General features: G+C 74.5%; 52 protein-coding genes (2 of these 52 only partly in view). 16 read left to right on the forward strand and 36 right to left on the reverse strand.

The features are described from left to right. Positions 1-433 carry the 3' end of a DODA-type extradiol aromatic ring-opening family dioxygenase gene (locus PATMI_RS0123695; protein ID WP_026912692.1) on the forward strand. The gene continues 650 nt to the left of window position 1, outside the view, so the window shows 433 of its 1,083 coding nt (coding positions 651-1,083); its start codon lies beyond the left edge, outside the window; its stop codon occupies positions 431-433. 163 nt (positions 434-596) lie between these two features. On the opposite strand, the gene PATMI_RS0123700 is transcribed toward PATMI_RS0123695, so the two are convergent. From PATMI_RS0123700 to PATMI_RS0123720, 5 genes are all read right to left on the reverse strand, one after another. Then, a complete protein-coding gene (locus tag PATMI_RS0123700) occupies positions 597-917 on the reverse strand; it encodes a 2Fe-2S iron-sulfur cluster-binding protein (protein WP_026912693.1) in 321 nt (106 codons plus the stop codon). Between the two features lie 47 nt (positions 918-964). Continuing rightward, the gene (locus tag PATMI_RS0123705; RefSeq protein ID WP_026912694.1) at positions 965-2,191 is read right to left on the reverse strand and encodes an NAD(P)/FAD-dependent oxidoreductase; all 1,227 of its coding nucleotides are present in this window, start codon (positions 2,189-2,191) and stop codon (positions 965-967) included. A gap of 40 nt (positions 2,192-2,231) precedes the next feature. After that, complete coding sequence (locus tag PATMI_RS0123710; RefSeq protein WP_026912695.1) at positions 2,232-3,557, reverse strand: cytochrome P450; 1,326 nt, start codon at positions 3,555-3,557, stop codon at positions 2,232-2,234. A gap of 239 nt (positions 3,558-3,796) precedes the next feature. Continuing rightward, a complete protein-coding gene (locus PATMI_RS0123715; protein ID WP_026912696.1) occupies positions 3,797-5,122 on the reverse strand; it encodes a cytochrome P450 in 1,326 nt (441 codons plus the stop codon). A 239-nt stretch (positions 5,123-5,361) separates the two neighbouring features. Continuing rightward, positions 5,362-6,339 carry a quinone oxidoreductase family protein gene (locus PATMI_RS0123720; protein WP_026912697.1) on the reverse strand — a complete coding sequence of 326 codons (978 nt, stop codon included), beginning with the start codon at positions 6,337-6,339 and terminating at the stop codon, positions 5,362-5,364. Between the two features lie 242 nt (positions 6,340-6,581). On the opposite strand from PATMI_RS0123720, the gene PATMI_RS38435 reads away from it, so the two are divergent. From PATMI_RS38435 to PATMI_RS0123745, 3 genes are read left to right on the forward strand one after another with little or no spacing between them, the layout of a single operon-like run. Next, a complete protein-coding gene (locus PATMI_RS38435; protein ID WP_051472222.1) occupies positions 6,582-7,751 on the forward strand; it encodes a helix-turn-helix transcriptional regulator in 1,170 nt (389 codons plus the stop codon). After that, complete coding sequence (locus tag PATMI_RS35415) at positions 7,748-8,875, forward strand: helix-turn-helix transcriptional regulator (protein WP_051472223.1); 1,128 nt, start codon at positions 7,748-7,750, stop codon at positions 8,873-8,875. The genes PATMI_RS38435 and PATMI_RS35415 overlap by 4 nt, the downstream gene beginning before the upstream one ends. A gap of 28 nt (positions 8,876-8,903) precedes the next feature. Next, the gene (locus PATMI_RS0123745) at positions 8,904-10,004 is read left to right on the forward strand and encodes an AMP-binding protein (protein ID WP_026912698.1); all 1,101 of its coding nucleotides are present in this window, start codon (positions 8,904-8,906) and stop codon (positions 10,002-10,004) included. Positions 10,005-10,062: 58 nt separating this feature from the next. Here PATMI_RS0123745 and PATMI_RS0123750 read toward each other — a convergent pair whose 3' ends face one another. Next, on the reverse strand, positions 10,063-10,947 hold the full coding sequence (locus tag PATMI_RS0123750) for a hypothetical protein (protein ID WP_026912699.1): 885 nt from the start codon (positions 10,945-10,947) through the stop codon (positions 10,063-10,065). A 137-nt stretch (positions 10,948-11,084) separates the two neighbouring features. On the opposite strand from PATMI_RS0123750, the gene PATMI_RS0123755 reads away from it, so the two are divergent. Both PATMI_RS0123755 and cobF read left to right on the forward strand, forming a co-directional pair. Next, positions 11,085-11,522 (forward strand): hypothetical protein, encoded by a 438-nt coding sequence (locus tag PATMI_RS0123755; RefSeq protein ID WP_026912700.1) that lies wholly within the window; start codon positions 11,085-11,087, stop codon positions 11,520-11,522. A 43-nt stretch (positions 11,523-11,565) separates the two neighbouring features. Next, positions 11,566-12,324, forward strand: a complete 759-nt coding sequence (gene cobF, locus PATMI_RS0123760) for a precorrin-6A synthase (deacetylating) (RefSeq protein WP_026912701.1) — start codon at positions 11,566-11,568, stop codon at positions 12,322-12,324. A gap of 9 nt (positions 12,325-12,333) precedes the next feature. Here cobF and PATMI_RS0123765 read toward each other — a convergent pair whose 3' ends face one another. The 9 genes from PATMI_RS0123765 to PATMI_RS0123805 all read right to left on the reverse strand — a co-directional run bounded on the left by PATMI_RS0123765 (position 12,334) and on the right by PATMI_RS0123805 (position 19,526). Further along, positions 12,334-12,582, reverse strand: a complete 249-nt coding sequence (locus PATMI_RS0123765) for a hypothetical protein (protein WP_026912702.1) — start codon at positions 12,580-12,582, stop codon at positions 12,334-12,336. Then, positions 12,579-13,766, reverse strand: coding sequence for an inorganic phosphate transporter (locus PATMI_RS0123770; RefSeq protein ID WP_026912703.1), 1,188 nt, complete (start codon positions 13,764-13,766; stop codon positions 12,579-12,581). Before PATMI_RS0123770 ends, PATMI_RS0123765 begins: the two co-directional genes overlap by 4 nt. A 99-nt stretch (positions 13,767-13,865) precedes the next feature. After that, positions 13,866-14,330, reverse strand: coding sequence for a hypothetical protein (locus PATMI_RS0123775; protein ID WP_169738412.1), 465 nt, complete (start codon positions 14,328-14,330; stop codon positions 13,866-13,868). Positions 14,331-14,391: 61 nt separating this feature from the next. Continuing rightward, the gene (locus PATMI_RS0123780; protein ID WP_026912705.1) at positions 14,392-15,045 is read right to left on the reverse strand and encodes a hypothetical protein; all 654 of its coding nucleotides are present in this window, start codon (positions 15,043-15,045) and stop codon (positions 14,392-14,394) included. Continuing rightward, positions 15,042-15,809, reverse strand: a complete 768-nt coding sequence (locus tag PATMI_RS0123785) for a hypothetical protein (RefSeq protein WP_026912706.1) — start codon at positions 15,807-15,809, stop codon at positions 15,042-15,044. The genes PATMI_RS0123780 and PATMI_RS0123785 overlap by 4 nt, the downstream gene beginning before the upstream one ends. After that, the gene (locus PATMI_RS0123790) at positions 15,806-16,699 is read right to left on the reverse strand and encodes a phosphate ABC transporter ATP-binding protein (protein WP_245604262.1); all 894 of its coding nucleotides are present in this window, start codon (positions 16,697-16,699) and stop codon (positions 15,806-15,808) included. The genes PATMI_RS0123785 and PATMI_RS0123790 overlap by 4 nt, the downstream gene beginning before the upstream one ends. Continuing rightward, positions 16,696-17,673 (reverse strand): PstA family ABC transporter permease, encoded by a 978-nt coding sequence (locus PATMI_RS32915; RefSeq protein ID WP_051472224.1) that lies wholly within the window; start codon positions 17,671-17,673, stop codon positions 16,696-16,698. The genes PATMI_RS0123790 and PATMI_RS32915 overlap by 4 nt, the downstream gene beginning before the upstream one ends. Continuing rightward, the gene (gene pstC, locus PATMI_RS0123800; RefSeq protein ID WP_026912708.1) at positions 17,670-18,650 is read right to left on the reverse strand and encodes a phosphate ABC transporter permease subunit PstC; all 981 of its coding nucleotides are present in this window, start codon (positions 18,648-18,650) and stop codon (positions 17,670-17,672) included. The genes PATMI_RS32915 and pstC overlap by 4 nt, the downstream gene beginning before the upstream one ends. 45 nt (positions 18,651-18,695) lie before the next feature. Further along, positions 18,696-19,526: a phosphate ABC transporter substrate-binding protein gene (locus tag PATMI_RS0123805; RefSeq protein ID WP_157260949.1), complete on the reverse strand. Its 831-nt coding sequence runs from the start codon at positions 19,524-19,526 to the stop codon at positions 18,696-18,698. Positions 19,527-19,795: 269 nt separating this feature from the next. Between PATMI_RS0123805 and PATMI_RS0123810 the strand changes: the two genes are divergently transcribed. Beyond that, positions 19,796-21,232 carry a hypothetical protein gene (locus PATMI_RS0123810; protein WP_026912710.1) on the forward strand — a complete coding sequence of 479 codons (1,437 nt, stop codon included), beginning with the start codon at positions 19,796-19,798 and terminating at the stop codon, positions 21,230-21,232. Between the two features lie 66 nt (positions 21,233-21,298). Here PATMI_RS0123810 and PATMI_RS35420 read toward each other — a convergent pair whose 3' ends face one another. The 6 genes from PATMI_RS35420 to PATMI_RS37720 form a co-directional block, all read right to left on the reverse strand. After that, positions 21,299-24,322, reverse strand: a complete 3,024-nt coding sequence (locus tag PATMI_RS35420) for a lytic murein transglycosylase (RefSeq protein ID WP_051472225.1) — start codon at positions 24,320-24,322, stop codon at positions 21,299-21,301. A 2-nt stretch (positions 24,323-24,324) separates the two neighbouring features. Continuing rightward, positions 24,325-25,116, reverse strand: a complete 792-nt coding sequence (locus tag PATMI_RS0123820) for a hypothetical protein (protein ID WP_036726342.1) — start codon at positions 25,114-25,116, stop codon at positions 24,325-24,327. Continuing rightward, on the reverse strand, positions 25,116-29,594 hold the full coding sequence (locus PATMI_RS0123825; protein ID WP_026912712.1) for a hypothetical protein: 4,479 nt from the start codon (positions 29,592-29,594) through the stop codon (positions 25,116-25,118). Before PATMI_RS0123825 ends, PATMI_RS0123820 begins: the two co-directional genes overlap by 1 nt. Next, positions 29,591-31,348 (reverse strand): hypothetical protein, encoded by a 1,758-nt coding sequence (locus PATMI_RS0123830; RefSeq protein ID WP_026912713.1) that lies wholly within the window; start codon positions 31,346-31,348, stop codon positions 29,591-29,593. Before PATMI_RS0123830 ends, PATMI_RS0123825 begins: the two co-directional genes overlap by 4 nt. Then, entirely contained in the window at positions 31,345-33,396 is a 2,052-nt protein-coding gene (locus PATMI_RS0123835; RefSeq protein WP_026912714.1) for a hypothetical protein, read from the reverse strand. The genes PATMI_RS0123830 and PATMI_RS0123835 overlap by 4 nt, the downstream gene beginning before the upstream one ends. 283 nt (positions 33,397-33,679) lie before the next feature. Beyond that, on the reverse strand, positions 33,680-35,641 hold the full coding sequence (locus PATMI_RS37720) for a type 2 periplasmic-binding domain-containing protein (RefSeq protein WP_026912715.1): 1,962 nt from the start codon (positions 35,639-35,641) through the stop codon (positions 33,680-33,682). A 332-nt stretch (positions 35,642-35,973) separates the two neighbouring features. Between PATMI_RS37720 and PATMI_RS0123845 the strand changes: the two genes are divergently transcribed. From PATMI_RS0123845 to PATMI_RS0123860, 4 genes are all read left to right on the forward strand, one after another. Next, entirely contained in the window at positions 35,974-37,971 is a 1,998-nt protein-coding gene (locus PATMI_RS0123845; protein WP_026912716.1) for a PKD domain-containing protein, read from the forward strand. Further along, the gene (locus PATMI_RS0123850; protein WP_026912717.1) at positions 37,968-38,654 is read left to right on the forward strand and encodes a hypothetical protein; all 687 of its coding nucleotides are present in this window, start codon (positions 37,968-37,970) and stop codon (positions 38,652-38,654) included. The genes PATMI_RS0123845 and PATMI_RS0123850 overlap by 4 nt, the downstream gene beginning before the upstream one ends. Positions 38,655-38,907: 253 nt before the next feature. Then, positions 38,908-40,971, forward strand: a complete 2,064-nt coding sequence (ftsH, locus tag PATMI_RS32925; protein ID WP_084270215.1) for an ATP-dependent zinc metalloprotease FtsH — start codon at positions 38,908-38,910, stop codon at positions 40,969-40,971. A 184-nt stretch (positions 40,972-41,155) separates the two neighbouring features. Next, positions 41,156-41,566, forward strand: a complete 411-nt coding sequence (locus tag PATMI_RS0123860; RefSeq protein ID WP_157260950.1) for a MarR family transcriptional regulator — start codon at positions 41,156-41,158, stop codon at positions 41,564-41,566. Between the two features lie 184 nt (positions 41,567-41,750). On the opposite strand, the gene PATMI_RS0123865 is transcribed toward PATMI_RS0123860, so the two are convergent. The 4 genes from PATMI_RS0123865 to PATMI_RS0123880 form a co-directional block, all read right to left on the reverse strand. Continuing rightward, positions 41,751-42,098, reverse strand: a complete 348-nt coding sequence (locus PATMI_RS0123865; protein WP_026912719.1) for a Na-translocating system protein MpsC family protein — start codon at positions 42,096-42,098, stop codon at positions 41,751-41,753. 107 nt (positions 42,099-42,205) lie between these two features. Next, positions 42,206-42,490, reverse strand: coding sequence for a hypothetical protein (locus tag PATMI_RS0123870; RefSeq protein ID WP_026912720.1), 285 nt, complete (start codon positions 42,488-42,490; stop codon positions 42,206-42,208). Between the two features lie 165 nt (positions 42,491-42,655). After that, positions 42,656-42,865, reverse strand: a complete 210-nt coding sequence (locus PATMI_RS0123875) for a hypothetical protein (RefSeq protein WP_157260951.1) — start codon at positions 42,863-42,865, stop codon at positions 42,656-42,658. 161 nt (positions 42,866-43,026) lie between these two features. After that, the gene (locus PATMI_RS0123880; RefSeq protein ID WP_026912722.1) at positions 43,027-43,254 is read right to left on the reverse strand and encodes a hypothetical protein; all 228 of its coding nucleotides are present in this window, start codon (positions 43,252-43,254) and stop codon (positions 43,027-43,029) included. 196 nt (positions 43,255-43,450) lie between these two features. Between PATMI_RS0123880 and PATMI_RS0123885 the strand changes: the two genes are divergently transcribed. Then, positions 43,451-44,128, forward strand: a complete 678-nt coding sequence (locus tag PATMI_RS0123885; protein ID WP_051472226.1) for an alpha/beta hydrolase — start codon at positions 43,451-43,453, stop codon at positions 44,126-44,128. Between the two features lie 31 nt (positions 44,129-44,159). On the opposite strand, the gene PATMI_RS32930 is transcribed toward PATMI_RS0123885, so the two are convergent. The 3 genes from PATMI_RS32930 to PATMI_RS0123900 all read right to left on the reverse strand — a co-directional run bounded on the left by PATMI_RS32930 (position 44,160) and on the right by PATMI_RS0123900 (position 45,925). Beyond that, a complete protein-coding gene (locus PATMI_RS32930; RefSeq protein ID WP_051472227.1) occupies positions 44,160-44,942 on the reverse strand; it encodes a SigB/SigF/SigG family RNA polymerase sigma factor in 783 nt (260 codons plus the stop codon). 191 nt (positions 44,943-45,133) lie between these two features. Further along, complete coding sequence (locus tag PATMI_RS0123895) at positions 45,134-45,505, reverse strand: Na-translocating system protein MpsC family protein (protein ID WP_026912724.1); 372 nt, start codon at positions 45,503-45,505, stop codon at positions 45,134-45,136. 225 nt (positions 45,506-45,730) lie between these two features. Continuing rightward, the gene (locus PATMI_RS0123900; protein WP_026912725.1) at positions 45,731-45,925 is read right to left on the reverse strand and encodes a hypothetical protein; all 195 of its coding nucleotides are present in this window, start codon (positions 45,923-45,925) and stop codon (positions 45,731-45,733) included. A gap of 373 nt (positions 45,926-46,298) precedes the next feature. Between PATMI_RS0123900 and PATMI_RS0123905 the strand changes: the two genes are divergently transcribed. Further along, the gene (locus tag PATMI_RS0123905; RefSeq protein WP_026912726.1) at positions 46,299-46,811 is read left to right on the forward strand and encodes a hypothetical protein; all 513 of its coding nucleotides are present in this window, start codon (positions 46,299-46,301) and stop codon (positions 46,809-46,811) included. 84 nt (positions 46,812-46,895) lie between these two features. Here PATMI_RS0123905 and PATMI_RS0123910 read toward each other — a convergent pair whose 3' ends face one another. The 3 genes from PATMI_RS0123910 to PATMI_RS0123920 form a co-directional block, all read right to left on the reverse strand. Further along, positions 46,896-47,486, reverse strand: coding sequence for a hypothetical protein (locus PATMI_RS0123910; RefSeq protein ID WP_026912727.1), 591 nt, complete (start codon positions 47,484-47,486; stop codon positions 46,896-46,898). Positions 47,487-47,611: 125 nt separating this feature from the next. After that, positions 47,612-47,908, reverse strand: a complete 297-nt coding sequence (locus PATMI_RS0123915; RefSeq protein WP_026912728.1) for a hypothetical protein — start codon at positions 47,906-47,908, stop codon at positions 47,612-47,614. 147 nt (positions 47,909-48,055) lie between these two features. After that, positions 48,056-48,892: a PAS domain S-box protein gene (locus PATMI_RS0123920; RefSeq protein ID WP_026912729.1), complete on the reverse strand. Its 837-nt coding sequence runs from the start codon at positions 48,890-48,892 to the stop codon at positions 48,056-48,058. A 200-nt stretch (positions 48,893-49,092) separates the two neighbouring features. Here PATMI_RS0123920 and PATMI_RS37025 point away from each other — a divergent pair, with 200 nt between their 5' ends. Then, a complete protein-coding gene (locus PATMI_RS37025) occupies positions 49,093-49,236 on the forward strand; it encodes a hypothetical protein (RefSeq protein WP_157260952.1) in 144 nt (47 codons plus the stop codon). Positions 49,237-49,321: 85 nt separating this feature from the next. Then, positions 49,322-50,866 carry a flavin-containing monooxygenase gene (locus PATMI_RS32935; protein ID WP_051472228.1) on the forward strand — a complete coding sequence of 515 codons (1,545 nt, stop codon included), beginning with the start codon at positions 49,322-49,324 and terminating at the stop codon, positions 50,864-50,866. A gap of 18 nt (positions 50,867-50,884) precedes the next feature. On the opposite strand, the gene PATMI_RS0123935 is transcribed toward PATMI_RS32935, so the two are convergent. The 5 genes from PATMI_RS0123935 to PATMI_RS0123955 form a co-directional block, all read right to left on the reverse strand. After that, the gene (locus tag PATMI_RS0123935) at positions 50,885-51,544 is read right to left on the reverse strand and encodes an adenylate/guanylate cyclase domain-containing protein (RefSeq protein WP_026912730.1); all 660 of its coding nucleotides are present in this window, start codon (positions 51,542-51,544) and stop codon (positions 50,885-50,887) included. Positions 51,545-51,636: 92 nt separating this feature from the next. After that, positions 51,637-52,752, reverse strand: a complete 1,116-nt coding sequence (locus PATMI_RS0123940; protein WP_026912731.1) for a hypothetical protein — start codon at positions 52,750-52,752, stop codon at positions 51,637-51,639. 88 nt (positions 52,753-52,840) lie between these two features. Further along, positions 52,841-53,326 (reverse strand): ribosome silencing factor, encoded by a 486-nt coding sequence (rsfS, locus tag PATMI_RS0123945; RefSeq protein ID WP_084270216.1) that lies wholly within the window; start codon positions 53,324-53,326, stop codon positions 52,841-52,843. Next, positions 53,323-53,940, reverse strand: a complete 618-nt coding sequence (gene nadD / locus PATMI_RS0123950) for a nicotinate (nicotinamide) nucleotide adenylyltransferase (RefSeq protein WP_026912733.1) — start codon at positions 53,938-53,940, stop codon at positions 53,323-53,325. The genes rsfS and nadD overlap by 4 nt, the downstream gene beginning before the upstream one ends. A 13-nt stretch (positions 53,941-53,953) precedes the next feature. Beyond that, positions 53,954-55,234 carry a glutamate-5-semialdehyde dehydrogenase gene (locus PATMI_RS0123955; protein ID WP_051472230.1) on the reverse strand — a complete coding sequence of 427 codons (1,281 nt, stop codon included), beginning with the start codon at positions 55,232-55,234 and terminating at the stop codon, positions 53,954-53,956. A gap of 122 nt (positions 55,235-55,356) precedes the next feature. On the opposite strand from PATMI_RS0123955, the gene PATMI_RS0123960 reads away from it, so the two are divergent. Next, a protein-coding gene (locus PATMI_RS0123960) for a hypothetical protein (protein ID WP_026912735.1) crosses the window boundary here: on the forward strand, positions 55,357-56,064 show its 5' portion. Its footprint extends 72 nt past the window's final position; only the first 708 of its 780 coding nucleotides appear in the window; the start codon lies at positions 55,357-55,359; the stop codon falls past the right edge of the window.

Below are 56,064 nucleotides of genomic sequence, written 5' to 3' on the forward strand. Positions count from 1 at the left end.
ACGATTCGCGGACATCCACGACGAGCGCCTGGACCCGGTCGGCCCGACCCCGAAGCGCTGCATGGACCTCGGGGCCTCCGTCGTCCGCGCGCTCGCCGGCACCGACAAGCGGGTCGCACTGGTCGCGTCCTCGAGCTGGTCGCACGCGTTCCTCGTCGACAAGACCTGGCACCTCTGGCCGGACACGCCCGCCGACCGCCGGCTCTACGAGGCGTTCGTCGCCGGCGACCTCGACACCTGGCGCGCGGTGACGGGCGCCGAGGTCGTCGACGCGGGCCAGCACGAGATGCTCAACTGGTTCTGCCTCGTCGGGGCGATGGAGGAGCTCGGCATGACGCCCGACTGGTCGACGTTCGTCGAGACGGACGTCTTCAACTCGAACAAGTGCTTCGCCGTGTTCAGCCAGGACGGCGCGGCGGCTGCCGCCGACTGACCGGACGCTGGACCGCCGGAGGTCCGGCGGTCCGGTGGGGCGCCGCGGGTCCGGCGGGTCCGCGGCCGCGCCCCCGGGGCGCGGCCGGGGCGCGGCCGGACGGACGTCGACCGCTCCGCGCGGGGGCGACCGGCGACGCAGGTCGCCGGGAGGAGTCCTCCTCCTAGCCCTGCTCCTCGGGGACCGTGACCTTCAGGCCGTCCTCGGCGTCGGTCACGACGAGCTGGCACGAGAGCCGCGAGTTCTCCTGCACGGTGTCCAGGAACTCGAGGAGCTCCCACTCCTCCTCCGACGCCTTGCCGTAGTGCGCGGCCCACTCGCCCTCGACGTACACGTGGCAGGTGGCGCAGGAGCAGCTGCCGCCGCACTCCGCCTCGATGCCGGGCAGGTTGTTGGCGACCGAGCCGTCCATGACGCTGAGCCCGGACTTGACCTCGATGGTCTGCTCCGAGCCGTCGGGGAGGACGTAGGTGACGCTTGGCAACGTGGTGATTCCTTCGTGAGTGGGAGGGGTGGGAGTCGCGGCGCCCGTCAGGCGACGACGTCCTTGAGTCCGACGGCCTCGTCGGCCAGACGGGTGACGTCGACGCGCTGTCGGGTCCGAATGTACTTCTTGCCGGCCATGAACTCCTTCGGGGCGTTCGCGGACTCGACCGCCGCGATGACGTCCCCGTCGAGGTGGAAGACCGTGAACCGTCCCGTGGTCGGATCGCCACGGACGACGGCCGCGTGACCCGGGCGGAGCAGCCCGGCCATCTTCAGCTTCAGGTCGAACTGGTCCGACCAGAACCACGGCACGTCGGCCGCCGGCACGTCCTTGCCGACGATGACGTGCGCGGCCTGCTTGGCCTGCTCCATCGCGCTCGGGATGCTCTCCATGCGGACGAGCTCCTCGACGTTCCCGACCGGACGCCGGGTCACGTCGCCGATCGCCAGCACGTGCGGGTCGCTCGTGCGCGTGGCGGCGTCGACGACGATGCCGCCGTCGCACGTCAGGCCGGCAGCGCTGGCCAGCTCGTCTCGGGGGATCGCCCCGACGCCGACGAGCGCGAGGTCGCAGGGGATCTCGCGGCCGTCGCCGAGCACGACCGCGCGCACGTGGCCGTCGTCGTCGCCCGCGAACCCGGTGACGTCGGCCGACGTCAGGACCTCGGTGCCCTGGGCGACGTGGTGCCCGGTCAGGATCTCCGACAGCTCCGGGCTCGCGACCCGAGCGAGCACGCGGTCCTCGCGCTCGAGGACCGTCACCTGCTGGCCGACGGAGCGCGCGACCGCCGCGACCTCGAGCCCGACGTAGCCGGCACCGACGATCACGAGCCGCTTGTCGGGGTGCACCGCGTCCTTCAGGACGCGGGCGTCCGCCAGCGTGCGCAGGACGACGACGCCGTCGAGGTCCCCGCCCGGCACCGGCAGGCGCCGCGGCTCGGCCCCGGTGGCGAGCACGAGGGTCGAGTACGCGAGCTCGGTGTCGTCGCCCAGGCGCACGGTGCGCGCCTCAGGGTCGATCGCGACGACGTCCTCCGAGAGGCGCAGCGTGATGCCCTGCTCCTCGTAGAACTCGAGCGGCCGCAGCGGATCCTCCAGCTCGTCGGCGTGGAACTTCTTCGAGAGCGGAGGACGGTGGTACGGCGCATCGGGCTCGGACCCGATCAGCACGACCGGGCCCTCGTAGCCGAGCTGGCGCAGGGTCCCGACGAGGGTGCCCCCGCCGTGCCCGGCGCCGACGATGACGACGGGCGCCTCGTCCGCGGCGCTCACCGGGCCACCGCCGGCGTCGCGTCGGTCCCGGCGCGCGCGCTCATCGCAGCTCGAGCTTCATCGGCAGGTTCTTCACGCCGCCGACGAAGTTCGTCTGCACGACCTTGCGCTCGCCCGTGAACTCGCCGCCGACGATGAGCGGGATGAGCTCCTCGTACATCACGCGAAGCTCGAGCTTGGCGACGTGCTGGCCGATGCACATGTGCGGGCCGTAGCCGAAGGCGATGTGCTTGTTCGGGCGGCGCGTCGAGTCGAACGTGTCGGGATCGGAGATGACCTCCTCGTCGCGGCTGCCCGACTGGAAGAGCGTCAGGAGGCGATCGCCCTTCTTGATCTTCTGGCCGCGCAGCTCGTAGTCCTGCTCGGCCCGGCGGGTGAACTGCTTGACCGGCGCGGCCCAGCGGATGGCCTCGTTGACGAAGTCCGCGATGCCCTTCGGGTCCTCCTGCAGCGCCTTGAGCTGGTCGGGGTGCTTGATGAGCTGCTCGATGCCCGTGGCGAGCGTCGCCGACGTCGTGTCGTGGCCGGCGGTCGCGATGGCGATGAAGTAGCCGTACGCGAACGTCTTGGGCATGTACTCGCCGTCGTCGTACTTCGCGGTCGCGACGATCGTGGCGAGGTCGTCCTTCGGGTTCGCGCGGCGGTCCTCGACGATCTGGTCGAAGTAGGCGTAGAAGTCCTGGACCGTCGCCATGAGCTGCTGGGCCTGGGCCTCGGGCGAGAGCTCGATCTCCTCGCGCTTGGAGTCCGGGTCGGCGGTGCCGAAGAAGTCCTGGGTCAGCGCCATCATCCGCGGCTCGTCCTCCTCCGGGACGCCGCAGAGCGACATCACGACGTGGAGCGGGAAGTACATCGACCAGTCCTTCATGAGGTCGAGCTCGCCGGCGGCCGCCTTCTCCTTGAGGTCCTCGATGGAATCCTTGGCGAGCTCGCGGATCCGGTCCTCCCACTTCTTGATGTTGGCGGGGCGGAACCAGTCCAGGGCGACGTTCTTGACGACCGAGTGCTCCGGCGGATCCATGTACGGGAGCACGTCCATCACGCGGTGCGACCCGCCGGTGATGCTGAGGGTGAACTGCTCGCCGGCCTGGTTGGTGAAGAGCGGGTTGTGGCTGCCCTTCTCCTCGCCGCCGCCGTTGGAGAAGATCGCCGGCTGGCGCTCGACCTCCATGATGTCCGCGTGCTTCGTCAGGAGCCACATGGGGTCCCAGCCCTCGACGTGCGCCTGTCCGAGCGGCATGTTGTCCCGCAGCCACTTGTAGGCCTCGAAGAGCTTCTTCTCGTCGCGGTGCCCCTCGGGGAGGACGATCTGCTTGGCGATGTCGTCGGGGACGATCGCGTTGTCGGTCTCGGTGGCGGTGCTCATGGAAATCTCCTGGATGGGGCATGCGCCGCCGTGCTCGGGAGCGGTGAGGCTCTCCCGCGGCAGCGCGCTCGCTCTGCGGGAGCAGTCTCACGAGCGCCCGGGAGCCCGCCGCCTTCGCACCGGGCGATCTTCCTCTACCGGTGGGGGTACAGACGCGATCCGGGGGCCGGTCGCGGACCGGTAGCGGGGCAGGAACACCCCGCTCAGGACCGGTCTTCGCGCGGGCGCTCCCGCTCGGCTCAGCGCAGCTCGAGCCTGACCGGCAGGTTCTTCACGCCGCCGACGAAGTTCGTCTGCGTGACCTTGCGCTCGCCGGTGACCTCGCCGCTGACGATGTGCGGCAGGAGCTCCTCGAACATCACGCGCAGCTCGAGCTTCGCGACGTGCTGCCCGATGCACATGTGCGGGCCGTAGCCGAAGGCGATGTGCTTGTTCGGCTTGCGCGTGGAGTCGAAGGTGTCGTAGTCCTCGAACACCTCCGTGTCGCGGTTGGCGGCCTGGTAGAGCGTCAGGAGGCGGTCGCCCTTCTTGATCTTCTGGCCGCGGAGCTCGTAGTCCTCGAGCGCCTGCCGGGTGAACTGCTTGACCGGGGAGGTCCAGCGGATCGCCTCGTTGACGAAGTTCGGGATCCCGGACGGGTCGTCCTGCAGCGCCTTCAGCTGATCGGGGTGCTCGAGCAGCTGCTGGATGCCGGTGGTGAGCGTGGCGGACGTGGTGTCGTGCCCGGCGGTCGCGACGGCGACGAGGTAGCCGTAGGCGATCTCCTTCGGCAGGAGCTCGCCGTCGTCGCCGCGCGCCACCGAGACGATCGTGGCGAGGTCCTCGGTCGGGTTGGCGCGGCGGTCCTCGACGATCGTGTCGAAGTAGGCGTAGAAGTCGTTGATCGTCGCCACCCACTGCTTCGCCGCCGCCTCGGGCGACACGTCGACGTCGTCGCGCTTCTTGTCGGGGTCCGCCGTGCCGAAGAAGTCCTGCGTCAGCGCCATCATCCGCGGCTCGTCCTCCTCGGGCACGCCGCAGAGGGACATGATCACGTGGAGCGGATAGTGGATCGCCCAGTCGGCGATGAGGTCCAGCTCGCCGGCCGCGGCCTTCACCTTGAGGTCGGCGACCGACTCCCGGGCGAGCTCACGGACTCGGTCCTCCCACTGCTTGATGTTCGCGGGACGGAACCAGTCCAGCGCGATGTTCTTGACGAACGTGTGCTCCGGAGGGTCGAGGTAGGTGACGGTCTCCAGGACGCGGAAGCTGCCACCCGTGAGCTGCTTCGTGAACTCCTCGCCGGCCTGGTTGACGACGATCGGGTTGTGCGAGCCCTTGTTCTCGCCCCCGCCGTTCGTGAAGATCTGCGGCTGGCGCTCGACCTCCTGGATGTCGGCGTGCTTGACGACGAGCCACAGCGGGTCGTAGCCCTCGACGTGGGCCTGCGCGAGCGGGGCGTTGGCGATCAGCCAGTCGTACGCGGCGTAGAGCTTGTCCTCGTCGCGGTGGCCCTCCGGCAGGACGATCTGCCGGGCGATGTCGTCGGGGACGATCGCGTTGCCGGTCTCGGTGGGGGTGCTCATCGGGTCTCCTGTGAGGTGCGCGGCTGCGGGCGCGGGCCGCCGGGTGAGGGCTCCACGATCCGTCGGGTGTCGGATCGTGCGCAGTGTCACACGCTGAACCGCCCGGCCGACCTCCTCGATCGCCGAAGACGGTGTATCGCTGGAGACCTCTACAACGACGCGCGAGTCGCGGAGGGGCATCTCGCTCCCGGTCGCGGGGGCGGGGCCCGCGGCGCGCCGCCGCGGCCCCCGCCCCCGCGTCACCGGGTCGTCAGCACGACCTTGCCGCGATGGCCGCCGTCCTCGAGCAGCCGATGGGCGTCGGCCGCCCGGTCGAGCGGGAGCACCGTCCCCACGACCGGCCGCCAGTCCGGCATCCGGTCGATCAGGCCGAGCATCGCCGCGAAGTCGCGATGGCTGCCCATCGTGGTCCCCCGGATGTCGAACTGGCCGAAGTAGAACGGCCGGATCGCGATCTCGGCCTGCTCCGCGGCGTTGGCGCCGAAGCTCACCACCCGTCCGCCGGGGCGCAGGGTGCTGAGCGCGTCCGCCCACTGCCCGACGGGGTCGATCACGAGGTCGAAGCCCTCGCCGTCGTTGGCCTCGCGCGCCGCCTGCGGCCAGCCCGCATCGCGGTAGGAGACCCCCGCCGTCGCGCCGAGCGCGACCGCGCCGTCGATGCCGCCCTGCGACGAGGACGTGACCGTGATCCGCGCACCGGCGCGGTGCGCGAAGGCGACGAGGAAGGTCGCGACCCCGCCGCCCGCGCCGAGGATCAGCACGCGCTCGCCGGGGCGCAGGCCGCCACGGCCGAACAGCGCGCGGTGGGCCGTGACGCCGGCCAGCGGCAGGGCCGCGGCCTCCTCCCACGAGAGCTGCGCGGGCTTCGGCAGGACGTTCTCCTCGGGCACCGCGACGAGCTCCGCGTACGTGCCGTCGACCCGGTCGCCCAGGATCTCGAAGCGGGGTCCGGGGGCGGCGTCGCGGTCGCCCCACCAGAGCGAGGGGACGATCACGACGTCCTCCCCCGTGTCGCGCCGGACGCCCGCGCCGTCGGCCCCGGGCACGAGCGGGAGCGGCGCGGGGTACTGCCCGCGACGGACGAGGCAGTCGTGCCAGTTCAGCGCGGCCGCCCGGAGCTCCACGAGCACCCATCCGGGAGGGACGACGGGGTCCGGCGCCTCCTCCGGCCGGAGCGTGTCCAGTCCGCCGTACTCGTGCAGTCGCACTGCGTGCATCGGGGTCCTCTCGGTCGCGGTCGGCGGCCAGGCCGCCCGGGTCCGGACGACCCTACGTGAACGATCCTTCACGTGACCTCGCCGAGGACACGGGGGGACGTGCGTCCGTCGCGGATCGGGACGTGAGCGACCGTTCGCACGTCGTCCGTTCGGCCGACGCGCACAGACGGGCGGGCCGGAGGTGGCATACGCCGTGAACCATCGTTCACACTCCGAGAGCGCGGCCAGGTATGGTTGGTGCTGTGAGCGCACGCACACGAGTCCAGTCGTCGTCCCCGGACATCGGAACCGCCGCCCACGTCGCGGCGCTCGACGGCCGCGTGCGGGCCCTCCTCGGCGCCCAGCCCACCGCCGACGGCGCCCCCGACCTCGCCCTCGCCGTGGCCCGCGAGCAACTCGAGGACCGGCTCAGCCGCGACGCCGCGACGTGGTCGCGGGACACCGTGGTCGAGGCGTGCGACCTCCTCCGGTCCGTGGACGAGGTCCAGCGGATCCGCGAGGAGCGCGCGGTGCGCGAGCGCCTGACGGAGCTCGCCCGCATCCAGCGGGCGGTCGACGCGCTGTCCGGCCTGAGCACGGACGAGGCCGTCCGCCGGGCGCCCATCGTGCTGTGCGAGAGCTGCGACGTCGGCCGCGGGATGATCTCCGCCGTCGTCGGCTCGATCTGGGTGCCGCGCCACCTGCACATCACGCCGGGCCACGAGGAGCACGCCGACAGTTTCCAGGAGTACATCTCGAGCGCCCGGATCCCGCTCGCGCACACGCTGCTCGAGGCCGAGCTCGTCCGGCGCCGGGTCGCGGGGATCGTCGACGACACGGCCGGCGACGAGCGCACGTTCAAGCCGATCGTCGAGGCCGGCCAGTCGGCGGCCTACGTCGTCGCCCCGATCATGTCGCGCGGCCGCGCGATCGGCTTCGTCCACGCCGACCGCCACGACGGCGACACGCGGGTCACCGACCACGACCGCGACCGGCTCGCCGCGTTCGCGTCCTGCTTCGGGCTGCTCCACGAGCAGACCCTGCTCCGGGACCGCCTGGCGGCCCAGCGGCTGCGGTCCCGCGCCGCGTTCGCCGACGCCGAGTCGTCCCTGATCCGGCTGCAGGAGGACGCCGTCCGCCTCGACGACGCCCTGCGCTCGGCGGCCGAGGTCGCCGACGGGCCGACGCGCCAGGACGCCGGCGGGCCGACCGCCCAGCGCGTCCAGGACCTCCTCACCAGCCGCGAGCGCGAGGTCCTCGGGCTGATGACCGAGGGCGCCACCAACACGCGCATCGCGGAGCAGCTGGTGATCGCCGAGGGCACCGTCAAGTCCCACGTCAAGAACATCCTGCGGAAGCTGCGGGCGCCGACCCGGTCGGCGGCGGTGGCCCGCTACGCGCACCTCACGCGCCGCTCCAACCAGGTCGCATGAGCCCGGAGGTCCTGGGCGGCTCCCGGTCCCCCCGCGCGCGCCGGACGGGCGACGTCGCCCGGCACGCCGACACCATCGTCCGGCGCCTGCACGCGATGGGCATCGACCCGGGCGCCGCGGGCATCGGGGCCGACGACCTCGAGCGGGCCTCGACCACGCTCGACCGCGGCGCGGAGCTCGTGACCGGGCTGCTCACGGGCGCACCGGCGCGGCGCCGGTCGGAGCTCGCCGCCGTCCTGGTCGAGCTCCACGACGCCCGCCGCAGCATCCGCGCCCTGCGGATGACCGGGCGCGGCCGCCCCGCGGAGGCCCTGCAGCAGAGCGTCACCCGCCTGCGGAACGTCAGCTCGACGACCGGGCTGCTGGACCGCGTCTGCGGCGAGGCCGCGACGTGCACCGGGCTCTCGCGCGTGGCGCTGTCGACGGTGGCCGAGACCGACTGGAGCGTGTGCCGCATCCACGCGGAGCACGAGCCCGGCGCCCAACCGCCCCCCGAGCTCCTGGCGATGTCGCAGGACATGGCGGGGATCGAGCGCGAGGTCCTCCGCACCGGCGACGGCGTGGTCGTCCCCGCAGACGCGGACACCCCGATGCGGCAGGTGTTCGGGTCGTCCCACGTGGTCGTCCCCGTGCCCGTGTCGACCGGGGTCCTGGGCCTCCTCCACGGCGACCACCACCCGACGGACCGACCGGCGGACGAGGTCGACCGGGAGCTCCTCGCCGCGTTCGGCCGGGCCTTCGGCCAGATCTACGAGCGCACCGCGCTGCAGGAGCGGCTCGACACGCAGCGGCGCACCCTGATCGCCGCGCTGCAGGCGGAGACCGAGGCGGCCGAGGAGCTCGGCGCCGCGGACTTCAGCTTCGCGGTCCCGGGTCACGAACCCGACGCCGACGCAGTGCCCGCGCCCCGCGGGAGCAACGCGGCCATCGACGCGCTGCTCACGCCGCGCGAGCGCGAGGTCCTCGAGCTGATCCTCGCCGGCGCGTCCAACGGCGTCATCGCCGAGCGGCTCGTGATCACGACCGGCACGGTCAAGTCGCACGTCAAGCGCGTCCTGCGCAAGATCGGCGCGGCGAACCGCTCCGAGGCGATCTCGCGATACTTCGAGCTCGACGGCGCCTGAGCCACCTCCACCACCCCGGAGCGTCCCCATGTCCTGGACCGAGACCACCACCCGCCCCCGCCCCGCCGCCCTCGAGGCGACGACCCTCCCCGACGCGTTCGCCCGCACGGTGGCCGAGCGTCCGGCCGACGTCTGGCTCCGGTCCGCCGGCCCGGAGGGCGCCGCGATCACCTGGGAGGACGCCGCCGGTCGCGTCGCGCGCCTCGCCGGGGGCCTCGAGACGATCGGGGTCGGTCGTGGCGACGTCGTCGCCGTCGCGCTCGCCGGCTCGCCGGAGCTCCACCTCGTCGACCTCGCGGTCCAGCACCTCGGGGCCGCCGCGCTGCAGCTCGGCGCGTCGCCGGCGGACGACGCCGCCGCACTCGTGGACGCCGCGGGGGCCCGGGTCGCCGTGACCCACGCCGGGGCGATCGCCGGGATCTCCGGGGCGACGGCGCTGACGCACGTCGTCTCCGTCGACGGCGGCGAGGGCTCCACCGCCACGCTCGACGCGCTCGAGTCGGGCGCCGGGGACGGCATCGACCTCGCGGCGGCGACCGCCGCCCTCACCGGGGACGACGTCGCCGCGGTGCTCGTCGAGGACGGAGCGCCCGTCCGCCGCACCCACGGCGAGCTCCTGGCCGCCCTCGTCCGCGTCGAGGACGAGTCCTCCCCCGCGCTCGGCGGCCGGATCGTCACGTCGCTGCCCGCCACGACCGCCGGGGTGCGGACCGTCGACGTCGACGCGGCGATCGCGTTCGGCCTCGAGGTCACGTGCGCTCCCGGGCCGGACGACCTGGCCGCGACCGTGGCGGCCGTCCGGCCCACGCGGCTGCTCGCGCCCGCGCCGCTGCTCGAGGCGCTGCGGGCCGACGTCGAGTCGGCGGCCGCGGAGTCGTCCGACGTCGCCGCCGCGCTCCGGGCCGGGTTCGACACGGACGACGCGATCCAGGCCGGCTGCCCCCCGCAGTTCCACCCGGGGCCCGGCCCGGAGTTCGAGGCGCTGCTGCTCGCCGCCCGCGAGCGGCTCGGCCTCGACGCGCTGGAGTGGCTCGGGGCCGACGCCTCCGCCGACCGCGAGCTCCTGCGCGTCCTGCGCGCGATCGGGGTCCCCGGGGTCGAGCCGTGGGCCGTCGCGCCGGCCGCCTGAGCGCCGCGACGCGACCCTCGGCGTCCGGCGGACGCGGGGGACCGGCGACCGCCCGGGCTCAGGCGCCCGCCGACCGCGGCGCGCCGGCGACGGTGCCGACGACGAGGTAGTCGACCCCGTCGACGAACGGCCAGTGCCAGAGGGCCGTCGAGAGGACCGGCACGCCGGCCTCGGCGAGCGCGGGGCGCGGGTCGGCCTCCCGGGGGCCCTTGGCGCGGGCGGCCAGCCGCAGCGCCTCGCCGGGGTCGTCGTCGGCGGCGTCGAGCACGTCCCGGAGCTCGACCGGCTGCGCGTAGCCGTTGCCCCAGCACGCCGGGTCGTGGACGTGGACGACGACCGGGGCGGACGCGTGCAGGACGGCCACGACGCCCGCGGTCAGCGGCCCGCCCTCCCGGGCGATCGTCGCCCGGCGCCGGTCGGCCGGCACACCGGCGTCCAGCAGCGCCGGGTAGAGGAGCTGGCTGTAGAGCAGGTCGCCGATCACCAGGTCGTAGGGGCCGCCGGGGAGCCGTGTCCCGCCGTCGCCGGTCGTCGCCGGCCCGGACCGGGGGCCCACCGCCGCGCCCCGCGCCGCGGGCGCACCGACCGCCCCCTCGTGGGACGCCGCGTGCACGACCCGGTCGACCGCACCGCGCGTGACGTCGTGCTGCACCACGCGGATCCGCCGGCGCAGGCCGCGCCTCACGCGCCGCACGGCCTCGGCCGCCGCCGCGTCGTCGATGTCCAGGAGCGTCACGACGGACGCCCGGTGCGCGATCCGCCCCAGGGGCAGGTCGTCGCCGTTGCCCGCGCCCACGACCGCGACACGGGCCCCCGGGGCCAGGTGCGGGTCGGTGAGCGACCAGAGCGCGTCGCGGCACGACGCCCAGCGCGGTCGTCGCCCCCGCTCGCGGCGCGCGTTCCTGGACGCGTTCGCGTCGGCGGCGGCACCGTCGGGGACCATCCGCGGGACGGTACCGGGGCGCGGTCCGGGCGCCCTGCGTACGGTGGCCGCATCGGGACCATCGTGGCGCCCTCGGATGCTACGTTGGGTGGTGGGTCCCGTCACCGTCCTCACTCGTCCGCCCCGGGCCCGGCGCCATGACCGCTCGCACCCTCCCACCCACGCCCCAGCACACGTCCCACATCGGACCCGCGGAGCTCGCCGCCCGGGCCGCCGCCGTGGCGCTCGCCGTCGCCTCCCTCGCCGTGTTCGTGATCGGCACGTACTTCTGGACGAAGGTCATGACGGAGACGTTCAGCCCGCTCGGGTACGCGTTCACGCCGGTCGGGATGTACGGCATCGCGATCGTCCTGATCCCGCTGATGGGCGTCATCCACCGCCTCTGGATCAGCGGCGACCTGGAGCGCAAGGAGGGCATCGCCCAGGCCGCCGAGCGCGACCGCCTGCGGACCTCGCTGCTGGGGGCCCCGCCGCCGGGCAGCCTGCGCAACGTCCACGCCCAGCCGCCGCCGGAGAACCTGATCTTCGGCGAGGACCTCGAGGAGCTCCGCCGCCGCCGGCGCGAGGGGAGCTGACCGTCCCGGGGTCGAGCGCGTCGCGGCACTACGATGCGGCGTCGTGCCCCGGCTCCTCATCATCGGCATCGGCGTCGGCGATCCCGACCACGTCACGGTCCAGGCGGTCCGGGCGCTGAACGACTTCGACGTCCTGTTCGTCGTCACCAAGCCCGGCGTCGACGAGCCGCTGGCGCTGCGCCGCACGGTCGTCGACCGACACCGCGCGGCGGGCGCGTACCGCACGGTCGAGCTCCCCGACCCGCCACGGGAACGCGAGCTCGACGGCGACCACGGGAGCGCCGTGCGCCAGTGGCGCCGGGAGCGCGCCGACCTGTGGACCGCGGCCCTCGACGAGCACCTCGGGGCCGACGAGACGGGCGCGTTCCTCGTCTGGGGCGACCCGTCGCTGTACGAGTCGACGCTCGCGATCGCGCAGACCGTGGTGACCCGCACCGCCGTCCCCGTCGAGGTCGAGGTGCTGCCCGGCGTGAGCGCCGTGCACGTGCTGACCGCACGCCACCGGATCCCGCTGAACCGCGTCGGCCGCGCGGTGCAGATCACCCCCGCGCGCCTGCTCGCGGACGGGATGCCCGAGGACGTCGACGACGTCGTCGTGATGCTCGACGCGCACGCCACGTTCGCGTCGATCCCCGCCGACGGCCTCGAGATCTACTGGGGCGCGTACCTCGGCACGGAGGACGAGCTCCTGCGCAGCGGTCCCCTCGGTGAGGTCGCGGAGGAGATCCGGGCCCTCCGCGCCGAGGCGAAGGCGCGGAAGGGTTGGATGTTCGACACGTACCTGCTGCGCCGGACCGGCTGAGCGGCGGCCCTACTTGTGCGTCATCGCGATGACGCCGAACACGATCGCGGCCAGGCAGACCGCGCCGCAGAGGGCGACGAGCGCCCCGTTGACGAGCACCGCCGTGGACCGCCCCTCGGTGCGCGCCTGCTCGAGCGCCTCGCCGCGCAGGACGCCGAACCCGAAGATCGCGGTCACCCCCACCCCGCCCCCGAGCGCGATCAGGACGATCTTCCAGAGCGCGTCGAGGTCCACGACCTGGGCGAGCGGGGCGATCATGCCGCGCTCCCGGCCGGGGTCGGGGCCGCGGGTCGTCGCGGCTCCCGCTCCGTCGCCTCGTCCCCGGACCCGACCGTGTCGTCCGGCTCGACCGCCTTGCGCTGCACCGTGATGAACAGCGAGGCCGCGGCGGCGCCGGAGACGATCGCCATGATCACGGACCCCGTCGAGCCGGAGCCGATGGCGTCGGCGGCCTGCCAGATCATCGCCGCGACGAGGCCGGCCGCCGGGATCGTGAACAGCCAGGCGAGGACCATCGTCCCGAAGAGGCTCCAGCGGACCTCCGACAGCTTCTTGCCGAGGCCCACGCCGAGGACGCCGCCGGAGACCACGTGGGTCGTCGAGAGCGGGTAGCCGAAGTACGTCGAGCCGAGGATGACGCTCGTGGACGACGACTCCGCGACGAAGCCCTGCGGCGACTCGATCTCGGTCAGCCGCGTCCCGAGCGTGCGGATGATCCGCCACCCGCCGATCGCCGTGCCCGACGCGATGGCGAGCGCCGCGACGAGCTTCACCCAGACCGGGATCGTGTCGGCGTTCTCGAGCGTCCCGTGGGCGACCAGCGCGAGCGTGATCACGCCCATCGTCTTCTGCGCGTCGTTCGTGCCGTGGGCGAGCGAGACGAGCGACGCCGACGCGAGCTGCCCGTAGCGGTAGGCCCGGCGACTCTGGTCCGTCGGCCCGCCGGGACGCAGGCGGTAGGCCACGAACGTGCCGAGCGCCGCGACGAACCCGCAGATCACCGGGGCGAGGACGGCGGGGAGCAGGACCTTCTCGACCAGGCCGTCGCCCTTGATCGCCCCGGTGCCGTTCGCGATCAGGACGGCACCGACGATCCCGCCGATCAGCGCGTGGCTCGAGCTCGACGGCAGCGACAGCGCCCAGGTGACGAGGTTCCAGAGCATCGCGCCGGCGAGCGCGGCGAAGATCAGCGCCATCCCCCCGTCGCCCTTGATGACGGTGTTGTCGACGATGCCCGAGGCGATCGTCGCGGCGACCTTCACCGAGAGGAACGCGCCGACGAGGTTCAGGACCGCCGAGAGCATCACCGCCTTCCGGGGGCTGAGCGCCCGCGTGGCGATCGAGGTCGCCATCGCGTTGGCGGTGTCGTGGAAGCCGTTGGTGAAGTCGAACGCGACCGCCGCGACGACGACCACGACGAGGAGGAGGACGTCGGAACCCATGACCGTCCGCCCTACCCTTCGGGGCCCCCGCGCAGCGGGCCTTCACGACCCTTTCACGGTGATGGCGCGGCGGCGCTCGGACGGCTCCGCGGGCGCCGCTCAGCGGCCGTCCCGGCCCTCCCTGGGCACCTCGAACTCGCCGTCCGGATCGATCGGGACGGTCCGCGGGCCCGCGGTCTCCGGCGCCGCCGGAGCCGGCTCCGCGGCGGGGGCGTGCTCCCGCGTCGACTCCTCGCGGACGGTGCCCTCGATCGTGCCCAGCACCTGGCGGACGATGATCCGCTCGCCGCAGCTCCAGCAGTACTCGGCGGAGCGCCCGTGGGGCGCGCCGCAGAAGCGGCAGCTGCCGGCGATGCCGGCGTGGTCCTCCGCGAGGCGCTCGACCTCGCTGAGCCGCGCGTCCAGCCGCTGCAGCACCGCGGCGCGCTGCGCGAGGACGTCGACGCGGAAGTGGTCGCGGACGGCCATCTCGTAGACGAGGCCGCCGAGGTCCCAGGTGCTCTCGGCGACCTGCTCGGCGAGCCGGCGGCGCTCGTCCTCCAGTGCGGCGCGCTGCGGGGTCATGCCCGGGATCGGGGGCGCCTCGGCCGGGCGGCTCCAGGGCAGGCGCGGACGGGTGGCCATCTCAGTTGCCCCCGACGACCACGGCGTCGGGCAGGGCGCGGGACGCGTCGCGCGCCTTGTCCGGGTCCTTGCTCTTCAGCGCGTCCTCCGTCGACTTCGGGATCGCGACGGCCTTCGGCGCGGTGGCCGGGGTCTTCTCGATCTCCGCGGCCTCCTTCTTCTGGGTCGCGTCGAGCTTGCTCTTGTCGATCTTCTCGACCTTGTCGGAGCCCGAGTCCGCCGAGGCCTTCGTGTCCTCGGTCGACGTCGTGTCGTCGGCCGACGCCGCGGTGTCCGCGGTCGTCGTCGGCGTCACGGCCGCCGCGGCGGGAGCGCCGCCGACGACGATCGGCTGCTGCGACCCGTCGCCGCCGCCGTCGCCGACGAGCACGCCGACGCCGAAGGCCAGGAGCACGCAGGCCAGCGCCGCGAGGAGGGTCCCGGTCGCGGGGCCGCTGCTCTGGGGTGCCGCCCACAGGGCGGGCGGCACGGCGCCCACCGGCGGGGCGGCGGCCGGCGCAGTCGGCACCAGGGCGTCCTGGAACGGGAGCCGCGCGTGCTGACGCCGGGCGCCGCACGACAGGCAGTAGCGCTGGTCGGCGGCCATCGGTGCGCCGCAGGAGCCACAGGACCCGGCGCGCGGATCGTCGGCGGGGAGGAACGGACTGGTGCTCATCGGGAGGACCTCGTGGTCTTCTGCAGCTTGGTGGGCAGGGCCTCGGCGGCGAGGCGGCCGCGGCGGCCGTCGCCGACCAACACGGCTTCGAAGGTGGCGGACGACCGCGGGGCGATCGTGTCGATGCGGGTGGCCGCCGCGGCGACGAGCTCGTCGCCGTCCCGGGTGGTCACGTAGACCGGGACCTCGGTCTGCTCCCGGCGGAGGTCGTTGTGGACGACGCCGGTGACGGCGACGCCGTCCTCGCCGGAGTCCTCGGTGCTGCGCTTCACGGCGCTGACGCGCAGCGCCGCGGCCGGACGGCGGGAGCGCCGGGTGGGGGCGCCGACGATGACCTCGAGCTTCGCGTCCGTGGTCGTCGCCGGGACGTTCGAGTTGACCCAGGTGACGCGGCCGCGCGGCGGCAGGACGGGGACGCGGAGCAGGAGCTCGTCGCCGCCCTCGCCGTCGTTGGAGTACGTCTGCTTGCCGCCGGCCTGCAGCCGGAGCGCGACGGGCACCCGCAGGAGCGCCCGCGGACCCGTGTTCTGCAGCTCCACGACGACGGCGGTCCCGGCCTTCGTGCGGACCTCCTTGCGCCCCACGACCCGGACGGCGGGGTCGGGACGGCCGAGCGCGACCTTCCCCGGCGCGTCGACGGCCTTCGCCCTGCGCTGCAGCGCGGCGCTCTTGTCCTGGGTCGTCGAGCAGCCGGCGAGCGCCAGCCCGCAGACCGCGAGGCCGACCGCCGCGGGCCCGACGCCGGAGCGCCGGGAGGCGCTCATCCGAACGCCCCCTGCACGTAGTCGCGCGTGCGGTCGGCCCGGGGGTTCGTGAAGAGCTCCTCCGTCGGCGCGTACTCGACGAGGTCGCCGAGGTACATGAACGCGACGTGGTCGCCCACGCGGCGGGCCTGCGCGAGGTTGTGCGTGACGATGACGATCGCCAGGTTCTGCCGCAGCTCGTGGATCAGCTCCTCGACGACGCCGGTCGAGATCGGGTCCAGGGCGGAGCACGGCTCGTCCATCAGGAGGACGTCGGGCTCGACGGCGAGCGCACGGGCGATGCAGAGCCGCTGCTGCTGACCGCCGGAGAGCCGGAGCGCGGGCCGGCCCAGGTCGTCGGCCACCTCGTCCCAGAGGCCGGCGCGACGCAGGGCCTTCTCGACCCGGGGCTGCAGAACCGCCTTGCCGGGGCGGCGCATCGCCTGCTCGCGGATCGCATAGGCGACGTTGTCGAAGATCGACATCGGGAACGGGTTGGGCTGCTGGAAGATCATCGACACGCGGCGGCGCAGCCGGGTGATCTCGAGCTGGTCGATGTCGTCGCCGTCGAGCAGGATCCGCCCGTCGCGGGTGGCACCGGGAGTCAGCTCGACGAGCCGGTTCAGCGACCGCAGGAGCGTCGTCTTGCCGCAGCCCGACGGGCCGATCAGCGCGAGGACCTCGCCTTGGCGGACGGGCAGCGTGACCCGGTTGACGGCCGGCCGCGCCGAACCGGCGTAGTGGATGGAGACCTCGTCGATCCGTAGGCGCTCCGGCCCGTAGGAGGGCGCGAGCGCGCGCGCGATCGGCTCCGGGATCTCCTGGCGCGTCGCGGGATCGACGACGTTCGGGGCCTGCTCGGAGCTGATCCGGCGGACCGGGGGCGGGAATTCGGCCATGGGACTGCTCATCTCGGGAGGTCGTTGCCGGCGCGGCGTCGGCCGATGAAGGCGACGAGGACGTTCAGGGCGATGATCAGGAGCATCAGGACGAACGCGGCGGCGTACGCCTTCTCCGGGGCGTTGCCCTCGCCGGTCGGGGAGTTGTTGTAGACGTAGCTCGTCAGGGTGGAGCCGGTGCCCTGCAGCGTGCCGATGCCCGGGATGTCCGTGCCGGCCTGGAGCTGGAGGGTGGCTCCGAGGAGCAGCACGATGATCGCGGTGTCGCCGGCGATCCGGCCCATGCCCAGGGCGGTGCCGGTGGCGATGTCGGGGCGCACGGTCGGCAGCAGGACGCGCCGGATCGTGGCCCACCGCGTCTTGCCCAGGCCGTAGCTCGCCTCGCGCACGTGGCGCGGCACGGACTGCAGCGCCTCGCGGGTGGTGGCGAAGATCGACGGAACGGCGATCAGCGACATCACCGTGCCGGCGGCGATGAAGCTGCGCCCGAAGACCCCGCCGCCGTCGGCGGCCGAGAACGACGCCCACGAGAACATCGGCAGCTGGAAGATCGCCAGGCCGAAGATGGCGATCGCGATCGACGGGGCACCGGCGATGACCTCGATGCCGGACTCGACGACGCGCGCGAGCCAGCGCGGCTTGCCGTACTCGACGATCCAGAGCGCGGCGCCGACCGCGAGCGGCAGGGCGATCGCCGTGGCGATCACGATGATCATCAGCGTCCCGACGATCGGGTCGAGGATGCCGCCGGTCTGCGACTGGTCCGATCCCGGCTGCGGACGGCTGAACAGGAGGTCCAGGTTCACGTACTGCAGGCCGCGGTAGCCCATGTAGATCAGGAGCGACGCGGCGACGAGCACCAGCAGGATGCCGACGAGCCAGGCGGCGCCGACGCCGATCAGGTCGAGCGGGCGCCAGAGCCGCAGCTCGCCGAGCAGGCGGTCGCGGCGTGAACGCCGCCCCCCGGGGCCGACCGGCACGCTCATCGTGCCGTCCCCAGCCGCAGGCGCCGCTTGATCAGCGATCCGCCGATCGACAGGAAGAGCGACGAGACGAGCAGGACGAGCGCCATCGCGTAGATGCTCGACTTCAGCGCCGGGGCGGCGATGCCCTCGGACTGCTCGGCGATCGTCGCGGCGAGCGGGCGCAGGGGCTCGAAGAGGAAGATCAGGCCGTCCCAGGGCTGCGGGGAGAACCCCTTCGACCCGGAGACCATCGAGAGCATGATCGCCTCGCCCAGCGCACGGGCGCTCGCGAGCACGGCGGCGGCGACGATCGCCGGCCGGATCGCGCGGACCGACACGGACATGACGGCGCGCCAGCGGGTGACGCCCAGGGCCAGCGCCCCCTCGCGCCAGCCCCGCGGCACGGCGGTCAGGGCGTCGACGACGATCGAGATCATGATCGGCGTGATCATCAGCGTCAGCAGGACGACGGAGACGAGGAGCCCGGGCCCGTTGAGCGTGATCACGTACGAGACCGACTCGCGCTGCCCCTCGTTGATGAGGTGGTCGTTGACGAACGGGACGAGGACGAGGATGCCGATCAGGCCGTAGACGACCGAGGGCACCGCGGCGAGCAGCCGCACGACGGGGACGACGATCGAGCGGACCCGCGGCGGGGCGAGCTCGACGATGAAGATGGAGGCGAGGACCGCGATGAAGACGCCGAGGCCGACCGCGAGGACGGTCGTGAGCGCGGTCGCGTAGAGCAGCGGCCACGCGCGGAGCTGGTAGGCGTCCCCCGAGGGGTCGGCGCCGGCGTTGACCATGGCGCCGAGCTCGGCGTCGACGTCCTTCCCGGACCCGAACCAGCTGAGCCCGTTGTGCTGGAACGACGGCCAGGCCTCTATCGCGATGAAGACGATCATCGCGACGATGACCAGGACGACGCTCACCGCCGTCGCGCCGAGCATCCGCTCGGCGCGACGGTCGGTGAGCGGCCGGAAGAGGCTGCGCAGCACGCGGGTGGTTCCTGTCGCTGGTCCTGGTCTCGGGCGTCCGCGGGACTACTTGAGCGGGACGGCCTTCTGGGCGACGACGATCTTCCGGGCCGCGGAGCTCGTGCGGACCCAGTTGACGAAGCGCGCGGTCTCGCCCTTCGGGGCGCCCTTCGTGACCATCCAGAAGGAGCGGGTGCCCTTGTACGCGCCGGACTTCGCGTTCGCGGTCGTGCAGGTGACGCCCTGGTAGCTGGCGGCGCTGACGCCCTCGGTGAACTCGATGGAGACGAAGCCGATGGCGGCCGGGTCGCGCTTGACCGCGGCCTGGATCAGGCCGTTGGAGCCCAGGCGGGCGGCCGTCGACGACAGCGAGGCGCCGCCCATGAAGAGGTTCTCGAAGGCGTCGAGCGTACCCGAGGCCTCGTTGCGGGCCTGGAGGCTGATCGTGCCGGTCTGCTGCGCGCCGGGGATGTCCGACCAGGAGCGGATCTTGCCGGAGAAGATGTCCTGGACCTGCTTCTGCGTCAGGCCGTTGGCGAGCTTGTTCGCCGGGTTCGTGATCAGGCAGACGGCGTCCTTGGCGACGCGGTAGAAGTTGCTGCCCTTCGGGTCGTCGGAGCGCGGGTCGCGCGAGGAGTTGCCGATCGTGACGCGACCCTTGGAGGCGTCGGTGATCCCCTTGTCGGAGCCGCCCTGGGCGACGCGGAAGGAGACCTTCGAGTTCAGCGAGCTGTACTTCTTCGTCAGCGCGGTGACGAGCGGGTACATCGACGTCGAGCCGCTCATCGTGATGGTGGTCTTCTTGGCGGCGGACGCCGGGGCGGCGGCGACGGCGGGGACCGCGAACGCGGCCGCGAGGGCCGTGGCGGTCGTCAGGCGGGTGACGTGGACGGGCATGCGCATGGTGCTGAGGTCTCCTGGGAGTCGAGGTCGTAGCGACGGTGAGGGAAGGCGCCCACCGCCGCGGAGGCGGGGCGCACAGACGGGGATCATGGGACCTGCGCAGGACCGGACTGTGAACATCCGGTGGAATCGACGTAAACACAACACCCGTCCAGGCCGGGCGTCGTGAACGCATGGTTGACGACACCAATCAACGAACGGGCGCGAACCGGTCCCAGGTCGTTCACAACTCGACGTTCACGCGTTGGGATCGTCCTGTCTCGATGGCCGACGAGCGCCCACGCGACGACGTCGCCCCCGACGAGCCCGCGGGACCCTGCCGGTCCTGCGGCGTCCCGACCACGACCGCGCAGCGGTACTGCCTCGGGTGCGGCGAGCTCCTCGGCGCTCGGCGGCTCGACCCGCTCGCGGTGCTGCGGGACCAGGGCGTCCCGGCCCCGGCGCCGGTTCCCGCGGCGGCCCCGGCGGGCCGTGCCGCCCCGATGGCCGCCGCCGTCGCCGCGATCGCGGTCGCCGGGCTGGCCGGGTCCCTCGTCGCCGGCGGCGGCGAGGGCGCGCGGGCCGCGGTCGTGACGCGGCCGACGGCCGCGGCCGCGCCGGCACCGGCACCCACGACGACGGCCGCGAAACCGTCGGCGTCGGCGCCCGTCCCCTCGTCGTCCGACACGAGCGCGTCGGACGACACGAGCTTGACGGCGGACGCAGCGCCGGCCGAGGTGACCGCCGCCCCGGCGGCGACGGACACGGGGACCGACACGTCCGCCGACACCGGCGGCGACACCGGGGACGACACGACGACCCCGGACGAGCCGGCGATCCCGCCCCACGTCTGGCTGCTCGCGATCGAGGGGCCCCGCGCCCAGGAGGCCGTCGATCGCGTCGCAGAGCAGGGCGTGCGGCTCACCGGCGTCCGGCCCGTCTCCGCCGACACCATCGGGAACGCCACGACCCTCGTCACGGGGAACCTGCCCGCCGGCGCCGCCGCGGCTCCCGGGACCACCACGACGACGCCCGCCGCGGGCACGACCACCACCGTCGATCCGTCGGCGGCGCCGACCGCGTCGCTCCCCGAGGAGCTGACCGCGGCCGACCAGACCTGGCGGAGCTACGTGGACGTCCAGCCCGGCGGCGCCGACGCCCTGCCCGGCGCGTGCGCCGACCCGCCCGCCGGCGACGCGGCCGCCGCGGCCCTCGCGGCCCGCACCCCGTTCGGGCGCATCACCGCGCTGCGGACGGACGACCTCTGCGCGAAGGGCACCGCGAGCCTCGAGACGCTCGGCAACGACGTCTCGTCCGGCGACTCCCTCCCGTCGTTCTCCTACGCGACGCTCGGCGGCTGCGCGCCGCCCGAACGCACCGTCGTCGCGCTGCCCGACCAGGTCTCCGACACGGTCACGGCGATCACGGAGAGCACCGAGTACCAGGAGAGCGGCGTCGTGATCGTCACGACGGTCGGCGCTGCCGACCCCTGCCCCACCACGCCCGCGGCCCCGGCCGCCCCGGTCGATCCCGCGGCGGCGCTGCCGCCCGCCCCGACGGTCGTCCTCCGCGCCGACGCGAAGGCCGGCTCGTCGCTCGACGTCGCGACGGACCTGCGCTCGCTCACGCGCCTGGCGGCCTCGACGCTCGGCGTCGACCCGCCCGGGACCTCCGGCGCGGACGACGTCCCGGCGCTCGAGCTCCCCGCCGCCGGCGGCTGACGGACCGCCCGTCCGGCGGGCCGACCCGGGACGCACGGGCCGGGGCCCGGGCGGTCTCTCCCCCCCTCAGCGCTCCTGCTGGTCCTTCGCCGACGTCGCCGCGTCCGACACTGTCCGCCGGACCGACGGGTTGTCGATCTGGGCGAGCCGGTTCGTCAGGAGGCTCCACTGGCCGGGCTTCAGCACGGCGTTGACCTGCTTGCCGAGCTTCGCGTCGCCGTCGGTGGCCTCGCGCGGGTAGCCGACGTGGATGTGGTCGTCGTGGTCGGCCATCGCCAACGTGTTGTCGGCGCCGGGGAACGTCATCAGGGTGATGATCTGGTTCGGCTTCATCGTGCCCTGGAGCTGCAGGAGCTTCCGGACGGTCGACGCGGTGATCGAGCCGGCGCCCTGGTGCCCCATGATCGGGATGCCGTTCACGGCCGAGATGTCGACGGCCGACCCGTACGAGTGCGCCGAGACGTTGCCCGACGCGGTCATCAGGCTGTGACCCGTCTTCAGGCAGGACACCGTGAGGTGCAGGCCGTTGGCGGTGAGGTACTCGAGCATCGCCAGCACGCGCCGATCGATCGCACCGGTCCGCACGTCCTCGCGGCCGCCGTCGTAGATCGTCAGGCGCGGGTCGGCGAGGACCCGGGCCTGGAGCTGCGCCTTGCTCATGAGCAGCAGGCGCCCGACGTCCGGACGGTCGCCGCGGTCGGCGACGAGCTCGCTGCGGTCGTCGTGCCCGAAGACCGACGCGTCGTCCAGGAGCCGCCAGCCGGCGATGATCGGCTTCGGGTCGATGCGCGGCGTGCCGTCGCCGGCCGGGCGGATCGCCAGGCGCAGCGACGTCGACGACGTCTTCCCGAGGATCGAGCCGGCGAGCACGCGGCTGCCGCGGACGAGCGGCCGCAGGCGGACGTCCTTCCGGCGCAGCGACCCGGCACGGACCATCCAGCGATCGACGTCGTCGACGTGGTCGTCCTTCGCGGAGCCGGGAGCGGCCGCGACGGTCGGGGCCGTCCGCTTCGGCACGGCGGCCGGGGCGGGCTCCGGGGTCGTCTCCGTGCGTCCCCGCAGCAGCTGGGCGGTGGCGTACGGCCCGACCACCGTCCGCGTCCCGATCGTGGCGAGGCCGGGCGTCATGACCGGATCGCCGGTGCCGGGCAGCTGCGGCAGCACCGCGCCGACGCCGGAGGCGCCCGGCACGAACACCGGGACGGCCGGGGCCTGGAACGGCGCGGTGGGTCCGGCGGTGAGCGGTCCGGCCTCGCCGCCGGTCGCCGAGCCGTCGGACGGCGCGGTGCCGTCGCCCGGGACCGCGGCGACGGTCGCCGGCGTGCCGGTGGCGGGCATCGGCGTGGTGGGCAGGCCCGTCTCGGGGTTGACGGCGGGGGTCGCCGTCGCCGGGTCCCGCGGGGCCGGGTCCGCGGGCGGCGGCGTGAGGGCGACCGGGGGCGCGGGATCCGCGGGCGGCGCCGTCGCGGTCGTCGCCGGCGGGACCGGGACGGTCGTCGTGGCGGGCGGCGCGGCGACGGTCGCCGGACCGGGCGCGGACACGGCGCCCGCGGTCCCCCGGAGGCCGGCGTCGTCGCCGCGGCCGACGCCGTCGCGGCCGCTCGCGGGGCCACCGGCGTCGGCGACCGTCCGCGGGCGGGCCGGGCCGACGGCCGCGACGGATCCCCCGGCGGCGACGGGTGCGGCGGTCGGGCCGTCCTGTCCCGCGGCGGACGCACGCGTCGTCGCGGTCCGGCCGCTCGTGCGGCGCGCGTGGGTCGCACGCAGCCGGGGCCGGGAGCCGGCGGTCGCCGGCGCCTTCGGCGTCGGGTCCGCGCCCGTGGTGCCGGGGGCCTGCGCGTCGCCCTTCGCCGCGGCGCCGGTCGCGGCCGGCCCGTCCTCGTCGGTGGTCGTCGCGGCGCCCTTCTTCGCGGGGCGCGCGATCAGGTGCTGCTCGGCCAGCGACCCGAGGTGGGCGTACTTGTAGCGGTTGCCGTAGGCGTCCCGGAGCTCGATGAAGCGGCCGAGCTTCGGGCCGTTGCCGATGCGGGTGACGGTCGCGTCCTGGATCGCGACGACGTCGGAGCCCTCCGGGGACGCGATCCGCGCCCAGCGGTCGGGGCCGTTCTCCCGCAGCACGAGGCCGTCGCGGTGCTTGCCGCTCTTCGTGACGCCCGTCCCGCTGCCGGCCACGTGGACCGGGAGCTGCGCGAGCGTCAGGCCGGTCAGCGACGCGACGACGTCGGTCGGCAGCCCGGCGATCGCCTTCGCCCGCGCCATCACGTCGTCGACGTACCAGCCGGCGTGGTTGTACGCGAAGACCGCGCGCTCGACGTCCTTGTCGCCTCCGGCGGCCTTCAGGTACCGGGCCGCGGCGAAGATCGCGTCGACGGGGTTGTACGGGTCCGCCTTGCGGTCGCCGTTGGCGTCGACCCCGTAGGTCTTCCACGTGGCGGGCATGAACTGCATCCAGCCCTGCGCACCGGCGGTCGACACGCTGAGGTTGCGACCGTAGTCGGTCTCGATCTCGTTGATCGCGGCCAGAACCTCCCAGCGGATCCCGTACTGGACGCCGGCGGCCTGGTAGATCGGCAGCAGGAACGGCGGGATCCGGAAGCGGGCGACGGACAGCGCCGAGAGCTTCGTCGCCGGGGCGTCGAGGAGCTCCGCGGCGGTCTTCTTCGCGTCGGCCGCGTCCTTCGCGTCCTTCGCGTCCTTCGCGTCGTCGCGCACGTCGTCGGCGGACCGGCCCCCGGAGGTGGCGCGCTTCTTCGCCCGCTTCGCCTTCTTCCGCTTCGGCGCGTCCTTGCCGCGGCGCTTCTTGCCGTGCGGGGTGCTGCCGGTCACCGACGGCGCGGACGACGGCCCCTTCGGGCTGCGCTCCGGGATCGGCACGGGCGTGGTCGTCGTCGGGATCGGCGCGGGGACCGTCGTCGTCGACGCGGGCGGGCCGACCGGGGCGGCGGGCACGGGGTCGCTCGGCGTCGCCGGCGCGGCCGTCGTGGCCGGGGCGGCGTCGGTCGTCGCCGGGGTCTCGCCGTCGGCGAACGCCGCGGACGGCGGGATCGCGAGGACCGCGAGCAGGGCGAGCGTGGGGATCCTGGGGCGCATGGTCAGTCCTCGCGGGCGTTCTGGCCCTGCTTCTTCGCGAACGCGCACCGGAACCGCTCGGGGCTGGAGACCGGCTTGCTGCCCGCGAACCCGCCCTTGTCGTGGTTGTCGAAGACCGTCACGTACTGGAGGGAGTCGGGGGCCGGGTCGGCGGGCAGCGGGATCGGGTCGCTCTCCCCCGCTCCCGGGTCGCCGGTGGCGCCCGCCGTCGAGCCCTCGCTGCCGGCGGCGCTGCTGCCGGCGGTCGTGGTGACGAGCGTGGAGCTCATCTCGCGGCGGTCGCCCAGGCCGTCGTCGGGGAGGATGTCCGTCGACGCCGTCGTCGAGTTGTCGTCGAGCGTGCTGGCGAGCTTGACCTGGTCGGCCGCGCCGATCAGCTCCTCGGCCGACGGCAGCCAGCCGCCGAGCTCGACGCACTTCTGGGTCGCGTAGAAGTAGTCGTTCTTCCCGACGTCCTCGGTGTCGACCGGCTGCGCGCCGCTGAGGATGCACCAGGTCCCGAGGTCGATCGTGTCGTTCGGGCAGGTCGTCGTGACGTCCTTGGCCGCGAGGTCGCCGAGCTTCGAGGCGGTCTTCGCCTTGCCGACGGTCGGGATCGCCTTCGCCGGGAACTTCCGGTTCGCACCGAGGCGGAGGATCCCGTACGGCTGCGGCTTCGTGCTCGGCGTCGACGGGCGACGCACCGGTGCGTCCTTCGCCGAGCCGATGCCGCTCATGGTGAAGAGCAGGGCCAGGGTCGACACCACCAGGGCGGCGGCGGCCAGCACCGTGGGCGACGGCTTGACGATCCTCATCATCGGGTCCTCCGGTCGTCCCGGGACGTGGCCCGGGCGTAGTCGTACGGGTGGTTGCGGCGCCGGCGGGTGCCGAGCGCCGTGCCGCCACCCACGGCGGCGATCAGGACGAGCGCGACGACCGCCGCGCCCTGTCCGGGTCCGGCCGAGTGCCGGTCCGACGCGACCGCGTCGTACTGCATGTAGGCCTTGGAGGACTCCTCCGCGACCTCCTCGTCCTTCTGGCGCTCCGCCTGCGTGACCGGCTGGGAGACCGGGACGTTGATGCTCGCGCCGCTGGTGCCCGGGGGCGGCGCCGGCGACCCGGCGGCCGGGGGCGGCGGGAGCGCGAGCGGCGGGGCGAGGGTCGGCTGGACGAAGAGCGGCGCGGGCGGGAGCGCGACGGAGGGCTTCGCGGCCGGGGCCGGCGGGACGGCCGGCGTCGAGACCGCGGGCGTCACCGGCGCCGGGGGCGCGGGCGACAGGACCTGCGGGATCGGCACGTCGACCGTCGGGTTCGAGGTCGCCGGGGGCGACGACGGCCCCGGGGGCGTCGCGGGCGCCGTCGACGGCGGCGCGGCGGCCGGGAACCGCGACGCGGCGAGCGCCACCGTGCCGCACGGACGCAGCGCGCTGCCCGCGCGGACCGTGACGGTGGTCTGGTACCGCAGGCCGCCGGACTCGATCGAGATCGTCGTCGTGCCGGCGTTGAACGGGCACATCAGGCCCGAGGTCGGGTCCGGGACCGGCTTGTCGGTCGCGGGGTCGACGAACGGCTTGCGCGGGTTGCTCGACGCCGGGTCGACGCGCACGAAGTCCGCGATGTCCGGGTCGCTCGAGTGGAACGTCGCCTCGGGGTCGATGCGGGAGGTGGCGCAGTCCGCGCGCTGCTGGCCGACGCAGAGCGGGCTCGGCAGCGTCACGTACGGGTCCGCGCCGTTGCCCTCGCCGCCGCCGGTCGAGCCGCCCTGGACCCAGTTGCCGCCGGACCGCGGGCGGCGCCCGAGGCCCTGGAACAGCGCGGGCTGGCTGCGGTTCAGCAGGCGGCCGTCGACCGCGTCGATCGCGAGGTCGTCGATCACGGGGATCAGGCGCACCGCGGCGGGCGCGCGGTTCGACGTCGCGTCGCGCTTGGTGAGGTCGAGCTCCAGGAGGAGCAGCCCCGGGACACCCCGGCCCTCGACGTCGTCCTGCGCGCGGTAGCCGAGCGAGCCGCTCGCGAACGTCGGGATCGTGTCGTCGGAGGCGAACGGGATCGTGCCGCGGCGCTGGACGCCGGCCCCGTCGTAGACGTAGGCGGAGGCCCCGCCGTCGCGCAGCTGGACGGCCACCTTCGTGCCGTCGGTCGCGGCGCCGGTGTCCCGCGGGTTCAGGCTGCGGCTGCCGGAGACGACGACGGCGACGCCCTTGGCCTTCGCGTCGGCGAGCACCGCGTCGAGCCACGAGGACTGGTCCTCGGCCGGGTTGCCGGCGGGATCGCTCTGGAGCAGCGATCCGGCGGAGTTGTCGATCACGACGAGCCGGACGACGCCCTCGGGCGTGGTCACGTCGACCGCGTAGTGGGTGCGGGCCCGTCCGGCCGCGGCGGCGTTGCCGATCGCGACGGGCGTCGTGCCCGTGGCGGCGCCGCCGGTCCCGAGCGGGGCCTGGAAGCCGGAGAACGCGCCACCGAACGTCGCGGTCGAACCGCCGGACGCGTCGCCCGGGGAGGTCGCGGCGAACACGGGGAGCGACCCGCCGGCCAGGAGCGTCGCGTAGCGCTGCTCCTCGGCCGCCGAGGCGGTCGCGGTGGTCCGGGCGACGCGCCCGCCGGTGTAGACGAACGCGCGCGGTCCGGTCGGGATCGCACCGAGCGTCCCGGCGGTCTGCACCGCGCGGGCGAGCGTCCGGTCGGGCATGGTGTCGATCGGCGCGAGGTCCGCGCAGACCGCCGCGCACTGGGCGTGCCCGCCGACGAGCAGCCGCGCGCGGCCGGCGTCCATCGCCGGCGCCTGCACGGTCACGTTGCTCGACGTCTGCGGTCCGGCCGGGTCGTAGCGCGAGACGGAGGCCGTCTCCGCGGCGTCGGGCGCCGGGTCGTCGCCGCGGCCGAGCAGGTCGACCCCGCCGGTCCAGCCGCCGATCGCCCACCCGCGGCCGGCCGGGTCGGTCAGGAGCGCGAGGTTCGGGTCGGACTTGCGGGACCGCTCCGTCGTCGGCGCGTCGAGCTGCGTGCGCTCCTCGTCGCGCCAGCCGGCCGGGGTCTCGCGCAGGAGGTACCCGTCGACCGGCAGCGAGAACGGCTGGCGGCGCGGCGCGGGCGACGCCGGATCGGAGGGCGGGACCTGGAGGTCGTCGACGGTCGGCCAGACGCGCGTGGAGACCGAGACGACGGCGCGGACCCGGTCGCCGTCGCGGAAGGCCGACGCCGCGACCGCGGTGCCGGTCAGCGGCTGGTCGCTGAAGCGCCACGCCCCGCCGGCGCTGTCGCGCTCGAGCACCAGGCCCTTGTTGTCGCCCGTGGTCCCGACGGCGACCGCGCCGCCGTCCGGCAGCCCGGCGACGGCGTAGACCGCGCCGGCGCCCTTCAGGCGGGCGAGGAGCGCCGTGACCCCGGGATCGGTCTTCCAGCCGTCGCCGCTCTCGGTGAGGACGCCGGCGGTGCCCGCCGCCGCGAGGGCCTGGCTGCCGGCGAACGCGACGCCGTAGAGGTCCGCGCGCCCGCCGCCCGGGCCGCTCGTGGCGGCCTCGGCGGGCAGGCTCATCGGCTCCCAGCTCTTGCCGTAGCGCAGGAGGACGCCGTCCCGGCCGACCGCGAAGCCGCGCTCCGGGTCCGCGGGGTCGAACGCGATGCCGGTCAGGTGCCCGGTGAAGTCGTACGGGGTGGCGGGATCGGTCTCCCACAGCCCCGTGACGCGGCGCCAGCGCCACATCGTGCCCTCGTCGCCGACGGCGAAGGCCGTGTCGGCGGTCGGCCACGCGACGCCGCGCATGTCGTTGCGGGCCACGCCGCTGGGGTTCAGCTTCACCTCGCCGTCCCAGCCCTGCCCGGGCGTGTAGCGGAGGATGCTGCCGCCCATGCCGACGGCGAGGGCGGGCGTCGCGAGGTCGCCGCGGGCGCCCGGGGCGCTCGTCACCGACGTCAGGGGGTGGCGGACGGGGATCGACCACGCGGCCAGCGGCGACGCGGGGCGGTCGCGGGTGACGTGGACGTCGCCGAGCCAGCCCTCGGTGAGGCTCGAGAACGCGATCCCGTCGGTGATCGACTTGAACGCGGCGGGCGCCGACCAGGTCGTGCCGTCGAAGGTCCCGTACCGGGAGGTGTCGCGGCCGACCGGGCCGATCACGCGCGTCCCGTCGCCCGGGCCGTCGAACGCCTGGCTCGTCGCGTCGTCGCGCAGGTCGAAGCCGAGCGGCCGGTCGCACGAGCCGCCGTCGCAGTAGCTGGTGGTCCCCTGCTCGGTGACGTGGAGCGTCACGCTCCGCACCGCCCCGCCCTCGCGGAACGTGCCGTCGACCCACACGCCGCCGGGGGTCGCCGTCAGCGCGTGGCCGCCGGCGAGCGGGCGGACCGCGGTGATCCCGCGCGCCGGGTTCTCGGCGGACGAGAAGCGGTCGTTGCCGAGCGGGCGCAGGCGCCACCGGGCGGCCGTGCCGTCCCCGGAGCGGCGGAACAGGACGAGGCCCTGGCCCGCGGCGTCGTCCGCCCGGGCCAGCAGCCACGCGCCGCCGCCCTCGGCGGTCCCGAGCGCCACCGCGGTCAGGCCGGCCTGCGACCCGCGGAGGGTGTCCGCGTCCGAGCAACCGTCCGGGGCGGTCGTGCCGTCGGTCGCCACGCAGATCGGGTCGCGCGACCAGGCGGTGCCGTCCCAGCGTGCGACGCCGGTCTGGAGCGCGCGGCCGCCGACGGCGACGAAGCCCTCGGTGCGGCCGTCGTCGGTCGCCCGCGCGGCGATCACGCCGGGCGAGAGCTCCTCGGCCGGGTCGGCGCCGGCGGCCGGCAGCACGACCGCCGGTCCGGGTGCGGGGACCACGCGGGTCGGACCGGTGGCGTCCCGCACGAGCACCACGCGCTTGCGGCCGTCGGGGCGCGTGTCGTCGTCGCCCGTCAGCAGGAGCCCGCCGCGGGCGGTCACGCGTCCCGCGTCGAAGATGCCGGCGTAGGGGGCGCCCTGCTCGTCCTCGGGCGCCTGCACGTACCGCCAGCCCTCGGCCGGGCGGTAGCGCACGAGGTAGACCTTGGTGGTCGCCAGCTCCTGGCCGTCGACCGTCTTGGGCTGGACGTTCGTGCGCTGCTGGTCGGTGAAGCCCCAGGCCTCCCCCGGCGTCCCCGTCGCGGTCGCGGGGCCGAGCAGGGTGGCACCGCTCGCAGGGCCTATCTGGGCCTCGACGCCGACGGGGCCGGCGGCGGTCTGGGCCTGGGCGTCCGGCTTCGCGAGCAGCGCCACGGGGGCTGCGACCGCGAGCAGCACGACGAGCGACGCCGCCGTGCGGCGGCGCCGGCGGAGCACGGCGCTCACCGGGACGCCCCGCCCGGGACGCCGACCGTGGAGCCGTGGTCGGCGCGGGTGCTGACGACGCTGTCGTCGTCCCCGCCGCCGGTCACGCACGCCGGGGTCGTCAGCTCCTTGAGCGTGAACGAGATCTTCTTCGGGAACGACTTGCGGCGCACCGCGACCTCCAGGCTGCGGGTGCCGGGCCGGAAGGTCTTCGCCTTCGCCCGCCCCACCGTCTTCCTGCCGCGCTTGGCGATCACGCCGACCTTGGCCCGGCGGGCCAGCTTGAAGCGGATGACGAGCGTGATCTTCGCGTTCTGCTGCCGCTTCTGGCGCGCCGTCAGCGCCTTGCGACCGGCCTTGACGCGCGAGACGAGCGCAGGCGGGGCGTCGCACTCGGGCGGGACCGGGGCGACGGGCGGCGCGAGCACGACGGGCGGGGCGAGCAGGCGCGAGTCGTCGGCGGGGGGCTCGTCCGGGATGACCTGCGACGCGGCCTCGTTCGGTCGGATCGTGATCGTGCCCTGGAACGCGGGATCGGTGTCGCGGGCGTACGTCGCGCCGCTCGTGCGGCGGTAGAGGTAGCCGCGGGCGGTGGCGACCCAGCAGTCGTCGGACGTCGGGCACGCGATCGCCGTCGCGGCCCCGCGCGCGGCGCCGCCCTCGCGGTCGTCGAGGCGCTCGGTCGAGACCTGGCCGTCGGCGCCGACGAACGCGACGGACGGCGCCGAGGTCTCGCCCGACGGCGTCGCGCCGGCGACCTCGGTGTCGGCGAGGGTCGCCCACGCGGCGCGCGTCTCGGGGAGCGCGGCGACGGAGCCGAACCACTTCGCGGTCGGCAGGTCGCCCTGCAGCGGGAGCTCCTGCCAGGCGCCGTCGCCGTCCTTGCGGACCGCGATCGGCGTGCGCGGGACGAATCCGTCGGCGGCCGACGGGCCGGAGTTCGCCCCGCCGCCGACGGCCCACGCGGTGGTGCCGTCCGTGTCGAGCGACCGCAGGTCCGTGCCGTCGGTGGGCACGCCGTCCATCGGAGCCGGCGTGAACGGGGCGTTCGTGAACGACAGGCCGTCGATCCGGTGCAGCAGCGCCGGCACGGGCTCGGGCGCGTTCAGGAAGGGGCGGGTGCCCTGGGCGCCCGGGCCGGTCCCGACGTACGTGCTCTCGAGCACCTGGCCGCGGTGGGTGATGAGGTCCGAGACGCCACGGCCCTGCCCGTTGTAGACGGAGCTCAGGGTCGTGCCGTCCCAGTGCAGGTGGAACGCCCCGACGCGGTTGCCGCCGACGCTCGTCGCCCCGACGCCGCCGAACCAGCAGTCGCTCGCCGTCCGGCACGTCGCGGCGTTGACCTGGGGGACGAAGTCGGGGACGTTGTAGAAGCTGTACGAGCCGACGACCGCGCCGCCCCTGTAGTGGCAGACGCCGAGGCCGTTGGGGAGCGTGCCGACGCTCGGGCCGGTGATGGTCCAGAACTCGTCGGGACCGGCCCACGCGATCTTCGCGTTCGGGCCGCCGCCGCAGACGGTCGACAGCTGGTGCCACGACTCGCCGTCCCAGCTGTACAGGCCGGGCTTGACGCTGTTGTTGCCGCCGACCGTCATCAGCCCGCGGTTCGGGGCCCAGAAGGCGATGTCGCCGACGAACCCGGCGGGGACCGAGAACGCGCCGCCGGGCGGGGGCGGCAGCGGCACGTTCGTCCAGCTCGCCGCCGACGCGGAGGACGCCCCGGCACCGCAGAGGACGGCGGCGGTCGCCAGGACGGAGACGAGCGTGCGCCTCATCGGGTCCGTCCCTTCGCCGCGGTGCGGGCCACGTACGAGCGCTTCAGGCGGTAGGCGCGGGTCGCGGTCGTCGCGGCGGCGCCCGTCGGACGGAAGCGGAGGGTCATGCGGACGTCCAGGAGGTAGGGCCGGCGGCGGAGCGCGGTGCGGGCCTTGGCCCCCACCTTCACGGTGACGCGCACGGTCCCGGCGCGGGCGGGGGTCCGGCGGGCGGAGCCGACGGTCACGCTGGTCGAGCGGACCTTCCGCCCGACCTTCCGCTTCTGGGTCCCGCGGGCCGACGCGGTCAGGGTGCCCTTCGCGGGCACCTTCACGCTGACGGTCGCGGTGCCGGTGCGGCGCGAGACGGTGACGCGGCCGACGGTGGTGAAGAAGCGGGGCTTCAGCGGGGTGATCGGCGTGGGATCGACGGGGACCGGCGGCGCCGCGAGCGGGAGCACGCGGTCCCCGCGGCCCGCGCTCGAGACCAGGGTGCGGGCGACGAGGACGTCGTCGACCCCGTTGGCGTCGCCGACGAAGAGGTTCCCGTCGGGCGCCGGGAACGCGACGCTCGACGCGTCGGCCGACGGCACGGCGATCCCGGTCGGCGTGGAGGGCTGCGACGCGGTCACGTAGTCGCCGCCGTCGTCGCCGGACGTCACGCGCTCCACGGTGCGTGCCGCGAGGTCGGCGACGTAGACGTTGAAGGTCAGGAGGTTGCCCGTCGGGAACGTCCCGATCGGCTGGAGCCCGTCGAACCGGTTGTCCGTCGACGTGAACGTCGCGTGGCGGCCGTCAGCGGCGAGCCGGCCTCCGAGCATGGCGCCGCGGTTCTTCACCGCCGGGTAGGACCAGGCGACCTGGACGCCCTGCTTGCGGGCCAGGCCGGACCGCATGTCCGCCACGTAGCTGGTCGACGGGCGATAGGCGAGCGGGTCGAACGGACGCCGGGTCGCGGACGACGCGAACAGCACCGAGGAGCCGTCGGCGCTGAGGCCCTCGAACGCGAGCGAGCTGACGTCGCCGTTGAAGTCGACGCCCTCGCTCGTCCGGAACGGCCCGGCGCACGATCCGCCGTCGTCGGGCCCCGGTGCCGGGGTGCCCGGCGCGCAGGCGGGATCGTCGAGGTCGATCGCCCCGGCGACCCGGCGGCTCGGCGCCTGCGGGGCGGCGGAGAGGTCGCGCCAGAGGAGCGTCGGCTGGGGGCCGAACGGCGCCTCGCCGGGCAGCGTCGGCGTCTGGAGCTGGCCGTCCCCGGCGGTCCAGACGACCTTCCTGCCGTCGCCGCTGATCGCCGCGGTCGGCACGGTCGCGCCGATGGCGGTCGGCGCGGGCGCGGGGACGCCGGCCTGCGACGCGTCGTCGGCGCGGCGGCTGACCAGTCGGGTCGTCCGCGCGTCGAGGTCGCGGACCCACACCTGGCGCTGCGGCGTCGTGATCGCCAGGCGGTCGGGGAGGTCCGACACCACGGTCGTGACGAAGACCGCACGACGGCCGTCGGCGCTCAGGGCGTAGCCCGCGGCGCCGGGGACGCTGCCCTGGTCGTCGGCGGCGTACTGGGCGCCGAGGTCCGAGCCGTCGCGGGCGGAGACGAGCGCGAAGGCGCCCCCGCCCGCCATCGGGCGGTCCATGTCGCGGACGTAGACGTCGGGGGTCGACGGGGCGGCGTCGCCCGCGGCCAGCCGCGCGGGGCTGCCGAAGAGGACGTAGCGCCCGTCGGCGCTGATCCCGGCGAGACCCGACGTCGTGCCGGCGTTCGAGGTCGTGCCGTCTGCCCGGCGGATCTCGCGCGGCGGGGCGACGAGGTCGACCGCGCCGGTGACGAGGTCCTTGCGGACGAGGCCGGCGGAGGGCCGCACGTCGCCCGTGGACCCGGGGCCCATGAGCACGGACGCCGCGGTCTGGAAGACGACGTAGCGCCCGTCGGCGGAGATCAGGGGCGCGGCGCTCTGGTCGTCGCCGACGAGGGAGCCGAACGCCGACGCGGGGGTCGCGCCGGGCGAGAAGGTCGCGGTCGCGGCCGGGGCCGCCACCCCGGCCGCGACGAGCGCCGACGTCAACGTGCTCATGAGCACGGGACCGCGGGCAGCGCGCGGCGCGCCTGGTCGCATCAGCGACCCGGATGAACGTAGACGGCGCACCGGCCGGGGACTGTAGGTCCCGGCCCCGCCGTTTTCGTGAACTTCATGGGAACCCGGCGAAAACATGGACGCCTGTTCGTCAACGTGTCGTCAACGCGTTCCTCAACGGGCTCGGGCCGGCGCGTGCGCGCCGGCCCGAGGAGAACCCCGTGGGGAAACCGGTCGCCCTCCCGGGGACCCCGACGGGCCCCGGGATCGCGACCCGGGCCGGTCAGCCCTTGATCTTGACCGAGATCGTCTTGGTGACCGACGTCTTGGAGCCGTCGGCGTTCGTGTAGGTCACCTTGAAGGCGATCTTCGCCTTCTTGCCGGACTTCAGCGCCTTCTTGCCCTTGCTCGTGGGCTTCAGCGTGATCTTCAGCGCGCCGGCCTTCTTGGCCGTCGCGGAGCCGGAGAGGACGGTGACCTTCTTCTTGCCCGAACCCGTGGTGGCGGAGACGGAGACCTTGCCCGCAGCGGACGGCGAGACCGACAGCGTGACCTTGCGGCCCTTGACGGCGGCGGCCTTGGAGACCGAGACCTTCGGCTTGACGACGGCCGGCGTCGACGGCTTGACGGGCGTCGTGGGCGTCACCGGGGTGGTGGGCGTCACGGGCGTCGTCGGCGTCACCGGCGTGGTGGGCGTCGTCGGCGTGGTCGGCGTCGTGCCGGTGCCACCGCCGCCCGTGCCCGGGTCGACGACCGTCTGCTTGTTCCACGTCAGCGACTGCTGCGCGGCGCGGGCGACGGCGAGGACGCTGCCGCTCTGCGCGGCGCCGCCGACGACCGTCGGCAGGCCCTGGTAGCCGGCCGGCGCCAGGGCGGCCTGGCCACCCGTGACGTTGAGGATGTAGCCGAGGTAGTCCTTGACGCCGCGGGCCTGGGCCTGCGTGTAGTCCGGGTCACCGGCGGCGTGGCCGACGTTCGCCTTGGCGAGGTCCTCCCACACGAGCTCGTACGTCAGCGCGCAGACGGGGTAGTCGGCGGCCGAGGCGCTGCCCGTGACGTCGTACCAGCTCTGCTGGACCGTCGGCAGGGCGCCGGTCGTGACGTCCTTGTACGTGACGTTCTTGCAGTTGGCGCCGGTGTCGGTGGTGCCGTTGACGTCGTTGAGCGCCGGCGACTGGTAGACGCCGTCGCCCTTGCGCTCGACGCTCAGCCAGATCGTCGAGTCCGTGTCACCGGCGGCGCCGGCGGCGGTGTCGAAGCCCTTCGAGCGCGCGGTGGCGAGGTCGGCATAGCTGATGCCGCCGTCCGTCGTCTGGAGCTTGAGCTTGTCCATCAGCGAGCCGCCGCCGTTGGCGTCGGCACGGACGACGGCGCTCGCGCCGGTGTCCGCGGGCCACGCGGTGTTGCCCAGCGACGTCGGGAAGTCCGACGACTTGATGTCGCGCAGGTAGTTCTTCTGGGCGTACGTGGTGCCCGAGGAGTCCAGGCGCACGACGCGCTTGAAGACCTTCGCCTTGCAGGCGGTGGTGCCCGCCGCGTCGACGCCCGCGATGTTCGGGAGGATCTGGCCCCAGGTCGAGAAGTCCGGGGACGCCGCGAACGCGCCCTCGAGGGCGGCGCGGGTGATCCGGCGCGACTGCGCGTTGTTCGGGACGGTGCAGCCGTTCGGGAGCTGCACGACGGTGGCGACCGAGGACTGCGCGACCGGCACCGTGTAGAGGACGGCGTCGTCGGCGGTGCCGGCGATCTGGTCCGGGCCGTTGTTCGCGGCCGCGATCTCCGCGGGCTTCGGCGGCTCGTCGGCGGCGCCGAACTGCAGCGCCGTCTTGCGGACGCCCGGGTTGCCCTTCGGCGAGCCGGCGGTCGCGTCCGGGCTCGTCGTCGCGCCGACGACCCCACGGCCCTCGCCGGAGCCCTGCGGGTCGAAGCTGACGGAGTTCGTGCCGCCGTCGGCGGCGAGCTTGAAGCTCGCGCAGCCGCCGCTGCCGGCGGTGGCGTAGCCGAAGCCGACGGCCGTCGCGGCGGCCGGGTTGGCGACGACGCTCGACGCGCCCCACGCGAGGTGCGCGGTCCGCTGGAACGAGGCGCCGCGGCCCTGGATGGTCGTCGTGCCCTGGCATTGCGCCGAGAACGCGGGGTCGAAGGCGGCGCTGGCGCCCCCGGGAAGAATGGCCAGCGCGACGATCGTGCCCGTCGCGGCCGTGGCCGCGGCGGCGCCGATGCGCAGCCCGGTGGTGGTCCTCATCGTGTGTTCGCTCCTGAGAAGGGGTGGGACCGGACGACGTCGCCGTCAGGACACGGGCACTTTCGTCCTCGACCGACAACACCGCGTGAACATTGCGTGGCCGTGGTTCCGACATGTTGTTAACGAACGGGGACGCCGCGGGCGCTCGAGGGGCACGAATCCCCTGCTCTCGTGCGGATCTGCCCCGACGATGAACGGCGCGTCAACACTCGACCGTGGCGTTGAACCGCCTCGACACGGAACCGGACGGACGTCCAGCGCGCTGTGAACAGAGCGTGAAACGTGAACAACCCGCGCGGGCTGCGGCCCCTGAGCCGCTACGGTGCCCCGCGATGTCGTCGCGCCCCGGCCTCGTGTCGCTCGTGGCCCTCGCCGCGACGACCGCCCTCGCACTCCCCGCAGCCTCCTCCGCACGTGTCGGTCCAGGGGTGACCGTCGCCGGGCCCGACCCGGCGATCATCGACCTCGGCCAGGTCGCGATGGCGCCCGACGGCACCGGCGGCGTCGTCTACCGGCGCTCGGAGGACGGTGCCCCGCACGTCTACGCCGCCCGGTACGACGGCGAGCGCTGGTACGCCCCGCAACGGGTCGACGCCGGCCAGCGGTTCTCGTCGACGTGGCCGCGGATCGGCGCGGCCGACGGCGGACGACTCGTCGTCACCTGGGTGCAGGAGGGTCCGCCGAACCAGGACTCCATGTACTCCGCGTCCCTGCCGCGCGGCGCCGGGGCGTTCCAGGCCCCGACCCTCGTCGACTTCACGATCGGCGACTCCCGGGCGGCCTACCCGTCGCTGGCGATGGCCCCGAACGGCGACGCCCTGCTCGTGTACCAGCGGGTCACCGCGTTCTCCGACCCGCTGCTCGGCAACGACTACGTCGACAGCCAGATCAAGCTCGCCCGCTTCAACGGGTCGCGCTGGAGCGGGCTCGGCGTCCCCGTCAACCGCATCGCGACCGCGCCGCTGCGCCAGCCCGACGCCGCCAACGCGCCGAAGGTCGCGATCGGCGCGGACGGTGCCGCGGTCGTCGCGTGGCAGGAGCCCGACGAGGCGCTCCAGGACCGGGTCTGGGCCCGCCGCGTGTTCGGGCAGCGTCTCGGGATCGTCCTGCCGGTCAGCCCCACCACCGTCGGCGGGGCCCCCGCCCGGGGCGCCGCGGACGCCCTCGACGTCGCGATCTCCGACAACGGCCGCGCCGTCGTCGCCTTCCGGCAGCAGCCCGATCCGTCGGCCCGCGGGGAGGCCCCGAAGGTCTACGTCAACCAGCTCGACGAGCCGGAGAGCGGGGCCGGGAAGGCGTTCACGGGCGCGCAGCCCGTCGCCACGCCCGGCGGCGCGGCGGCGGGAGCCCCCCGGGTCGACGTCGGCGGCCGGTTCGGCATGCTCGTCGGCTGGGCCCAGGGCGGCGTCGGCGCGCTCGCCCAGGGCACCGGCCCGACGCCGGGCGCCGGGGTCGAGGTCGGGCCGTCGAGCGGTCCCGCCCCCGTCGTCGCCCAGGGCGTCGACGGCCGCGGCGCGGTCGCGACCGCCACGACCGACGGCGGGGGGCGCGTCGTGGTCCGCGAGCTCGCGGGCGACCGCGTCACCGCGACCCAGGGCGTCTCGGGCGCCGTCGGCGGACCGGTCGACGGGCTCTCGATCGCGGGGGCCGGCAACGGCAACGCGCTCGTCGGCTTCCGGCAGGGCCTCCCCGACGAGGGGCAGGTCGTCGTCTCCCGCGTCGACGCCCCGCCGGTCCCGTTCCTCGTCGAGGTCCCGCCGGACTGGACGAACGCCCGCCGTCCGCTGATCACCTGGCAGGCGCCGCCGAACGACCCGCGACCCCAGCGCTACACGGTCCACGTCGACGGCCGGGTCGCCGGGCGGACGATCTACGACCGCAGCCTGCGGCTCGCCCCGGGCGCGCTCGCCGACGGGCGCCACCAGGTGACCGTGACCGCCGACAGCCGCACGGGCGGCGGCAGCACGACGACGCCCGTCGCGACGTTCGGCGCCGACCGTCGCACGCCGCTCGTCACCGTCACACGGCGCACCCGCAGGATCCGGGTCCGGATCGCCGACCCCGGCCGCAAGGGCCACGCGTCCGGCGTCGCGGCAGGCGGCACCGTCGTCGACTGGGGCGACGGGCAGACCGCCGACGGCGCCACGCGCGCCGCGAGCCACGTCTACGCCAAGGGCGGCCGGTACAGCGTGCTGGTCCGCGCCCAGGACGCGGCCGGGAACGTCGTCGCCGTGCGACGCGCGTTCCAGGTCCCCGCCCCGAAGCGCCGCACCCCGTCGGGGTCCGCGAAGAAGCGGTCGACGTCGTCCACGAAGGGCCGCACCCGATGACCCGTCACCGTCCCTCCCCCGCGCTCGTCCTCGGCGCCCTGGCCCTCGTGGTCGCCGCCGTCGCCGCGACGTTCGCGACGACCGGCGTCGGCGAGGCGCGCAACGCCGCCGTCCGGGCGAGCCCGACGCCGAAGAAGGGCGCCGTCCTCCGGCTCGGCCGCGACGCGCGGTTCGCCGCGTCGGCCGTCCCGACGGTGGAGCGGGCCCGGACCACGCTGCGCCTCGGCCGGCTGCGGGCCCAGGACGTCCGGCTCGGCTGCCCGTCCGGGACCGCCGACCTCGGCACCTGGTGCCTCGATCGCGGCGTCCGCGGGACGGCGGACTTCGCCGGCGCATCGCGGGCGTGCGTCCGCCTCGGCGGCCGCCTCCCGACCGCCGGCATGCTGATCGGCGCCGCCCCGAAGCTCCGCCTCTCGGGACGGCTCGACGACCGCCCCTCGATGGCGTTCATCGACCCCGCCGGCCGCCGGGACCTGCGGGAGCTGTCGTCGTCGCTCTTCACGACGACCACGGGGAGCGCCGCCTCCGGGTCCGCGACGAACCCCGCCCCGTCGACGCTCCAGTACGCGACCGTGTTCGACAACGGCAACGCCGGCGGGTTCGCCGGGGGCGTCCCCAGCGGGTCGCCCGAGCGGTTCCGCTGCGCGTTCCTCGAGCGGCAGCCGACGGCCCCGAAGCGGTGATCTCGCGGGCCCACGTGGGCCCGCGAGACCCCGCCGTCCGTCCAGGCGTGAACGCGACGTGAAGGCCTGCTGTTGGAATGTCGTGAACACGAGGTTGTTCACGTGAGACGGGCCCTCCGCTCCTCTATGGTGCCCCCGGTCCGGTGGTCGGGCCGCGTTCTCTCCCCCTGGTCCGCACCCCGCCCTCCCGCCCGGTGACGCCGTCACCGGACCCGAACACCCTCCTCTTTCGAACGATCCGCAGCGAGACTCCGTGAGCAATCCACGCCTGGCCGCCTCGAACAAGAAGCGCACACCATCCCGCGACGCCGCGATCTTCGTCGCAGACGTCGCCAAGGCCGTCTGGACGTGGCTGACCCGCGACAAGATGGCCCTGTTCCTCCTGGTCTCCGCGATCACGGTGGCGATCCTCTTCTTCAGCCTCCTCGGGTCGCTGAAGCCGGGCGGCGAGGGGCGGCAGGTCTCCTACTCGAACATCATCTCGGCGTCGACCGCCAAGCAGATCACGACGGCGGAGCTGCTGGACCAGGACCACCAGATCGTCGCGAAGCTCCGGAGCGGCGAGACCGTCTACGCGGACTACCCGTCGTCGGACTCGGCCACCCAGGACCTGCTGCTGCGCATGCACCGCGGGGGCGCCACGGCGACGGTCGACCTGCAGTCCGACAAGCCGACCCGGACCGTCATCGTCCAGTTCCTCCTCCCGATCCTGCTGCTGGTGACGCTGTTCGCGTTCTTCACCCGGCAGGCGGGCGACGCGTCCAGCGGCATCGCCGGCTTCTCGTCCTTCCGCGGCAAGGGCAAGCGGAAGAAGAAGGGCAGCTCCCCGATCACGTTCGACTCCGTCGCCGGCGCCGGCAGCGCGCTCGCCGAGCTGCGCGAGATCGGCGACTTCCTCGACAACCCGGAGAAGTACCTCTCCCAGGGTGCAGCCGCACCGAAGGGCGTCCTGCTCGTCGGCCCTCCCGGCACCGGCAAGACCCTGCTCGCCCGCGCCACCGCCGGCGAGGCCGACGCCGCCTTCTTCTCCGCGTCCGGCGCCGAGTTCGTCGAGTCGCTCGTCGGCGTCGGCGCGGCCCGCGTCCGCGACCTCTTCGCCAAGGCCCGCAAGGCCGCCCCGGCGATCATCTTCATCGACGAGGTCGACGCCGCGGGCCGCAAGCGCGGCGCCGGCGTCGGCCAGGGAAACGACGAGCGCGAGCAGACGCTGAACCAGATGCTCGTCGAGATGGACGGCTTCGGCGGCGACGCCGGCGTCGTCGTGATGGCCGCGACGAACCGCCCGGACATCCTCGACCCCGCGCTGCTGCGCCCGGGCCGCTTCGACCGCCAGGTCGTCGTCGACGTCCCCGACATCCACGGCCGCCTGGAGATCCTGGAGCTCCACGCCCGCGGCCGGCAGTTCGACATGGACGTCGACCTGCTCGAGATCTCCAAGCTCTGCCCCGGCTTCTCGGGCGCCGAGCTCGCGAACCTCGTCAACGAGGCCGCGCTGCTGACGGTCCGCGAGGGCCGCGACACGATCGACCAGAAGACGCTCGAGGAGGCGATCGACCGCGTCATCGCCGGTCCCGCCAAGCGCCACGTCCTCACCGAGGACGAGCAGTGGACGATCGCCGTCCACGAGGCGTCGCACGCCGTCGTGACCCGCGCCGTCGGCCAGACGGTCGCGGCGCAGAAGCTCTCGATCGTCGCCCGCGGCCGCCAGCTCGGCACCGCCGCGTCGATGATGACCGACAAGGACGCCGTGATGCACGGGCGCCGCGACCTCGAGCGTCAGCTGGCCGCGATCATGGCCGGCACCGCCGGCGAGATGATCGAGTTCGGCGAGGAGTCCACGGGCGTCAGCGACGACCTCCACGCCGCCACGAAGCTCGCGCGGTCGATGGTCACGTCGTTCGGCATGTCGCGCCGCCTGGGCCACGTCACCGTCGGCGAGGCGGGCGGCGAGGTCTTCCTCGGCAACGCCCTGCAGGACCTCGGGTCCACCGGCCCGGAGACCCTGAACCTCATCGACGGCGAGGTCGCCCGCCTCGTCGGCGAGGCCGAGTCCCGCGCCCACGTCGTCCTCGAGGCGAACTGGAAGACCGTCCAGGAGACCGCGAAGTCGCTGCTCGAGTTCGAGACCCTCTCGGGGCACGCCCTCGACGCGCTCCTCGCCGCGGTCGCCTCGACGCCGATCGAGTCGATCCCGCTCCCGGGCGCGGCCGCCGGCACGCTGGGCGCCGGCGTCGACCGTGCGCACAACGAGGCCGCGGGTCAGGTCGCCGGCGGCACGGCGACGGCCACCGACGACGCGTCCTCCCCGGACGCCTGAGGCCGCCGCGATGCCCCGGTCGGAAGGAGGCGGCTCACGCCTGGTGCGTCGACGCCGTTCACGGTGTCATGATGACGTGAACGTCGACGCGCGGGCCACCGCGCCGACGCTGGTCGCATCGTCGGCCCCGGACGACCTGCGGGTCCCCGGGCCGGCGTTCCCTCCGAACCCCGCCACATCCCCCATGGCCTCATCCCAGACCCCCGACGACCCGCCCTCGGGTGACGTCGTCGACGCCGTCGTCCAGACCGTCACCGCCCGGCTCGCCGAGCTCCAGCCCTACCTCGACGAGGCGGAGCGCCTGCGGGCGATCCTCGCCGCGAGCGCGTCGCCGGCGCCCGGGTCCTCCGACCCTGATCCGGCCGCGTCGGCGTCGGGGCAGCCGTCACGGCGCGGTGCGGGCGCGAACAAGAGCGCCATCCTCGCGGTGATCGCCGACCGTCCGGGGGTCACCGCCGCCGACATCGCGCGCGTCAGCGGGATGAAGCGCACCGTCGTCGCCTCGACGGTGAGCCGGCTGAAGCGCAACGGCGAGCTCGAGCCCGAGGGCCGGGGCGTACGCCTCCCCCGCCCGGCGGGCGACGCCGCCCGCTGACCGCACCCGGACCCGGCCGCGCCGGGTCCGCGCGCGGTCGATCTCCTGCGCGGCGCATCACCCGCCGCGGATCGGGCACCCGCAGGACGACGGCGGCCCGCGTCGCCCACACGGCGCGGGCCGTCGCCTGATCTCCCGGCGTCCGACCGACCCGGTCCGCGCGCCCGGGGTGGCCGACCGGGACTCAGTCGGCGTCCTCGAGCAGGAAGACCTCGGTCGCCGCGTCGATCGTCGTGCTGTAGCCCGGCACGTGGCCCCGGACCCTGCGCCCGGTCACCTGCTCCACGACGGCGATCATCTCCCCCCGCGCGTGCTGCTGGAACCGCGCGCGGGCCTCGCGCAGCAGGTCGCGGCCCCCGAGCTGCAGGATCGTCTGCTCGTACGGGGTGTCGGTGTCCTCCAGCACGCACAGGACGTGCCCGCCCGAGATCGTCGTCACGACCTTCGTGGGGCCACGACCGATGTGCGCCTTGTACAGCTGGGCGATGGCGTTGGAGATCTCCTGCTGGGGGACCGCGTGGTGCTCGGACATCTTCGTGGAGTCGTCGGGTGCTCGGGGACTTCGGGCACGCGGATCCTAGGGCAGTGCGGCGGGCCCGCGGCGGCCAGGACGCCCCGGCGCGGCCCACCGGCACGCGATCAGTCGTCGCGCAGATCGGTGAGGAACCCCATCACGATCATGCGGGCCTCGTCGATCGCCCGGCGGGCGGCGAGGACGTCCTGGAGCGCCCAGGCGTGGTTGTAGTGCCGGGCGGTCTCCTCGATCCGGCCCTGGAACGTGGAGATCGCGTCGGTCAGGCCGTCGATGGCGTCGATCGCGAGGTGCCCGCCGTCGCGGACGGACGACTCGAGGCGGCGGAGGCGGTCCAGCACCGAGTTGGCCTCCATCCGGAGCTCTTCGGGCGTCGACGGCCGGTCGGTCATCGCGCCCCGCCGCGGGGACGACCGAGGACGACCCGCGGGGCCCGCCACGAGGGGCCCGTCACGATCGCTGGTGTGCGCGGCTCCGACACGGCACCAGTGCTTCTATCCCTCCCGGAGGCCGGGCGCAAGCGCTGCACGACGGTTGGACCGGCCGGTCCGGACCGGTCAGCGTCCGGCGACGCGGTGCTCGGCGCCGAGGACCGTGCCCTCGACGAGCGTCCGCAGGCGACCGAGGTCCTCGATGACGCGGTGGAGGTCGTCGGTCGCGGGCGGGGTCCCGTCCTCCCACGCCGCGCAGAGCCCGTGGAGCAGCTCGGAGACCCGATCGGCCTCGGCGCGCAGCTCGCCCCGCACGGGATGGTCGGACCTGGGCACGCACGGGAGTGTACGGGTTCGTACACGTGAACACTCTTCGTTCGATCGTCCTCTCCCGGACACGGACGGGGCCGCTCGCCGTGGACGCGGGCTGGACGTCCCTCCCCGGGCGCCGCGACGCCGGCCCGCGCGCGACGGACCGGGCGCGACCGAACGCTGGCTCAGTGGTGCACGCCGGGGCCGGCCGCGCGACGGCGGTCGGCCTCGACGGCGGAGCGCGCGATGAACGCCTCGAGCGAGCGCTGGGTCTCCGCCAGCTGCGCCCGGACGCGCTCGATCGACACGACCGCGGCGCGTGCACGGCGGAGCTCGTCGGAGTCCGGGCGCGCCCCTCGTGGGAGCCGGAGCTCGGTCAGGGTGTGGTGCTCGTCGGCGGTCGGAGCGTGCATGGGGGACCTCTGGGCGGGGGGAACGGACCGGGGCGACCCGGATCGACGCTGGTCTTCGTCGACGCCATGATGCGCAAGGCCGGGGTGAGCGCGCAAGGTCGCCCAGGGTGATCCTGAACAGCGTTCCCCCTCGCCCCGTCCGTGGAGGGGCATCCGGCGCCCGGCGGGCACCGTACCTGCCGGTACCGTGCCCGTCGTGGAACTCGCCCCTCGCCTGATCGAGACCGCCGTCCCGGACGATCCCGAGGGCGTCGTCCTCGTGCTGCACGGGGGCGCCGCGCGCGGCGCCGCGAGGGCCGTGAGCCCCTCGCAGCTCTCGGTGCTGCGAATGGTCCCGATCGCCCGCCGCATCGCCCGCGTCGGTGCGGGACGGCTCGCCGTCTACCGGCTCCTGAACGCGCAGCGGGGCTGGGACGAGGCACGGTCGCCCGTCGACGACGCGCAGTGGGCGCTCGACGAGATCGCCCGGCGCCTCGGCGGGCCCCTGCCGGCGTGCCTCGTCGGCCACTCGCTCGGGGGCCGGGCCGCGCTGATGGCGGCCCATCACGACGCGGTCCGGAGCGCCGTCGCGCTCGCACCGTGGGTCTACGCCTCCGACACCCCTCCCGGCCTCGAGGGCAGGCGCATCCTCGTCGTGCACGGCGACCAGGACCGGATCGCGCGACGCGAGCCCGCGCTCGAGGTGGCGCGCACCATGGGCCGCTCCACCGAGGTCGGCTTCGTCACCGTCCGGGGCGGCAAGCACGCGATGCTCCGCCACCACGGCCGGTTCGACGGCCTCGCGGCCGACTTCGCCGGGGCCACCCTGCTCGGCCTGCCGGCCGGCGACGTGCTCGGGCGCGTCGAGGCCGGGGACCCGGTCGTCGAGGTCTGACGGGCCGGCCCCGGCGGGACCGGCCCCTGGGTCAGGCCGCCTGCGTCCGGGCGTCGGCAGCCGCCGCACCGGTGTGCAGCAGGTGGCGGCGCATGTCCTCCAGCGCGCCGGAGACCACCCGCGACACCTGCATCTGCGAGACCCCGACGTCGACGGCGATCTCGCGCTGCAGGCGCTCCCGGTAGAAGCGGTCGTGGACGACGCGCCGTGCGCGGTCGTCGAGCACGTCGAACGCCTGCGCGACGACGCTGCGGTCCTCGACGGTCGCGAACCCCGGGTCGCTGTCCCCCTGGACGTCGAGCATCGCGCGGTCCTCGCCGGCGGGATGGTCGAGCGACAGCGCGTCGTACCCCTCCCCCGCGCGGAGCGCGTCGGCGACGTCCTCCTCGGGCACCTCGAGCGCGAGGGCGAGATCCCCGGGCGTGGCGTCGCGGCCGGTGTGCTCGACGAAGGCCCGCTGCTCGTGCTTGACGCGCTGCCAGAGCTCCTGGGTGGAGCGCGGGACGCGGACGGCCCAGCAGTGGTCGCGGAAGTGCCGGCGGATCTCCCCCTGGATCGTCGGGATCGCGTAGGACACGAACCGGTGCCCCGCATCGAGGTCGAAGCGGTCGATCGCCTTCACCAGGCCGATCGAGCCGGCCTGGACCAGGTCCTCGAACGGCTCGCGGCTCGAGGCGTACTTGCGGGCGATCGAGCGGACGAGCGGCATGCAGCGCTCCGTCAGCTCGTCGCGGGCCCAGGGGTCGCCCTGGGTGCGGTGACGGCGCAGCAGCTCGAGATCGTGCTGCTCACGTCGGGTTGCGTCTTCCAGCATGAAGTGCTCCGGGGGAGGGAGTCGGTCTTCCGGCACGCATCTCCCGGATCCCGTGGGGGGCCGGAGCACGTGGTGCCTGCTGCTTCTTCGTGCGCGCTGCCAGGCTCCTGGTGACGTCGGGACCGGTGTTCCGGGGGGAGCAGAACACCAGGCCGCCTCCGCACCGACGGACGGCGAGCACGAGCCCGAGGTTACCCGACGCCGGGCCCGCCCACCAGTGCGTCGTCCTGCAGGAGGAACACCTCGGTGGCCGCGTCGAGGGACGCGCGGTACCCGGGGACGTGCACCCGGACCGACCTGCCGGTCGCGCGCTCGACGATCGCCACGAGCTCCGGCGTGCACTCGAGCTGGAACCGCGACCGGGCCTCCTGGACGAGGTCCTGGGCGCCGAGCCCGAGGAGCGTCTCCTCGAACGGCGTGTCGGTGTCCTCGAGGACGCAGACCACGAGGTCGCCGACGATCGTCGTCGACACCTTGGTCGGCCCCCGGCCGAGGCGGGTCTTGTAGAGCTGGGCGATCCGGTTGGAGATCTCCTGCTGCGGGACGTGGGGGCGATCGGGCATCGCGAGCTTCGGCCTCGAGGGGTGCGTCGACAGGGTGGTCCTCACCGCCGAGCGCCCCGTCGCATGTACGGAGCACCCCCTCGTGGGCACATCGTCCGAGGTCCTCCAGCAACTCCCGCGGGAGCGCGGGGCGACCCCGTGCTGCGCATACGGTAGCCACCCGGGCGCCCGGACGACCGCAGACCACCGGCGGACGACCGGGGCCCGGGGCGGCCGGAGGCCCGTCTACCTGCGGTCCGGCGGCGTCGGCCGGTCGTCGCCGCCGGCCCGGGACCCGTTCCCGGCGTCGTCCAGCAGCTGCTCGGCGGCCTCGAGCTCGCCGCGCAGACGCTTGAGCGCGCGCAGCCGCTCGGCGGCGGCCGGGTCCTCGTGCTCGCCCTCCCGCCCGCGCTCCGCGCCCGGGTGCTGGTCGGAGATCATCGGCGGTCTGCCCGGGGTGCGCGGATCATGGGGTCCTTCGTGGGAGTGGGCACGGGCCGTGGCGGTCCCCGTGGTGCCGGGCCGCCGACGGTCGTGCGCCGGCGGCCCGTCGCGTCGGCGATGGGGTACCCCGTAGTCGGACCACCCGGGCCGATCCCCCCCTCCCGATCCGCGAGGTCGGGGCGCGGGCCCGTGCGGCGCTCGCGGTGCCCGCACCGGCGTCGCCCGTATCCACCCCGACACCCCGGCGATACCGGTCTGCAATGCGGGTGGCGCACCATGGACCCATGGAATCCCGCGACGCCGCCTCCGGCCCCGTGCCGACGAGCTCCCGGCGCTCGCGTCCCGTTCCCTGTGCCCCGGAGGCCTCGTCGTGCTGATCGAATCCGCCACGTCCACCGCTCCGACGACGCTCGCGCCGTCGGACGACCGGGCTCTGGCGTCCACCGCGCGGCACGAGGCCGTCGTCGGCCGCGACAGCACGTTCGACCGGGCCGCGCGGGCCATCGACGCCCTCGACGAGCTGGCGCGTCGCCGGCGCTCGCAGGAGCTCGTCCTCGCGCTGGAGCGCCTCGGCGCCGGCCTCGACTCGGCCATCGGCGCCCTCGACCAGGCCGTCGCACCGTCGACCACCGCACGCGCGCTGCCCACGCCGGCGCCGAAGGCGACGTGGACGCCCATCTCGACGCCGGTGGTCCCGATCACCGCGCACGTGCCGATGCAGGCCGTCGCCGCTCCCGCCCCCGTGGCCGCCGCGCCGACCGCGCCGCGCGTCCCGGCCGCGACGGTCCCGGCCGTCGCCGCGGAGCCGAAGCGCCCGATGCGGCAGGCCCCGGCGGGCCTGGCGGCCCACGTCATCGACTTCTCGGAGCAGGTCGTCGCCTGACCAGGAGGCGGTCGTCGACCGCGCGCCGGGGACCCCGGGAGGCCGCGGCACCCGACGGACCCGGCGGGGCGACGCCGGACGCCGTCAGGCCGGGGCGTCGCGCTGAGCCGTCGCCGCGCTCGCCCGCAGACGGGCCTCCGGCACGGCGACCCGGAGGTCGACCACGTGCTCGGCCAGTGCGGCCGGCGCCAGGGCCGCCATCCCGGAGGGGAGCTCGGGGACGACCTCGGTGGGCTCGGGCGGCAGGCTCCTGCCCCTGGCGGTCCGGCGCCCGGACACCAGGACCGGCCGGGGATCGTCGCGGACCTCCGCCGTCGGCGCCTCCGCCGGACGGGACCCCGGCACGACCGGGACGCCCATCGAGCCCACGACGTCGGCGAGGGTCCTCCGGGTGCGCTCGAGCTGGGCGAGCGTCGCGTCGAGGACCGCCAGGACCCGTCGGGCGTCCTCGACGCTCATCGCGGGCGCCGCACCGATCCCGGGCTCCCGGAGGGCGGGGACGACCTCGTGCGACGCCGTCGTCGCGCCCCGGATCGACCGGCGCAGCGCCGCCCGTGCCGCTGCGGGCGCACCGCCCTCGACCGACCGACGGGCTCCGGGGGACCGCGCGGGGCGACCGTCGCGGACGGCGGGGGTGACGGTGGCGCGTGCGAGCTGCTCTGGGAGGGGGGACACGTCATCCTCCGGGTGCTGTTCCGGGCGCGGGGCTCGTACCCGCGCGCCCACCGGACGAAACCGCGACCGACGCCGCCCAGTGACCGCTCGTCCGACGGCGCGGACGTCGCCGGGCCGTGGCGCGATCAGCGTCGGGCATCGCCCCCGCTGGCCACCCGGACCTCGGTGATCACCTCGTCGAGCGCCTGCTGCGCGGCGCCGAGCGTCGCCTGCAGGCGACGCAGCGCGTCGACGGTCCGCAGGAGCCGGGCGGTGTCGGCGTCGTCCACGGGACGACGCGGAGCGTGGACGGCGGGCGCCGGGATCGGCAGGGACGCGTCGGCCCGGGCGCCCCGTCGCGCCGGCGCCGTCACGGCCGTGAGCCGGTGGGCGTCGAGCGAGGACGGGACGGGGAGCGGTGCGGGACCGCGACGATCAGACATACGGGACCTCGGGGAAGGACGAACGGACCGGATGAGGACCCATCGGCAGACGGGCGCTGGTCCTTTACACCAGTGTAGGAAGTCGGCGTGTGACCGTCGACCCCGTTCCCGGGGAGGCGGGCAGCACCGGCCACGGCCCGGACCGCGTCAGACCGGCGCGACGAGCGCGCGGGACCGCGCGGCCCGGGCGTGCTCGACGACCTCGAACACGAACCACCGGGGCTCGCCGTCCCCCGCACGGACGAGCGACACCTCGACGCGCACCGGGAGCACCTCGCCGTCCGCGGCGATCCACCGGGTCTCGAGCGACCACCCGTCCCGGGCACCGTCGAGCGCCTCCCGGACCAGGACGTGGCCGGCGCCGAGGTCGTCGGGGTGCGTCAGCTCCTGCAGGTCGCAGCGCAGCAGCGTGGCCTCGTCCCGGCGGAGGAGCCGGCAGAGGCGTCGGTTCACGCGGAGCCACCGGCCGTCGGTCGAGATCAGCGCCTTGGCGACGGGCGCGTGGGCGAAGGAGAGCTCGAGGAGCTCCCCCGGCTCGGCGGGGATCAGCCGTTCGCGGCGGCCGGCGAGCAGCTCGCGGCTCACCACCATCGTGGGCGCGGCGCGCTGGGGGACGTGCCGCTCGATCCCCGCCGAGGTCGTGGTCGGAGCGGGATCCTCGTCCTCCTCCCACGTCGCGTCGACGGCGTCGTCCTGCGGGGCGACGTCGTCGGCCGGGTGGTCGGTGGACTCCGCGAGCACGACCTCGAGGCGCTCCCCGACGATCCCGCAGGACCGCAGCCCGCCCCCGAGCTGGTCGCGCAGGGCGCCCGCGAGGTCCAGCGGGTGCTGTGCGTGCACCGTGAGCAGCACGCGGCGTCCGACGAACGCCTCGACCGCGACCGCGCCGACGCCGGGCACGCGCTCGAGCAGGTCGACGGTCCGGTCGAGCTGGTCGAGGTCGCGGAGCGGCCCGACCGCGACGCGGGAGGCGCCGATGATCATCGCGGGGCCCTCCGGCCGCGGTGCCGGACGGGGCGGAGGTGCTGGTGCTCCGTCGGTGTGCGTCCGGTCATGGCGAGAGCATCGGACACCGGGCCGCGGGCCACAACGAGGCTACGTCGTCCGTCCGTCGCGGGTGCACCGCACACTCAACGTTCGGCCGACCGGCCCGCGGAGTGCGCACCCCGCTCTACGATCGGGGGGTGACGATCGAGCCGCACGAGCCGCCGCCCAGGGACCCGGAGGGCGAGGACGGCCTGCCGCGCGGCGAGTGGCCCGTCGGCTCGCTGATTGCGATCTTCGCGTTCGTGATCGTCATCCTGCTGCTGTTCACACAGTTCGGCTGACGCCGGGAGCCGACACCGGGACGCCCTGGCTACGGATTCGTAGGCTACTCTTGAGTAGCCCCGTCTCCCTCCCTAGGATGGACCCATGAGCACCACCGCTGCGCCGTCGCAGTCCGTCACCACCGCGCCACTCCCTGCCGAGGTCCGCGTCGCCATCGTCGGCAGCGGGTTCTCCGGGCTCGGCATGGCCGTCGGCCTGCTGCAGGACGACGAGCGCAACTTCGTGATCCTCGAGCAGGCGGACGACATCGGCGGCACGTGGCGCGACAACGTGTACCCCGGGTGCGCCTGCGACGTCCCGTCGCACATGTACTCGTTCTCGTTCGCGCCGAACCCGGACTGGTCGCGCTCGTTCGCGACCCAGCCGGAGATCTGGGCCTACCAGCAGCGCGTCGTCGAGCGGTTCGGCCTGCGGCCGTACGTGCGCACCGGCGCGGAGGTCGTCGACGCGACGTGGGACGGCGCGACCCAGCGGTGGACGGTGCAGACGAAGCGCGGCACCGTCGTCGCGCAGTTCCTCGTCGCCGGCACCGGCCCGCTGTGCGAGCCGAAGTACCCCGACCTGCCCGGCCTCGACACCTTCGAGGGCACCGTCTTCCACTCGGCGCGGTGGGACCACGACCACGACCTGACGGGCGAGCGCATCGCCGTCATCGGCACGGGCGCGTCGGCCATCCAGTTCGTGCCGCGGATCCAGCCGCAGGCGAAGTCGCTCGTGCTCTTCCAGCGCACGCCGCCGTGGGTCCTCCCCCGCCCCGACCGTCCGATCACCCCGATCGAGCGGTTCGTCTTCCGCCGGGCACCGCTCGCGCAGAAGCTCGCGCGGCTCGGCATCTACGTCGGCCGCGAGAGCTTCGTGCTGTCGTTCAACCACGTCGCGAAGCTCCGCGGACTGCCCCGGATCATCGGGCTCGCCCACCTGCGCCGCCAGATCCCGAAGGACGCCGAGCTGCGCGCGAAGCTGACCCCGGACTACCAGGTCGGCTGCAAGCGGGTCCTGATCTCCAACGAGTACTTCCCGGCGCTGAACGCCCCGAACGCGGACGTCAACACCTCCGGGATCCGCGAGGTCCGCCCGCACTCGATCGTCGACAACGAGGGCGTGGAGCACGAGGTCGACACGATCATCCACGGCACCGGGTTCCACGTCACCGACCAGCCGATCGCCGACCGCCTCGTCGGGGCCGACGGTCGCCGGCTGGCGGAGCACTGGAGCCAGGGCATGGAGGCCTACCGTGGCACCACGATCGCGGGCTTCCCGAACCTCTTCATGCTCGTCGGCCCGAACACCGGGCTCGGCCACAACTCGATCATCTACATGATCGAGTCGCAGGTCGGCTACGTCCGCGACGCCCTGCGCCGGGCCCGCGCCGAGGGCATCGGTGCGCTCGCCCCGCGGCAGCCGGTCGTCGACGCCGAGAACGAGGAGATCCAGGAGCGCCTGCAGGGCACGGTCTGGAACGACGGCGGCTGCGCCTCGTGGTACCTCGACAAGCGCGGCCGCAACACGACGCTCTGGCCCGACTTCACGTTCCTCTACCGCCGGCGGGTCGCGTCGTTCGACACCGAGTCCTACGAGACCACCCCGGCGGTCGCGGCGCCCCCGGCCCGGCCGACCGCCCGGGTCTGAGGTCCGGGGCCGCGGGGCTCAGGCGACGCGCTGGACGCGCCGGGCGGAGGCCCGGCCCCAGTGCTCGGCGCAGTCGGTCGAGCAGAAGCAGCGCAGCTGCGCGTCGTCCTCCCCCGCCGGGGCGATCGCCACGGCCGGGTCGATCGGCAGTCCGCAGACCGGGTCCATCACGGGCCGGGCGTCGTCGTCGAGCCGCAGGTCGACCTCGCTGACCGACAGCGGCTGGACGAGGCCCGCGACCTCGACCACGCCGTGCTCCCGGGTGACGGCCCACGGCGGGACCGTGGCGTCGGGGTGCTCGGCCATCAGGATGCGCCCCGGCTCGGCGAGGTCGCAGAGCCGCGCCGCGACGTTGATGACGGTGCCGACGTAGTCGTCGCCGTCGAAGACGAGCGCGGCGCCGCGGCAGATGCCCACCCGGACCTCGAGCGGACAGGCGCCTCCGAGGTGGTGCCGGATCTCGAGGGTCGCGGCAGCGATCGAGCCCCGCTCGGCGCCCGACAGCATGACGCCGTCCCCGAGCCACTTCATGACCCGGACGCCGCGACGGTCCGCGGCGTGGCGCACGACGGAGCGCATCATCGAGAGGACCGAGACGGCCTCCTCGTCGCCGTTGCGCTCCGTGTACGCGCTGAACCCGCAGAGGTCGATGAACGCGAAGCAGCGATCGACCCTCATGACCGGGCTCCTGGCGCCGACCGACGGCGGGGTGTCAGCTGGGTGCGGACGATCCGCACATCATGACAGCCCCGCCGACCCTCCGACGTCGATCAGTTCAGTCCGAGGAAGACCGGGAAGACCTTGCGCTCGGCGCCGTCGATCGTCTTCAGCCCCGAGTAGAAGATGTCGACGGGGTCGCGGACCTGGAACCACAGGAAGCCGCGGAGCTGGTTCTTCTTCGCGATGTCCCACGCGGTCTGGGTCCACTTCGCCGCGTTCTCCTCGGACGTCGCCTGGCTGCCCTCGGCGATGTAGGCGAACTCCGTGATGTAGAGCTTGTTGACCGCGCCGGCCGGGACCCGCTTGGTCCGCGCGATCTTCCGCAGCAGCGACTTGGTGCGCGGGATGTTCCGGATCGTCCACATCGTGTCGCTCTTCAGCGTCTTCGCCGGGTTCACGAGGTAGTCGTAGGAGTGCAGCGTCCAGCCGTCGGCCTTGATCGCGTAGTCCTTGGCCTTCGTGCCCTTCCGCGGCTTGAACTTCGAGTCCAGGCCGAGGGCGCGCTGGACCCAGGTGCCCGGGTTCGTCGACTTCGGGTTGCGCGCGTACGGGGCGAGCTCGCCGGCCGTGACCATCGCCTTCGGGGTCTGGGCCTTGACCTCCTCGTAGGCGATGTTCTGCATCTTGCGCCACACCTCGGGCCCGTGCTTCTTCGGGAACAGGGTGTAGATGTTCGCCTCGTTCATCGGCTCCCAGACCAGCCGGATCGGCAGGTCCTTCAGCGCGGTGACCGACGACTTCACGAGCGCGCGGTAACGCTTGAGGCTGATGTCCCGCGCGTCGTCGAAGCCGCCGCCCTGCGGGGCCGCGATCAGCCCGTTGAAGCCGATGAACATCGTGTCGATGCCGTTGGCGAGGGCCTCCGTCGCGTACCGGCGGATCGACTCGATCTCGTGCGGCGCGGGGTGGCTCGTCTTGCCCTCCCACTGGATGTAGGTGCGCACGAACTTCACGTTCGCGGCCTTCGCCGTCGCGAAGAACTCGGCGCGCTGGACGGGGTCGTCCGAGCGCGGCAGGTTCTCGTCCATCAGGCCCTTGGAGAGCGCCGAGGCCTGCGGCGCGAGAACCAGCATCGGGACGGCGCTCGCGAGGAGCACGAGGAACAGGAGGAGGGAGCGGTGGGACGCGGTGAGGCGGCCCGGTGCCGCTGGGGCTGTGTGACGCACCCGCGGAAAGATAGGGCAAACCGTCCACCCGGCGTGCCGGTTCCCGGAGCGTCCCGGAGCGCGTCGGGACGCGCTCGCGTACGCCGGCTCAGTCGACGTAGAGCGCTTCGTCGTCGTCGCCGGGGCCGTCCCCGCCGACCGACGTCTCGCCCGCGACGTCCGAGACGTCGAACCGCGGGCGGTCGCCCCAGAGGCTCTCGAGGCGGTAGAAGGCCCGGGTCTCCGGCACGAAGATGTGGACGACGACGTCGCCGTAGTCCAGCAGGATCCAGCGGGCCTCCTGCACGCCCTCGGTGCGCTTGGGCAGCAGGCGCTCGCCGTCGTGCTTCAGGCCCTCGTGGATGGAGTCGTGGATCGCCTTGGCCTGGCGGTCCGTGCGGCCCGTGCAGATGACGAAGGCGTCGGTGTAGGCCGACGCCCCGCGGAGGTCGACCGCGACGACGTCGAGCGCCTTGCGGTCGCCCGCGGCGGTCGCGATGCGGCGCACCAGGCCCTCGAGCTCCGGGTCGGGAGGCAGGACGACGTCGTCGACGTCGGGCGACGCGTTCTGGGAGATGTAGGTGCGTTTGCTCATGCGGTCGACCTCCCACGGTAGAGCCCCAGACGGTCGATGCGCGCCTCGACCCCCGGCGGGACCAGGTGCCGGACCGTGCGCCCGGACCGCACGCGGGCCCGGATCTCGGTCGAGGAGAGCTGCAGCGACGGCATCCGGAACGGCAGGAGGCGGTCGGGGTGTCCCAGGCGGGTGACGGTCTCCCGCGCGCGCTCGTGGGTGTCCTCCCCGCGCTCCGCGACGCCGATCGCGGCGAAGCGCAGGACGTCGCGGGGCCGGCTCCAGGACTCGAGCCCCGCGGCCGCGTCCCCGCCCAGGAGCAGGACGAACTCCGCGTCCGGGTGCTCGGCGGTCAGCCCCTCGAGCGTGTCGGCGGTGTAGGACGGGCCCTCGCGGCGGAGCTCGACGTCGGAGACCGCCAGCCGTCCCTCGTCGCCTTCCACCGCGGCCCGGCAGAGGGCGAGGCGCTCCTCTGCCCCCGGGTCGTCCTCGACGTCCTTGTGCGGCGGGCGGGCGGCGAGGACGAGCCGGACCTCGTCGAGCCCCAGTTCGTCGCGTGCGCACTCCGCGAGGACCAGGTGCCCGAGGTGCGGCGGGTTGAACGTGCCGCCGAGGAGGCCGATCCGCGGGGCCACGGGGCGGGTCGGGCTACGGCCGGACGTGGCCGTCGCCACGCACGAGGTAGCGGTAGGTCGTCAGCTCGCGGAGGCCGATCGGCCCGCGCGCGTGGAGCTTCTGCGTGGAGATCCCGATCTCGGCGCCCATGCCGAACTCGGCGCCGTCGGTGAAGCGGGTCGACGCGTTGACGTACACCGCGGCCGAGTTCACGCCGCGCTCGAAGGCCCGGATCGCGCCGGCGTCGGTGGAGACGATCGCGTCGCTGTGGCCCGAGCCGTGGTCCTCGATGTGCTCGATCGCCTGGAACACGTCGTCGACGAGCCGCACGCCGAGGATCAGCGCGAGGTGCTCGGTGTCCCAGTCCTCGTCCGTCGCGGGGACGACGTCGGCGCCGTGGCCGGAGACGAGCGGCAGGCTGCCCTCGTCGGCGCGCAGCTGCACGCCGCGGGTCCCGAGCAGCCCGGCGAGCGACGGGAGGAAGTCGTCGGCGACCTCGCGGTGGACGAGCACGGTCTCGGCGGCGTTGCACGCGCTCGGGCGCTGGACCTTCGAGTTCTCGACGATCGAGAGCGCCTGCTCGAGGTCGGCGGACGCGTCGACGTAGACGTGGCCGATGCCGGCGGCGGCGAAGATCACGGGGACCGTCGCGACGCCCTTCAGCGCGTTCTTCAGGCCCTCTCCCCCGCGCGGGACGATCAGGTCGACGTAGCGGTCCTGGGTCGCGAGCTCCGCGAGCTCCTCGCGCCCGCCGCCGGAGACGAGGCCGATCGCCCCGTCGGGGATGCCCGCCGCGATCGCGGCGTCGGAGGCCACGGTCGCGAGGATCCGGTTGGAGTGCGTCGCGCTCGACGACCCGCGCAGGACGATCGCGTTGCCGCTCTTCAGCGCCAGGGCGAGCGCGTCGATCGTCACGTTCGGGCGGGCCTCGTAGACCACCGCGACGACGCCGAGCGGGATCCGCTGGCGCTGGACGTCCAGCCCGTTGGGCAGCCGGTAGCCATCGATCGTCTCGCCGACGGGGTCGCGCAGCACGGCGACGTCGCGGACGCCGCGGACCATGCCCTCCAGGCGGGCGTCGGTGAGCTTCAGGCGGTCCATCAGGGCCGTCGGCAGACCGGCCTCGGCGCCGGCCTCGAGGTCCAGGGCGTTCGCGGCGAGGATCTCCGGTGCGCGGGCGCTGATCGCGGTGGCGATCGCGTCGAGCGCGGCGTCCTTCGTGGCGGTGTCGAGCGCCGCGAGCCGGCGGCCGGCGGCGCGGGCACGACGGCAGACGTCGACGACGGTGGGGACCTCCACGGCGGTGCTGGCCATGCCCTCAAGCGTACGCGGTCGTGACGCACGCGCCGTCCCGAACGTGACATCCGAGGTGTTCAGGACGCGCCCGGGGCGGCAGAGTGGTCCCCGACACCTCGTCCCATCCACCGGAAACGACCATGCCGCGCACCACGCTCCTCCGCCGCCCGCTCTCCCGTGCCCTCCCGATCGCCGCGACCGTCGGCGCCGTGCTGCTCGCCGGCCCCGCCGTCGGATCGGCGTCCGCCAAGGCCAAGCACACCCCGTGCCCGACCGTCGGCAAGACCGTGGCGAAGGGCTACGGGCCGAACGTCCGGGTCTGGCGCGAGGGCACGACGCTGAAGGCCTGCTCCCGGAGCCCCGGGCAGAAGCGGTACGTCCGCACCCTCGGCGTCTGGACGTCCGGCACGAAGGTCGTCGTCGACGAGGGGAGCGTCGCGTACACGACGACGAGCCAGTCCGACGAGCACGGGGTCGTCGACGCGATCGACGTCTACGACGTGAAGGCCGGCAAGCGCTGGTTCTCGACGACGCACACCGCGATCGTCCCCGACACGTCCGCGCCGACCACCGACGACCGCGTCCTGAAGCTCGTGCTGAACCACAGCGGCGTGGCGTGGGTGACCTCGCGCGGCGTCGTCAACCTCGGGGCGCGGAAGCTCGACCCGAACGACGAGTTCCTCGACGTCCCGAGCCTGCCGTTCCGCGTCGGCCGCCAGATCTTCCTCGGCGACGCCGGCGTCGCCGGTGCCGCCGGCGTCGCGAAGGGCCTCAGCCTGAGCTACGGCGGGGAGAGCGACGACTGCGGCGGCGTGCAGACCTACGAGGTGAACGTGCCGGCGTTCGGG

Source organism: Patulibacter minatonensis DSM 18081 (assembly GCF_000519325.1).
GTDB classification, from domain to species: Bacteria; Actinomycetota; Thermoleophilia; order Solirubrobacterales; family Solirubrobacteraceae; genus Patulibacter; species Patulibacter minatonensis.

Bases quoted from the DNA above. Each gene is read 5' to 3' on its own strand.
- PATMI_RS0123710 (WP_026912695.1), bottom strand. From the start codon at position 3,557: ATGAGCACCGCCACCGAGACCGACAACGCGATCGTCCCCGACGACATC.
- PATMI_RS0123715 (WP_026912696.1), bottom strand. From the start codon at position 5,122: ATGAGCACCCCCACCGAGACCGGCAACGCGATCGTCCCCGACGACATC.
- PATMI_RS0123720 (WP_026912697.1), bottom strand. From the start codon at position 6,339: ATGCACGCAGTGCGACTGCACGAGTACGGCGGACTGGACACGCTCCGG.
- PATMI_RS35415 (WP_051472223.1), top strand. From the start codon at position 7,748: ATGAGCCCGGAGGTCCTGGGCGGCTCCCGGTCCCCCCGCGCGCGCCGG.
- PATMI_RS0123745 (WP_026912698.1), top strand. From the start codon at position 8,904: ATGTCCTGGACCGAGACCACCACCCGCCCCCGCCCCGCCGCCCTCGAG.
- PATMI_RS0123750 (WP_026912699.1), bottom strand. From the start codon at position 10,947: ATGGTCCCCGACGGTGCCGCCGCCGACGCGAACGCGTCCAGGAACGCG.
- PATMI_RS0123755 (WP_026912700.1), top strand. From the start codon at position 11,085: ATGACCGCTCGCACCCTCCCACCCACGCCCCAGCACACGTCCCACATC.
- PATMI_RS0123765 (WP_026912702.1), bottom strand. From the start codon at position 12,582: ATGATCGCCCCGCTCGCCCAGGTCGTGGACCTCGACGCGCTCTGGAAG.
- PATMI_RS0123770 (WP_026912703.1), bottom strand. From the start codon at position 13,766: ATGGGTTCCGACGTCCTCCTCCTCGTCGTGGTCGTCGTCGCGGCGGTC.
- PATMI_RS0123775 (WP_169738412.1), bottom strand. From the start codon at position 14,330: ATGACCCCGCAGCGCGCCGCACTGGAGGACGAGCGCCGCCGGCTCGCC.
- PATMI_RS0123780 (WP_026912705.1), bottom strand. From the start codon at position 15,045: ATGAGCACCAGTCCGTTCCTCCCCGCCGACGATCCGCGCGCCGGGTCC.
- PATMI_RS0123785 (WP_026912706.1), bottom strand. From the start codon at position 15,809: ATGAGCGCCTCCCGGCGCTCCGGCGTCGGGCCCGCGGCGGTCGGCCTC.
- PATMI_RS0123790 (WP_245604262.1), bottom strand. From the start codon at position 16,699: ATGAGCAGTCCCATGGCCGAATTCCCGCCCCCGGTCCGCCGGATCAGC.
- PATMI_RS32915 (WP_051472224.1), bottom strand. From the start codon at position 17,673: ATGAGCGTGCCGGTCGGCCCCGGGGGGCGGCGTTCACGCCGCGACCGC.
- PATMI_RS0123805 (WP_157260949.1), bottom strand. From the start codon at position 19,526: ATGCCCGTCCACGTCACCCGCCTGACGACCGCCACGGCCCTCGCGGCC.
- PATMI_RS0123810 (WP_026912710.1), top strand. From the start codon at position 19,796: ATGGCCGACGAGCGCCCACGCGACGACGTCGCCCCCGACGAGCCCGCG.
- PATMI_RS35420 (WP_051472225.1), bottom strand. From the start codon at position 24,322: ATGCGCCCCAGGATCCCCACGCTCGCCCTGCTCGCGGTCCTCGCGATC.
- PATMI_RS0123820 (WP_036726342.1), bottom strand. From the start codon at position 25,116: ATGAGGATCGTCAAGCCGTCGCCCACGGTGCTGGCCGCCGCCGCCCTG.
- PATMI_RS0123830 (WP_026912713.1), bottom strand. From the start codon at position 31,348: ATGAGGCGCACGCTCGTCTCCGTCCTGGCGACCGCCGCCGTCCTCTGC.
- PATMI_RS0123835 (WP_026912714.1), bottom strand. From the start codon at position 33,396: ATGAGCACGTTGACGTCGGCGCTCGTCGCGGCCGGGGTGGCGGCCCCG.
- PATMI_RS37720 (WP_026912715.1), bottom strand. From the start codon at position 35,641: ATGAGGACCACCACCGGGCTGCGCATCGGCGCCGCCGCGGCCACGGCC.
- PATMI_RS0123845 (WP_026912716.1), top strand. From the start codon at position 35,974: ATGTCGTCGCGCCCCGGCCTCGTGTCGCTCGTGGCCCTCGCCGCGACG.
- PATMI_RS0123850 (WP_026912717.1), top strand. From the start codon at position 37,968: ATGACCCGTCACCGTCCCTCCCCCGCGCTCGTCCTCGGCGCCCTGGCC.
- PATMI_RS0123860 (WP_157260950.1), top strand. From the start codon at position 41,156: ATGGCCTCATCCCAGACCCCCGACGACCCGCCCTCGGGTGACGTCGTC.
- PATMI_RS0123865 (WP_026912719.1), bottom strand. From the start codon at position 42,098: ATGTCCGAGCACCACGCGGTCCCCCAGCAGGAGATCTCCAACGCCATC.
- PATMI_RS0123870 (WP_026912720.1), bottom strand. From the start codon at position 42,490: ATGACCGACCGGCCGTCGACGCCCGAAGAGCTCCGGATGGAGGCCAAC.
- PATMI_RS0123880 (WP_026912722.1), bottom strand. From the start codon at position 43,254: ATGCACGCTCCGACCGCCGACGAGCACCACACCCTGACCGAGCTCCGG.
- PATMI_RS32930 (WP_051472227.1), bottom strand. From the start codon at position 44,942: ATGCTGGAAGACGCAACCCGACGTGAGCAGCACGATCTCGAGCTGCTG.
- PATMI_RS0123895 (WP_026912724.1), bottom strand. From the start codon at position 45,505: ATGCCCGATCGCCCCCACGTCCCGCAGCAGGAGATCTCCAACCGGATC.
- PATMI_RS0123900 (WP_026912725.1), bottom strand. From the start codon at position 45,925: ATGATCTCCGACCAGCACCCGGGCGCGGAGCGCGGGCGGGAGGGCGAG.
- PATMI_RS0123915 (WP_026912728.1), bottom strand. From the start codon at position 47,908: ATGTCTGATCGTCGCGGTCCCGCACCGCTCCCCGTCCCGTCCTCGCTC.
- PATMI_RS0123920 (WP_026912729.1), bottom strand. From the start codon at position 48,892: ATGATCATCGGCGCCTCCCGCGTCGCGGTCGGGCCGCTCCGCGACCTC.
- PATMI_RS32935 (WP_051472228.1), top strand. From the start codon at position 49,322: ATGAGCACCACCGCTGCGCCGTCGCAGTCCGTCACCACCGCGCCACTC.
- PATMI_RS0123935 (WP_026912730.1), bottom strand. From the start codon at position 51,544: ATGAGGGTCGATCGCTGCTTCGCGTTCATCGACCTCTGCGGGTTCAGC.
- rsfS (WP_084270216.1), bottom strand. From the start codon at position 53,326: ATGAGCAAACGCACCTACATCTCCCAGAACGCGTCGCCCGACGTCGAC.
- PATMI_RS0123955 (WP_051472230.1), bottom strand. From the start codon at position 55,234: ATGGCCAGCACCGCCGTGGAGGTCCCCACCGTCGTCGACGTCTGCCGT.